The 53,447-nt window shown below is 67.0% G+C and carries 66 protein-coding genes (1 of these 66 running past the window's edge); 9 read left to right on the forward strand and 57 right to left on the reverse strand.

The features are described 5' to 3' along the window. Positions 1 to 172: 172 nt before the first annotated feature. Both E3T48_RS04190 and E3T48_RS04195 read right to left on the reverse strand, forming a co-directional pair. Entirely contained in the window at positions 173 to 1,903 is a 1,731-nt protein-coding gene (locus tag E3T48_RS04190; protein ID WP_166789625.1) for a glycerol-3-phosphate dehydrogenase/oxidase, read from the reverse strand. 40 nt (positions 1,904 to 1,943) lie between these two features. Next, positions 1,944 to 3,062, reverse strand: a complete 1,119-nt coding sequence (locus E3T48_RS04195) for a GuaB3 family IMP dehydrogenase-related protein (RefSeq protein ID WP_134522599.1) — start codon at positions 3,060 to 3,062, stop codon at positions 1,944 to 1,946. Positions 3,063 to 3,174: 112 nt separating this feature from the next. On the opposite strand from E3T48_RS04195, the gene E3T48_RS04200 reads away from it, so the two are divergent. Then, positions 3,175 to 4,317 (forward strand): MalY/PatB family protein, encoded by a 1,143-nt coding sequence (locus E3T48_RS04200; protein WP_134522662.1) that lies wholly within the window; start codon positions 3,175 to 3,177, stop codon positions 4,315 to 4,317. A gap of 393 nt (positions 4,318 to 4,710) precedes the next feature. Here the strand turns inward: E3T48_RS04200 and guaB are convergent, their stop codons facing one another. Continuing rightward, positions 4,711 to 6,213: an IMP dehydrogenase gene (gene guaB / locus E3T48_RS04205; protein WP_134522600.1), complete on the reverse strand. Its 1,503-nt coding sequence runs from the start codon at positions 6,211 to 6,213 to the stop codon at positions 4,711 to 4,713. 311 nt (positions 6,214 to 6,524) lie between these two features. On the opposite strand from guaB, the gene E3T48_RS04210 reads away from it, so the two are divergent. The 4 genes from E3T48_RS04210 to E3T48_RS04225 are packed head-to-tail and all read left to right on the forward strand — an operon-like array spanning position 6,525 to position 10,467. Beyond that, positions 6,525 to 7,802: a branched-chain amino acid ABC transporter permease gene (locus tag E3T48_RS04210; protein WP_134522601.1), complete on the forward strand. Its 1,278-nt coding sequence runs from the start codon at positions 6,525 to 6,527 to the stop codon at positions 7,800 to 7,802. A 14-nt stretch (positions 7,803 to 7,816) separates the two neighbouring features. Next, positions 7,817 to 8,797: a branched-chain amino acid ABC transporter permease gene (locus E3T48_RS04215; protein WP_134522663.1), complete on the forward strand. Its 981-nt coding sequence runs from the start codon at positions 7,817 to 7,819 to the stop codon at positions 8,795 to 8,797. Next, the gene (locus E3T48_RS04220; RefSeq protein WP_134522602.1) at positions 8,787 to 9,710 is read left to right on the forward strand and encodes an ABC transporter ATP-binding protein; all 924 of its coding nucleotides are present in this window, start codon (positions 8,787 to 8,789) and stop codon (positions 9,708 to 9,710) included. The genes E3T48_RS04215 and E3T48_RS04220 overlap by 11 nt, the downstream gene beginning before the upstream one ends. Further along, positions 9,697 to 10,467 carry an ABC transporter ATP-binding protein gene (locus E3T48_RS04225; protein ID WP_134522603.1) on the forward strand — a complete coding sequence of 257 codons (771 nt, stop codon included), beginning with the start codon at positions 9,697 to 9,699 and terminating at the stop codon, positions 10,465 to 10,467. Before E3T48_RS04220 ends, E3T48_RS04225 begins: the two co-directional genes overlap by 14 nt. Positions 10,468 to 10,753: 286 nt before the next feature. Here the strand turns inward: E3T48_RS04225 and E3T48_RS04230 are convergent, their stop codons facing one another. From E3T48_RS04230 to groES, 4 genes are all read right to left on the reverse strand, one after another. Further along, positions 10,754 to 12,049: an ABC transporter substrate-binding protein gene (locus E3T48_RS04230; protein WP_134522604.1), complete on the reverse strand. Its 1,296-nt coding sequence runs from the start codon at positions 12,047 to 12,049 to the stop codon at positions 10,754 to 10,756. A gap of 126 nt (positions 12,050 to 12,175) precedes the next feature. After that, a complete protein-coding gene (locus E3T48_RS04235; protein ID WP_134522605.1) occupies positions 12,176 to 12,901 on the reverse strand; it encodes an ABC transporter substrate-binding protein in 726 nt (241 codons plus the stop codon). Between the two features lie 37 nt (positions 12,902 to 12,938). After that, positions 12,939 to 13,892: an EamA family transporter RarD gene (rarD, locus tag E3T48_RS04240; RefSeq protein WP_134522606.1), complete on the reverse strand. Its 954-nt coding sequence runs from the start codon at positions 13,890 to 13,892 to the stop codon at positions 12,939 to 12,941. 87 nt (positions 13,893 to 13,979) lie between these two features. After that, positions 13,980 to 14,276: a co-chaperone GroES gene (groES, locus tag E3T48_RS04245; protein ID WP_066597535.1), complete on the reverse strand. Its 297-nt coding sequence runs from the start codon at positions 14,274 to 14,276 to the stop codon at positions 13,980 to 13,982. Positions 14,277 to 14,405: 129 nt separating this feature from the next. Between groES and E3T48_RS04250 the strand changes: the two genes are divergently transcribed. Continuing rightward, a complete protein-coding gene (locus tag E3T48_RS04250; protein ID WP_134522607.1) occupies positions 14,406 to 15,605 on the forward strand; it encodes a class I SAM-dependent methyltransferase in 1,200 nt (399 codons plus the stop codon). Positions 15,606 to 15,643: 38 nt separating this feature from the next. Here E3T48_RS04250 and E3T48_RS04255 read toward each other — a convergent pair whose 3' ends face one another. The 10 genes from E3T48_RS04255 to glmS all read right to left on the reverse strand — a co-directional run bounded on the left by E3T48_RS04255 (position 15,644) and on the right by glmS (position 23,453). Beyond that, positions 15,644 to 16,072 (reverse strand): hypothetical protein, encoded by a 429-nt coding sequence (locus E3T48_RS04255; protein ID WP_134522608.1) that lies wholly within the window; start codon positions 16,070 to 16,072, stop codon positions 15,644 to 15,646. Between the two features lie 8 nt (positions 16,073 to 16,080). Continuing rightward, entirely contained in the window at positions 16,081 to 16,647 is a 567-nt protein-coding gene (locus E3T48_RS04260) for a DUF4190 domain-containing protein (RefSeq protein WP_134522609.1), read from the reverse strand. 56 nt (positions 16,648 to 16,703) lie between these two features. Beyond that, positions 16,704 to 17,102 (reverse strand): DUF4190 domain-containing protein, encoded by a 399-nt coding sequence (locus E3T48_RS04265; RefSeq protein ID WP_134522610.1) that lies wholly within the window; start codon positions 17,100 to 17,102, stop codon positions 16,704 to 16,706. A gap of 142 nt (positions 17,103 to 17,244) precedes the next feature. Beyond that, complete coding sequence (gene tsaD / locus E3T48_RS04270; RefSeq protein ID WP_134522611.1) at positions 17,245 to 18,312, reverse strand: tRNA (adenosine(37)-N6)-threonylcarbamoyltransferase complex transferase subunit TsaD; 1,068 nt, start codon at positions 18,310 to 18,312, stop codon at positions 17,245 to 17,247. Next, positions 18,309 to 18,824 carry a ribosomal protein S18-alanine N-acetyltransferase gene (rimI, locus tag E3T48_RS04275; RefSeq protein WP_134522612.1) on the reverse strand — a complete coding sequence of 172 codons (516 nt, stop codon included), beginning with the start codon at positions 18,822 to 18,824 and terminating at the stop codon, positions 18,309 to 18,311. The genes tsaD and rimI overlap by 4 nt, the downstream gene beginning before the upstream one ends. Before the next feature lies 1 nt (position 18,825). After that, entirely contained in the window at positions 18,826 to 19,458 is a 633-nt protein-coding gene (tsaB, locus tag E3T48_RS04280; protein ID WP_134522613.1) for a tRNA (adenosine(37)-N6)-threonylcarbamoyltransferase complex dimerization subunit type 1 TsaB, read from the reverse strand. Positions 19,459 to 19,467: 9 nt separating this feature from the next. Continuing rightward, the gene (gene tsaE, locus E3T48_RS04285; RefSeq protein WP_134522664.1) at positions 19,468 to 20,010 is read right to left on the reverse strand and encodes a tRNA (adenosine(37)-N6)-threonylcarbamoyltransferase complex ATPase subunit type 1 TsaE; all 543 of its coding nucleotides are present in this window, start codon (positions 20,008 to 20,010) and stop codon (positions 19,468 to 19,470) included. Positions 20,011 to 20,018: 8 nt separating this feature from the next. Continuing rightward, the gene (gene alr / locus E3T48_RS04290) at positions 20,019 to 21,215 is read right to left on the reverse strand and encodes an alanine racemase (RefSeq protein ID WP_134522614.1); all 1,197 of its coding nucleotides are present in this window, start codon (positions 21,213 to 21,215) and stop codon (positions 20,019 to 20,021) included. Further along, positions 21,212 to 21,568 carry a holo-ACP synthase gene (locus tag E3T48_RS04295; RefSeq protein WP_134522615.1) on the reverse strand — a complete coding sequence of 119 codons (357 nt, stop codon included), beginning with the start codon at positions 21,566 to 21,568 and terminating at the stop codon, positions 21,212 to 21,214. The genes alr and E3T48_RS04295 overlap by 4 nt, the downstream gene beginning before the upstream one ends. A 34-nt stretch (positions 21,569 to 21,602) precedes the next feature. Further along, entirely contained in the window at positions 21,603 to 23,453 is a 1,851-nt protein-coding gene (glmS, locus tag E3T48_RS04300) for a glutamine--fructose-6-phosphate transaminase (isomerizing) (protein ID WP_134522616.1), read from the reverse strand. 33 nt (positions 23,454 to 23,486) lie between these two features. Between glmS and coaA the strand changes: the two genes are divergently transcribed. Further along, on the forward strand, positions 23,487 to 24,443 hold the full coding sequence (gene coaA, locus E3T48_RS04305) for a type I pantothenate kinase (RefSeq protein ID WP_134522617.1): 957 nt from the start codon (positions 23,487 to 23,489) through the stop codon (positions 24,441 to 24,443). Positions 24,444 to 24,643: 200 nt separating this feature from the next. Here coaA and glmM read toward each other — a convergent pair whose 3' ends face one another. The 4 genes from glmM to E3T48_RS04325 all read right to left on the reverse strand — a co-directional run bounded on the left by glmM (position 24,644) and on the right by E3T48_RS04325 (position 28,025). Continuing rightward, positions 24,644 to 26,005, reverse strand: a complete 1,362-nt coding sequence (gene glmM / locus E3T48_RS04310; protein WP_134522618.1) for a phosphoglucosamine mutase — start codon at positions 26,003 to 26,005, stop codon at positions 24,644 to 24,646. 20 nt (positions 26,006 to 26,025) lie between these two features. Then, a complete protein-coding gene (gene rpsI, locus E3T48_RS04315) occupies positions 26,026 to 26,511 on the reverse strand; it encodes a 30S ribosomal protein S9 (RefSeq protein WP_134522619.1) in 486 nt (161 codons plus the stop codon). Positions 26,512 to 26,559: 48 nt separating this feature from the next. Next, positions 26,560 to 27,006, reverse strand: coding sequence for a 50S ribosomal protein L13 (rplM, locus tag E3T48_RS04320; RefSeq protein ID WP_134522620.1), 447 nt, complete (start codon positions 27,004 to 27,006; stop codon positions 26,560 to 26,562). A gap of 185 nt (positions 27,007 to 27,191) precedes the next feature. Further along, complete coding sequence (locus E3T48_RS04325; protein ID WP_134522665.1) at positions 27,192 to 28,025, reverse strand: tRNA pseudouridine synthase A; 834 nt, start codon at positions 28,023 to 28,025, stop codon at positions 27,192 to 27,194. Positions 28,026 to 28,215: 190 nt separating this feature from the next. Here E3T48_RS04325 and E3T48_RS04330 point away from each other — a divergent pair, with 190 nt between their 5' ends. Then, positions 28,216 to 30,072 carry an acyltransferase family protein gene (locus tag E3T48_RS04330; protein ID WP_241986650.1) on the forward strand — a complete coding sequence of 619 codons (1,857 nt, stop codon included), beginning with the start codon at positions 28,216 to 28,218 and terminating at the stop codon, positions 30,070 to 30,072. 83 nt (positions 30,073 to 30,155) lie between these two features. Here E3T48_RS04330 and rplQ read toward each other — a convergent pair whose 3' ends face one another. The 11 genes from rplQ to E3T48_RS04385 all read right to left on the reverse strand — a co-directional run bounded on the left by rplQ (position 30,156) and on the right by E3T48_RS04385 (position 37,311). After that, on the reverse strand, positions 30,156 to 30,668 hold the full coding sequence (gene rplQ / locus E3T48_RS04335) for a 50S ribosomal protein L17 (RefSeq protein WP_134522622.1): 513 nt from the start codon (positions 30,666 to 30,668) through the stop codon (positions 30,156 to 30,158). A gap of 47 nt (positions 30,669 to 30,715) precedes the next feature. After that, on the reverse strand, positions 30,716 to 31,705 hold the full coding sequence (locus E3T48_RS04340) for a DNA-directed RNA polymerase subunit alpha (RefSeq protein WP_134365630.1): 990 nt from the start codon (positions 31,703 to 31,705) through the stop codon (positions 30,716 to 30,718). A 217-nt stretch (positions 31,706 to 31,922) separates the two neighbouring features. Next, a complete protein-coding gene (gene rpsK, locus E3T48_RS04345; protein ID WP_055821293.1) occupies positions 31,923 to 32,321 on the reverse strand; it encodes a 30S ribosomal protein S11 in 399 nt (132 codons plus the stop codon). A 44-nt stretch (positions 32,322 to 32,365) separates the two neighbouring features. Continuing rightward, positions 32,366 to 32,740 (reverse strand): 30S ribosomal protein S13, encoded by a 375-nt coding sequence (rpsM, locus tag E3T48_RS04350; RefSeq protein WP_134363338.1) that lies wholly within the window; start codon positions 32,738 to 32,740, stop codon positions 32,366 to 32,368. A 215-nt stretch (positions 32,741 to 32,955) separates the two neighbouring features. Then, positions 32,956 to 33,069: a 50S ribosomal protein L36 gene (rpmJ, locus tag E3T48_RS04355; RefSeq protein ID WP_035834639.1), complete on the reverse strand. Its 114-nt coding sequence runs from the start codon at positions 33,067 to 33,069 to the stop codon at positions 32,956 to 32,958. Positions 33,070 to 33,135: 66 nt separating this feature from the next. Next, positions 33,136 to 33,357 (reverse strand): translation initiation factor IF-1, encoded by a 222-nt coding sequence (gene infA, locus E3T48_RS04360; RefSeq protein WP_022883252.1) that lies wholly within the window; start codon positions 33,355 to 33,357, stop codon positions 33,136 to 33,138. Positions 33,358 to 33,542: 185 nt separating this feature from the next. Next, positions 33,543 to 34,694: a mannitol-1-phosphate 5-dehydrogenase gene (locus E3T48_RS04365; RefSeq protein ID WP_134522623.1), complete on the reverse strand. Its 1,152-nt coding sequence runs from the start codon at positions 34,692 to 34,694 to the stop codon at positions 33,543 to 33,545. Further along, entirely contained in the window at positions 34,691 to 35,131 is a 441-nt protein-coding gene (locus E3T48_RS04370) for a PTS mannitol transporter subunit IIA (RefSeq protein ID WP_134522624.1), read from the reverse strand. The genes E3T48_RS04365 and E3T48_RS04370 overlap by 4 nt, the downstream gene beginning before the upstream one ends. Then, the gene (locus tag E3T48_RS04375; protein WP_134522625.1) at positions 35,128 to 36,618 is read right to left on the reverse strand and encodes a PTS mannitol transporter subunit IIBC; all 1,491 of its coding nucleotides are present in this window, start codon (positions 36,616 to 36,618) and stop codon (positions 35,128 to 35,130) included. Before E3T48_RS04375 ends, E3T48_RS04370 begins: the two co-directional genes overlap by 4 nt. Positions 36,619 to 36,670: 52 nt before the next feature. Next, positions 36,671 to 36,943: an HPr family phosphocarrier protein gene (locus tag E3T48_RS04380; RefSeq protein ID WP_134522626.1), complete on the reverse strand. Its 273-nt coding sequence runs from the start codon at positions 36,941 to 36,943 to the stop codon at positions 36,671 to 36,673. A 62-nt stretch (positions 36,944 to 37,005) separates the two neighbouring features. Next, positions 37,006 to 37,311 (reverse strand): PTS sugar transporter subunit IIB, encoded by a 306-nt coding sequence (locus E3T48_RS04385; protein ID WP_134522627.1) that lies wholly within the window; start codon positions 37,309 to 37,311, stop codon positions 37,006 to 37,008. Between the two features lie 150 nt (positions 37,312 to 37,461). On the opposite strand from E3T48_RS04385, the gene E3T48_RS04390 reads away from it, so the two are divergent. After that, positions 37,462 to 39,375 (forward strand): BglG family transcription antiterminator, encoded by a 1,914-nt coding sequence (locus E3T48_RS04390; RefSeq protein ID WP_241986651.1) that lies wholly within the window; start codon positions 37,462 to 37,464, stop codon positions 39,373 to 39,375. A 23-nt stretch (positions 39,376 to 39,398) separates the two neighbouring features. On the opposite strand, the gene E3T48_RS04395 is transcribed toward E3T48_RS04390, so the two are convergent. The 25 genes from E3T48_RS04395 to E3T48_RS04515 form a co-directional block, all read right to left on the reverse strand. Next, the gene (locus E3T48_RS04395) at positions 39,399 to 39,728 is read right to left on the reverse strand and encodes a PTS sugar transporter subunit IIB (protein WP_134522629.1); all 330 of its coding nucleotides are present in this window, start codon (positions 39,726 to 39,728) and stop codon (positions 39,399 to 39,401) included. A gap of 138 nt (positions 39,729 to 39,866) precedes the next feature. Next, entirely contained in the window at positions 39,867 to 40,697 is an 831-nt protein-coding gene (gene map, locus E3T48_RS04400) for a type I methionyl aminopeptidase (RefSeq protein ID WP_134522630.1), read from the reverse strand. 67 nt (positions 40,698 to 40,764) lie between these two features. Further along, positions 40,765 to 41,349 carry an adenylate kinase gene (locus E3T48_RS04405; protein WP_134522631.1) on the reverse strand — a complete coding sequence of 195 codons (585 nt, stop codon included), beginning with the start codon at positions 41,347 to 41,349 and terminating at the stop codon, positions 40,765 to 40,767. After that, positions 41,346 to 42,668, reverse strand: coding sequence for a preprotein translocase subunit SecY (secY, locus tag E3T48_RS04410; RefSeq protein ID WP_134522632.1), 1,323 nt, complete (start codon positions 42,666 to 42,668; stop codon positions 41,346 to 41,348). Before secY ends, E3T48_RS04405 begins: the two co-directional genes overlap by 4 nt. 98 nt (positions 42,669 to 42,766) lie before the next feature. After that, positions 42,767 to 43,330, reverse strand: coding sequence for a 50S ribosomal protein L15 (rplO, locus tag E3T48_RS04415; RefSeq protein ID WP_134522633.1), 564 nt, complete (start codon positions 43,328 to 43,330; stop codon positions 42,767 to 42,769). Then, the gene (rpmD, locus tag E3T48_RS04420; protein ID WP_174774564.1) at positions 43,330 to 43,512 is read right to left on the reverse strand and encodes a 50S ribosomal protein L30; all 183 of its coding nucleotides are present in this window, start codon (positions 43,510 to 43,512) and stop codon (positions 43,330 to 43,332) included. Before rpmD ends, rplO begins: the two co-directional genes overlap by 1 nt. Then, positions 43,512 to 44,183, reverse strand: a complete 672-nt coding sequence (gene rpsE / locus E3T48_RS04425) for a 30S ribosomal protein S5 (RefSeq protein WP_134365623.1) — start codon at positions 44,181 to 44,183, stop codon at positions 43,512 to 43,514. Before rpsE ends, rpmD begins: the two co-directional genes overlap by 1 nt. Positions 44,184 to 44,218: 35 nt before the next feature. Next, positions 44,219 to 44,590: a 50S ribosomal protein L18 gene (gene rplR, locus E3T48_RS04430; RefSeq protein ID WP_134508213.1), complete on the reverse strand. Its 372-nt coding sequence runs from the start codon at positions 44,588 to 44,590 to the stop codon at positions 44,219 to 44,221. 2 nt (positions 44,591 to 44,592) lie between these two features. Beyond that, on the reverse strand, positions 44,593 to 45,129 hold the full coding sequence (rplF, locus tag E3T48_RS04435; RefSeq protein ID WP_134522634.1) for a 50S ribosomal protein L6: 537 nt from the start codon (positions 45,127 to 45,129) through the stop codon (positions 44,593 to 44,595). Between the two features lie 6 nt (positions 45,130 to 45,135). Next, positions 45,136 to 45,534, reverse strand: coding sequence for a 30S ribosomal protein S8 (rpsH, locus tag E3T48_RS04440; RefSeq protein WP_134363327.1), 399 nt, complete (start codon positions 45,532 to 45,534; stop codon positions 45,136 to 45,138). 117 nt (positions 45,535 to 45,651) lie between these two features. Continuing rightward, positions 45,652 to 46,254: a 50S ribosomal protein L5 gene (gene rplE / locus E3T48_RS04445; RefSeq protein ID WP_134522635.1), complete on the reverse strand. Its 603-nt coding sequence runs from the start codon at positions 46,252 to 46,254 to the stop codon at positions 45,652 to 45,654. Next, positions 46,254 to 46,613, reverse strand: coding sequence for a 50S ribosomal protein L24 (rplX, locus tag E3T48_RS04450; RefSeq protein ID WP_134522636.1), 360 nt, complete (start codon positions 46,611 to 46,613; stop codon positions 46,254 to 46,256). The genes rplE and rplX overlap by 1 nt, the downstream gene beginning before the upstream one ends. Positions 46,614 to 46,616: 3 nt before the next feature. Further along, on the reverse strand, positions 46,617 to 46,985 hold the full coding sequence (rplN, locus tag E3T48_RS04455) for a 50S ribosomal protein L14 (RefSeq protein ID WP_134508221.1): 369 nt from the start codon (positions 46,983 to 46,985) through the stop codon (positions 46,617 to 46,619). Positions 46,986 to 47,018: 33 nt separating this feature from the next. Continuing rightward, positions 47,019 to 47,357, reverse strand: a complete 339-nt coding sequence (gene rpsQ, locus E3T48_RS04460) for a 30S ribosomal protein S17 (RefSeq protein ID WP_277613512.1) — start codon at positions 47,355 to 47,357, stop codon at positions 47,019 to 47,021. 2 nt (positions 47,358 to 47,359) lie between these two features. Further along, a complete protein-coding gene (rpmC, locus tag E3T48_RS04465) occupies positions 47,360 to 47,704 on the reverse strand; it encodes a 50S ribosomal protein L29 (protein ID WP_134522637.1) in 345 nt (114 codons plus the stop codon). Then, entirely contained in the window at positions 47,704 to 48,123 is a 420-nt protein-coding gene (gene rplP, locus E3T48_RS04470; RefSeq protein WP_134508227.1) for a 50S ribosomal protein L16, read from the reverse strand. The genes rpmC and rplP overlap by 1 nt, the downstream gene beginning before the upstream one ends. 2 nt (positions 48,124 to 48,125) lie before the next feature. Continuing rightward, the gene (gene rpsC / locus E3T48_RS04475) at positions 48,126 to 48,887 is read right to left on the reverse strand and encodes a 30S ribosomal protein S3 (protein WP_104100964.1); all 762 of its coding nucleotides are present in this window, start codon (positions 48,885 to 48,887) and stop codon (positions 48,126 to 48,128) included. Beyond that, the gene (gene rplV / locus E3T48_RS04480; protein ID WP_134369265.1) at positions 48,887 to 49,252 is read right to left on the reverse strand and encodes a 50S ribosomal protein L22; all 366 of its coding nucleotides are present in this window, start codon (positions 49,250 to 49,252) and stop codon (positions 48,887 to 48,889) included. Before rplV ends, rpsC begins: the two co-directional genes overlap by 1 nt. A 26-nt stretch (positions 49,253 to 49,278) precedes the next feature. After that, a complete protein-coding gene (gene rpsS, locus E3T48_RS04485) occupies positions 49,279 to 49,560 on the reverse strand; it encodes a 30S ribosomal protein S19 (RefSeq protein ID WP_104100966.1) in 282 nt (93 codons plus the stop codon). A 9-nt stretch (positions 49,561 to 49,569) separates the two neighbouring features. Further along, on the reverse strand, positions 49,570 to 50,409 hold the full coding sequence (gene rplB, locus E3T48_RS04490) for a 50S ribosomal protein L2 (protein ID WP_134508229.1): 840 nt from the start codon (positions 50,407 to 50,409) through the stop codon (positions 49,570 to 49,572). A gap of 25 nt (positions 50,410 to 50,434) precedes the next feature. Further along, a complete protein-coding gene (gene rplW, locus E3T48_RS04495) occupies positions 50,435 to 50,737 on the reverse strand; it encodes a 50S ribosomal protein L23 (protein ID WP_134522638.1) in 303 nt (100 codons plus the stop codon). Beyond that, positions 50,737 to 51,387, reverse strand: a complete 651-nt coding sequence (gene rplD, locus E3T48_RS04500) for a 50S ribosomal protein L4 (protein ID WP_134522639.1) — start codon at positions 51,385 to 51,387, stop codon at positions 50,737 to 50,739. Before rplD ends, rplW begins: the two co-directional genes overlap by 1 nt. A gap of 4 nt (positions 51,388 to 51,391) precedes the next feature. Next, positions 51,392 to 52,051, reverse strand: a complete 660-nt coding sequence (gene rplC / locus E3T48_RS04505; RefSeq protein ID WP_134522640.1) for a 50S ribosomal protein L3 — start codon at positions 52,049 to 52,051, stop codon at positions 51,392 to 51,394. A gap of 8 nt (positions 52,052 to 52,059) precedes the next feature. Beyond that, on the reverse strand, positions 52,060 to 52,368 hold the full coding sequence (gene rpsJ / locus E3T48_RS04510) for a 30S ribosomal protein S10 (protein ID WP_035834607.1): 309 nt from the start codon (positions 52,366 to 52,368) through the stop codon (positions 52,060 to 52,062). Between the two features lie 538 nt (positions 52,369 to 52,906). Then, positions 52,907 to 53,447, reverse strand: partial view of a hypothetical protein gene (locus tag E3T48_RS04515; RefSeq protein ID WP_134522641.1) — the 3' portion only. 392 nt of this gene lie beyond the right edge of the window; the window shows 541 of its 933 coding nt (coding positions 393-933); its start codon lies off the right edge, out of view — the gene reads right to left on this strand; it ends in the stop codon at positions 52,907 to 52,909.

Raw genomic sequence — 53,447 nt, forward strand, 5'->3', positions numbered from 1 at the left:
ATGCCCGCCGCACCCGCGGTCAACGCGCCGATGCCGCGCCCGGAACCGCAGCCCGCGCCCGCGACCGCCGTCGCGGCCTGCGGAAACGGGCGCGGGCTAGCCGCTCCGCGCGGCGGATGACGGATACCGGCTGCCGCGTGCCGGGGAAGGACGGGGCGGAAGGGAACGCCCGCTACTTCGTTGCGGCGATGTCCGGCGCCTCGAGCCGTGCGCGGTCGGCGGACTCGTCGTCGGGCTCCAGCTGTGACGCCCGTTCGGCGGCGACCCGCTTGAGGTAGTAGGCCACCTCGCGTTCCTCCCGATCGGTGTCCCAGCCGAGCACCTCGGCCATCAGTCGGGCCGCGACCGGCGCTGCCGAGACGCCACGGTCCCACGCCTCGATCGAGATCCGGGTGCGCCTGGCCAACACATCTTCGAGGTGCAGGGCTCCCATGTGGCTCGCGGCATATACGACCTCGGCCTTGATGTAGTCGTCGGCGCCGGGCAGCGGATCGCCGAGCTCCGGTGTCTCCTTGATCAGGTCGAGCAGTTCATCGGTCAGGGTGCCGTACCGATTGAGCAGGTGCTCGATCCGCACGGTGTGCAGCCCGAACGCCTTGGCGATCCTGCCACGCTTGTTCCACGCGGCGCGATACCCCTCAGCACCGAGCAGCGGGATGTCATCGGTGGTCGACGCCGGAATCCGCCCGTCGAGCGCGTCGACGACCGCGTCGATGGCATCCTTCGCCATGACGCGGTAGGTGGTCCACTTTCCGCCCGCGATCACAACCAGCCCAGGCACCGAATGGCCGACCAGGTGCTCCCGCGAGAGCTTCGAGGTGCTCTCGGACTCGCCTGCGAGCAGGGGCCGGAGGCCGGCGTAGACGCCCTCGACGTCTTCCCGGGTGAGTGGAACCCGGACGACCGCGTTCACATGTTCGAGCAGGTAGTCGATGTCGGCGGCGGTGGCCGCCGGGTGCGCCTTGTCCAGGTGCCAGTCGGTGTCTGTGGTGCCGATCAGCCAGTGCCGGCCCCACGGGATCACGAAGAGCACGCTCTTCTCCGTGCGGAGCAGCAGGCCCATCGCCGACTGGAACCGGTCGCGCGGCACGACGAGGTGAATCCCCTTCGACGCGCGCACCTTGAACGTGCCGCGTTCGCCGACCATCCGCTGGGTGTCGTCGGTCCACACCCCGGTGGCATTGACGACCTGCTTGGCGCGCACCTCGAAGCGCTCACCGGTCTGCAGGTCGTGGGCTTGCACGCCGACCACCCGTTCGCCGACCTTGATGAAGCCCTCGACCCGCACCCGGCTGGCCGCGTGGGCGCCGTAGAACGAGGCCGTGCGCACGAGGGACGCCACGTAGAGGGCGTCGTCGACCTGGGCGTCGTAGTAGGTGATGCCACCGACGATGGAATCGGTGTTCAGGCTGGGCAGGAGCCCCTTCACCTGGCGCTTCGACAGGTGGCGGTGGTGCGGCACGCCGGGCGGGCGCCCGCCGGTGTACGAGAAGATATCGTAAAGCAGCATCCCGGCGCCCACGTAGAACCGCTCGGTGACGCGTTTCTTGAGCGGGTAGAGGAACCGCACCGGCTTCACCAGGTGCGGCGCGATGCGCTGCAGCAGGAGCCCCCGCTCGGTGAGCGCCTCGCGCACCAGCCGGAAGTCGAGCTGTTCCAGGTAACGGATGCCGCCGTGCACCAGCTTGGACGACCGGCTCGACGTGCCGGAGGCCCAGTCCCGCGCCTCGAGGATGCCGACGCTCAGGCCGCGGGTGACCGCATCCAGGGCGCAACCCGCCCCGACGATCCCCCCGCCGACCACAAGGATGTCGAGCTCTTTGCCCTTCAACCTCGCGAGCGCGGCCGCGCGTTCGTCAGGGCCCAGTTTCGTGGACCGTGACACCGAGTTACCTGTGGCCATGTGCTCACTCCATCCTGATGGTGTGGTGCTTACCTTGACGCTAGTTCGTTCGGTACGGCGCGACAACCACTTCGACGCGCTGGAATTCCTTGAGGTCCGAATACCCGGTGGTCGCCATCGAACGGCGCAGCGCGCCGACGAGGTTCGCGGTGCCGTCGGCGATCGGGGTCGGTCCGTAGAGAATGGTCTCGAGCGGGGCCAGGGCGCCCACCTCGACGCGCTTGCCGCGGGGCAGCTTCGAGTGGTGGACCTCGGGACCCCAGTGGAAGCCGCCGCCGGGGGCATCCGTCGCCCTGGCCAGCGCCGTGCCGAGCATGACCGCATCGGCGCCGCAGGCGATGGCCTTGACGATGTCGCCGGAGGTGTTCAGGCCGCCGTCGGCGATGACGTGCACGTAACGGCCGCCGGACTCGTCCATGTAGTCCCGGCGCGCGCCGGCGACGTCGGCCACGGCCGTGGCCATGGGGGCGTGGATGCCGAGCGAGGCCCGGGTCGTGGAGGCGGCGCCGCCGCCGAAACCGACGAGCACGCCGGCCGCGCCGGTGCGCATCAGGTGGAGGGCCGCGGTGTACGTGGCGGCGCCGCCGACGATGACGGGCACGTCGAGCTCGTAGATGAACTTCTTGAGGTTGAGCGGCTCCTGGTTCTGGGAGACGTGCTCGGCGGACACCGTGGTGCCGCGGATGACGAACAGGTCGACGCCCGCGGCGACGACCGTCTCATACAGTTCCTGGGTGCGCTGGGGCGACAGGGCACCGGCAACGGTGACGCCGGCGGCGCGGATCTGGGCCAGGCGCTCGGTGACGAGGCTCGGCTTGATCGGCTCGGCGTACATCTCCTGCATCCGTGCGGTCGCGAGGCCGGCGGGCAGTTCGCGGATCTCGGCGAGGAGCGGTTCGGGGTCGTCGTAGCGGGTCCACAGCCCCTCGAGGTCGAGCACGCCGACCCCGCCGAGCTGGCCCATCATGATGGCCGTCGTCGGCGACACCACGGAGTCCATCGGCGCGGCGAGGAAGGGGATGGAGAACTGGTACGCGTCGATGGTCCAGCCGACCGAGACATCCTCCGGGTCGCGGGTGCGCCGGCTGGGCACAATCGCAATGTCGTCGAAGGCATACACGCGGCGAGCGCGCTTGGAACGGCCGATCTCGATTTCCATGGTTCCAGCTTAGGTGCCGCCCGCCGACACCGCCCACCCGGCACCGGGAGCGAGGGCGGTCACCGAGGCCGGCACCCTCGACGGCGCCGACCGGAAGGTGCATCCTGAGGTGATGGACGTCACCGCCGAACCTCTGACCCTGCTGCGCGAACGCACGAGCATGAAATGGCGCACCTACCCGGGCGACGTCCTGCCGCTGTTCATCGCCGAGATGGACTACCCGCTGGCCGAGCCGGTCGCGGACGCCCTGTACGACGCCGTGCGCCGCAGCGACACCGGCTACGCCGCTCCGGTCAACGGCCTCGGCGACGCGTTCGCCGGGTTCGCCCGAACCCGGTGGGGCTGGCGGGTCGATCCTGACCAGGTGTCGAGCACCACGGATGTCAGCGTCGCCATCGTCGAGACGCTCCGCGGCCTGATCCTCCCCGGCGACCGGGTCGTGATCACTCCCCCGGTCTACCCGCCGTTCTTCGACCTGGTCGCCGAGGCCGGCGGCCGGGTCGATCCGGTGCCGCTCCTTCACGGCCACACGGGCTGGACGCTCGACCTCGACGCGCTCGAGCGGGCCTTCCTCGGCGGGACCCGCTTCATCCTTCTCTGCAACCCGCACAACCCGATCGGGCATCCACACGGCATCGAGGACCTCACCGCGCTGGCCGAGCTGGCCGCCCGCCACGGCGTGACGGTGGTCAGCGACGAGGTCCACGCGCCGCTCACCCAGCCCGGGGCCGCCTTCACGCCCTACCTGACCGTGTCGCCGGAGGCCGCGGAGCACGGCGTGTGCCTCACCTCAGCGAGCAAGACCTGGAACCTCGCCGGGCTCAAGTGCGCGCTCATCGTCACGGCATCAGAGCGGATGCGCCGGGTCGTCACCGGCCTGCCGCAGGAGGTGTCCTGGCGCACGAGCCAGTTCGGCCTGATCGCCGGTGTCGCAGCCTTCCGGCACGGGCAACCGTGGCTCGACGGGGTGCTCGCCGCGCTGGACTCCAATCGCCGCCTGCTCGGCGCCCTGCTCGACGCGCAGCTGCCCGGCGTGGGGTACAGCCCGCCCAACGCGGGCTTCCTGGCCTGGCTCGACCTCCGCAGCCTCGGCTGGGGGGACGACCCGGCGGTCGTCGCCCTGGAGCGCGCGAAGGTGGCGCTCAGCCCCGGCCCGATGTTCGGCGCTCCCGGGAAGGGCTTTGCCCGCCTCAACTTCGCCTGCTCGGCCGAGGTTCTCTCGGAGGCGATCTCGCGTCTCGCCGCCGCGGTCTGACGCCCGCAGGCCCCGATGGTCGAGCCTGTGCGGTGGTCGAGCGCGTGCGGCGGTCGATCGCGTGCGGCGGTCGATCGCGTGCGGCGGTCGAGCCTGTCGAGACCCCGAACCTCGAGCAGACCCCCGTGGTCGAGCCGGCCCCGGTGGTCGAGCCTGTCGAGACCCCGAACCTCGAGCAGACCCCGGTGGTCGAGCCTGTCGAGACCCCGAACCTCGAGCAGACCCCGGTGGTCGAGCCTGTCGAGACCCCGGATCTCGACAAGCTCGATCACCGCACAAGCTCGGTCACCGCACAAGCTCGATCACCGCACGCGCTCGATCACCGCACAAGCTCGATCACCGCACGCGCTCGATCACCGCACAAGATCGATCAGCACCCGGGCCGGTCAGCGATCAGCGCCGGTAGTTGGGCGCCTCGACCACGATCTGCACGTCGTGCGGGTGCGACTCCTTGAGCCCAGCGGCGGTGATCCGCACGAACTTGCCCTTCTGCTTGAGTTCGTCGATCGTGCGCGCCCCCACGTAGAACATCGACTGGCGCAGTCCGCCGATCAGCTGGTATGCCACGGCAGACACCGGGCCGCGATAGGGAACCTGGCCCTCGATGCCCTCGGGAATGAGCTTGTCGTCGGACGGGACATCCGACTGGAAGTAGCGGTCCTTCGAGTACGACGTCTTCGTGCCGCGGCTCTGCAGTGCGCCAAGCGACCCCATGCCGCGGTAGGTCTTGAACTGCTTGCCGTTGACGAAGACGAGTTCCCCGGGGCTCTCGTCGCAGCCGGCGAGGAGGGAGCCGAGCATGACGGTGTCCGCCCCGGCCACCAGAGCCTTGGCGATGTCCCCCGAGTACTGCAGGCCGCCGTCGGCGATCACGGGGATGCCGGCCTCCCTGGCCGCGAGCGACGCCTGGTAGACGGCGGTGATCTGCGGCACGCCCACACCGGCGACGATGCGGGTGGTGCAGATCGAGCCGGGACCGACGCCCACCTTGATCGCGTCCGCGCCGGCCTCGATGAGCGCCTGGGCGCCGGAGCGGGTCGCCACGTTGCCGCCGATCACGTCGACGTCGGCGAAGGCCGGGTCGGTCTTCAGCCGACGGATGATGTCCAGCACCCCGGCACTGTCGCCGTTGGCGGTGTCCACCACGAGCACGTCAACGCCGGCCTCGAGCAGCGCGGTGGCGCGCTGCCAGGCGTCGCCGAAGAAGCCGATCGCCGCGCCGACGCGCAGGCGCCCGGCGTCGTCCTTGGTCGCGAAGGGGTATTCCTCGCTCTTGTCGAAGTCCTTGACGGTGATCAGGCCGGTGAGCCGGCCCGCGTCGTCGACCAACGGCAGTTTCTCGATCTTGTGCCTGGCGAAGATGGCGACGGCGTCCATCGGCGCCATCCCGACCTTGCCGGTGATCAGGGGCGCGGTCGTCATGACCTCGCGCACACGGGTGGTGTGCTTCTTGGTGCCGGAGACGAAGCGCATGTCGCGGTTGGTGATGATTCCGACGAGCACGCCGTCCGAGTCGATCACCGGGAGGCCGCTGATCCGGTACTGGCCGCAGAGCGCGTCGACCTCCGCCACGGTGGCGTCGGGCGAAGTTGTTACCGGATTGGTAATCATGCCGGATTCGCTACGTTTGACCAGGTCGACCTGCTCCGCCTGATCGGAAATCGAGAGGTTGCGGTGCAGCACCCCGAGTCCGCCTTCGCGGGCCATCGCGATGGCCATCCGGGTCTCGGTGACGGTGTCCATCGCGCTGGAAAGCAGCGGCGTGGCCACGCTGATCCGACGCGTCAGCCGAGACATTGTCTCGGCTTCACTGGGAATGACGTCGGTGTGCCCCGGCAGGAGCAGCACGTCGTCGTAGGTGAGCCCGGTGAAACCGAACGGATCTGGCTGATCCATGAAACCCCTTTTGCGTGAGCTGAAAAATGGAAGAAGTCCGGGAATCCAACGGGATGCGACCGGTTCATCAATGTTAAGCGAGATCGCCCCCCCGCGCATTCCGGCGGGATTAAACAGCGCGACTGGCCCATTCCAACGGACGAAATCGTCGTGGGGAGGAACATTGCCGAAACATATGAGACATAATCGGCACGTACTGTCGACAATGATGTTGGCAGGTGAGACCCGGGGCAGGCTCGGTGACAGACCCAGCATGCCGCCATGGAGGTGCAGTGAATTCCACTGAAGCTGTTCGCAGATACTCACCCAGGATGTTGGTGATCTTCCTCGGTCTGCTCTTCGCAGCCCTGACGATGTCCACGTTCTCCACGCTGTCGGCAAGCCCGGCACACGCGGACGAAGTGGGCACCGACCAATACGACTACGTCCTGGCCGGAAACGTCCAGTTCAACCAGAAGCCCCTGGACGGAGTCCTGATCACGGTCAAGGGCTCCGGCTACGAGGCCGAGGTCAAGACCGGTGTCGACGGAAAGTGGAAGATCGGCGTTCCGGAGAAGACCGCGTACACCGTCAGCCTCGACGAGAAGACCCTTCCCAAGGGCGTCATCGTCGCCAAGGGCGGCAGCGTCATCAAGGCCGAGTTCGGGCTCACCAAGGTGAAATCGGTGAACTTCTTCCTCGGCGAAGGCACCCGGGTCACGGTCAGCTTCTTCGACCAGTTCCTGAACCGGTTCGTGAACGGCATCAACTTCGGGCTCCTGCTGGCCCTGGCGGCGATCGGCCTGTCGCTGATCTTCGGGACCACTGGGCTGAGCAACTTCGCCCACGCCGAGATGATCACCTTCGGCGCCCTGATGACCCTGGCCTTCTCGGTCACGCTGGGCCTGCCGGTCTGGCTCGCCATCATCATCGCGCTCGTGCTCAGCGCCGGGCTCGGCTGGTCCCTCGATGCGGTGATCTGGAAACCGCTGCGCCGCAAGGGCGTCGGCCTGATCCCGCTGATGATCGTCAGCATCGGCCTGTCGCTCGCCCTACGCTACGTCTTCCAGTTCTTCGTCGGCGGCGGCACCAGCCAACTGCCCGGCTCCGGCCTGGCCGACCTGCAATTCGGCCCGATCCGGCTGTCCCTGATCGACCTGGGAAGCATGGGCATCAGCATCGTGGTGCTGCTCGCCGTCTCCTACTTCCTGCTGCGCACCCGCATCGGCAAGGCCACCCGCGCCGTGTCGGACAACCCCAGCCTCGCCTCCGCGAGCGGGATCGACGTCGACGGCGTCATCCGGATCGTCTGGGTCGTCGGCGGCGCCCTGGCCGGCCTCAGCGGCATCCTCTGGGCCTACTTCCGCCCCGGCGTCAGCTGGGACATGGGCTTCCAGATCCTGCTGCTCGTCTTCGCGGCCGTGACCCTGGGCGGCCTGGGCACGGCCTTCGGCGCCCTGGTCGGCTCGATGATCGTCGGTCTCTTCGTCGAACTGTCGACGCTGTGGCTTCCTTCCGACCTGAAATACGTCGGTGCACTCGTTGTGCTGATCCTGGTGCTGCTGCTTCGGCCGCAAGGCATCCTGGGTCGCAAAGAAAGAATTGGCTAGAAGGGCATCCGATGATCGACTGGGGAGCAATCTTTAGCAACGCGGCCGTCGAGCTGATCAGCCCGACCACCGCCGCCTACGCCCTCGCGGCGCTCGGGCTGGCGGTCCACTTCGGATACACCGGCCTGCTCAACTTCGGCCAGGCCGGCTTCATGGCCCTCGGCGCCTACGGGTACGCCATCTCCATCCTCAGCTTCGGCTTCCCGGTCTGGGGTGCCGTGCTGGTGGGGATCGGGGCATCCGTGATCTTCGCGCTGGTCCTGGGCATCCCGACCCTGCGCCTGCGTGCGGACTACCTGGCCATCGTCACGATCGCCGCCGCCGAGATCGTTCGGCTGCTGTTCACGACCAACACGTTCGAGCCGCTGACCGGTTCGGCGAACGGCCTGAGCGGCTACAAGGGCGGCTTCGCGGCGCTGAACCCGATCCCGGAAGGAAGCTACGGCTTCGGGCCGTTCGAGTACAACGCCTACGACTGGTGGCTGCGCATCGTGGCCTGGACGATCGTGGTGCTGGCCTGCCTGTTCACCTGGCAGATCATGCGCAGCCCCTGGGGTCGGGTGATCAAGGGCATCCGTGAAGACGAGGATGCCGTGCGCGCCCTGGGCAAGAACGTCTACTCCTACAAGATGCAGTCGCTGGTCCTCGGCGGAGTGTTCGGCACCATCGCCGGGATGATCTTCGTGCTGCCGCGCGCGGTGGTCCCGTCGAACTACCAGACGTCGCTTACGTTCTTCATCTATGCGATCCTGCTGCTCGGCGGCGCGGCCACGATCCTCGGGCCGGTCATCGGCTCGATGATCTTCTGGGTGCTGCTCTCGTTCTTCTCCGGCTTCATCGCCCGGGCCGTCGAGGCCGGCTGGCTGCCGTTCATGACCAGCGTCCAGGCCGGACAATTGCGCTTCATCCTCGTGGGTGTCGCGATCATGCTCATAGTCATCTTCAGACCGCAGGGCATCTTCGGAAACAAGAAGGAGTTGGCCTTTGTCAAGTAATCCCGTTCCCAGCAGCAAGCCGGTCAAGTCGATCGACCTGCACATCGGCGCGGCCGAACCCGGTTGCCGGAAGCGCGACCCGATCCTGATCGCGGACGGCGTGAGCCGCACCTTCGGCGGGCTCAAGGCCGTCGACGTCGACCACGTGGAGATCCCCCGCGGCGCCATCACGGCCCTGATCGGGCCGAACGGCGCGGGCAAGACCACCCTGTTCAACCTGTTGACCGGCTTCGACAAGCCCGACAGCGGTTCGTGGACCTTCGAGGGCCGGTCCCTGTCCGGGATGCCGGCGTTCAAGGTGGCCCGGATGGGCCAGGTGCGCACGTTCCAGCTCACGAAGGCGCTCGGCCTGCTCACGGTGATGGACAACATGCTCCTCGGAGCGAAGGGCCAGTCCGGGGAGAACCTGTTCCGGGCGATGCTGCCGTTCTTCTGGCGCAAGCAGGAGGAGGAGAACAAGGCGAGGGCCATCGACATCCTCACCCGGTTCAAGCTGGACACCAAGAAGGACGACTACGCCGCCAGCCTGTCCGGCGGCCAGCGCAAGCTCCTCGAGATGGCCCGCGCCCTGATGAGCGAGCCGACCCTGGTCATGCTCGACGAGCCGATGGCCGGCGTGAACCCGGCCCTGACCCAGTCACTGCTCGACCACATCCTCAACCTGAAGACCCAGGGCATGAGCGTGCTCTTCGTCGAACACGATATGCACATGGTGCGCCACATCGCCGACTGGGTCATCGTGATGGCCGAGGGCCGGGTGGTCGCCGAAGGCGATCCGCACGAGGTCATGCGCAACCCCGCCGTGATCGACGCCTACCTGGGCCAGCACCACGACGAAGACCTCGGCGCGGACCCCTCCGCCGAGAAGGAACACGTCGTAGCGATCAAGGAGCTGCTCGATGACGAATTCTAGCCCGACCACCGCCCCCGCGTCCGCGCAGACGGGCGTGCCCGTCGTCGACGTGAAGACCGTCACGGCCGGCTACCTGCCGGGTGTGAACATCCTCAACGCCTGCTCGCTGACCGCCTACGACGGCGAGCTGATCGGCATCATCGGCCCGAACGGCGCCGGCAAGTCGACGCTGCTCAAGTCGATCTTCGGCCAGGTCAAGGTGCGCGAGGGCGAGATCCTGCTCCGCGGGGAGAACATCACCAATCTCAAGGCGAACAAGCTGGTCTCCAAGGGCGTCGGCTTCGTCCCGCAGACCAACAACGTCTTTCCCACGCTCACCATCCAGGAGAACCTGGAAATGGGCATGTTCCAGAAGCCGAAGGGTCTCGCGGAGCGGCTCGAGTTCGTGACCGAGATCTTCCCGGAACTGAGGAAGCGCCTGCAGCAGCGGGCCGGATCCCTGTCGGGCGGCGAGCGCCAGATGGTCGCCATGTCCCGGGCGCTGATGATGGGCCCGCACGTGCTGCTGCTCGACGAGCCGAGCGCCGGCCTGTCGCCTGTGCGCCAGGACGAGGCGTTCCTGCGGGTCAAGGAGATCAACAAGGCGGGGGTGACCACGATCATGGTCGAGCAGAATGCGCGCCGCTGCCTGCAGATCTGCGACCGCGGTTACGTGCTCGACCAGGGCCGGGACGCGTACACGGGAACCGGCCGTGAACTGCTGAACGACCCCAAGGTGATCGGCCTGTACCTGGGCACCCTCGGGCAGGACGACTAGCCACACCACGCCCCCCTGCCGGGCACAGGAGCGGCGCCAGAGGACATCCTCGGGCGTCGCTTCTCTGTGTGCCAGGACCCCCGTGCCCCCGACCCCCGCGTGCCCAATTCAGGAGACTCCGGACTTTCGCCGCCCTCCGCCGCACAGTTCCGGGGCCTCCGCGGCCGGTCCGGCCCGATTCTCCTGAATTGCACCCCGTCCCGGACCGCTCTGGGCGCTGCAGGGGACGGGAACGACGGAGGGGCCCCGACCGAAGTCGGGGCCCCTCCGTCGTGCGTTGTGGCGGCTAGTTGATGCGCTTGTACGTGTTGTCTGCCTTGTACTCGTAAACGCCGATGGTCGCCTCGGTCGGGTCGCCGTTCTCATCGAACGTGACAGGGCCGGAGAAGCCGTCGTAGTTGATCTGCTCACCCTTCGCGAGGGCCTTGGCGGCCGTCTTGAAGTCGGTGACCTTGGTGCCGTCGCCGGTGCCGCCCGAGACCTGGCGGAGGTAGTCGGCGATGGACTGGCCCTTGACGTCGTTCGCAGCGTAGGCGGCGAGCGCGATCAGCACGACGGCGTCGTAGGACTCGGCCGCGTAGCTGAAGTCGGTCAGGGTCGGGTCGATCTCCTTCAGGCGCGTGGTGAAGTCACCCAGCGTTCCGACGTCGAGTCCGGGCAGCGTGCCCTTCGAACCGGTGATGAGATCCGCGGCGAAGTCCTTGCTGTAGTCGGACAGGTTCCCGTCGACGAAGTAGAGCTTGCCGCCCGGGAAGCCGGAGCCGACGAGGGCGGGCGTGATGACCTTGGCCTGGTCGAACGTGATCAGGGCGATCGCATCCGGCTTGGCGGCGGTCACTTCGGAGATCTGGGCGGCGAAGTTCGAGTCGCCCTCGTTGAACAGCGACTTGGCGACGACCTTGCCACCGGCACTCTCGAAAGCGGCGGCGGTCGATTCGGCCAGGCCCGTGCCATACGCGTCGTTGAGCACGATCAGCCCGAGGGTGCTGTTGCCGTCCTCGGCGATCTGGTTGCCGAGCACCTCGCCCTGGAGCAGGTCGGACGGCGCAGTACGCCAGTACAGGCCCTTGTCGTCGTACGTCGTGAAGTCCGGCGAGGTGTTGGCCGGCGAGAAATGCACGACACCGGCGCCGGTGATCTGGTCGATCACGGTCTTCGAGACGCCGGAGGAGGCGGCACCGACGATGGCCGAGACATCCTGGGACAGGAGGTCGGTCACCGACACGGTAGCGGTGTCGGTCGTGGTGTCGCCCGAGTCGCGGTAGACGGGGTCGACGGTGATCCCGAGCTTCGCGTCGTTGATGTCCTTGACGGCGAGTGCGACACCGGCCTCTTCAGGCGGGCCGAGGAACGCCAGGGCGCCACTCTGGGGAAGGATCGTGCCGATTTTGAGGGTGAGATTGCGGTCGCCGGCCTTGACGGCCTTGGCGTCTCCACTCGCAGCGGGCGTGTCCGATGCAGTCGGGGTAGCAGAATTGCTGCTGCATCCGGTGAGCAGAAGTGCGCTGACGCCGACCATTGCGACACCAGTGATGACTGCCCGGACTGAGCGGGAGGCCGAGGCCTTCGCGAATACGCTCATGTTGCTCCTTGGGAATAGGAAGTGAAAGGTCCCGGCGATCGATTGACTGCCGTTCTGTCACATTATTGACAGGAATCGCGCGAAACAAGACAACCGGGTTACATCCGTGTAACGCGACCCAAATCGTTACGATCGGCGGCCGGTGACGCCCTCATAGGCGATCTGTTGCGTCCCGGCCAGCGCGGCCGCACATTCTCCCCAGGAGCCGCAGGCCACCGGGCCCGAACTCACCCGGACGAGGGCGGGTGCGATCGACCGGCCGCCGTCGTCGTGGGACTCCACCGCGGCCAGTGCCGTGAGGATCACTCCGTCGTAGGCCTCGCCGCCGCCGGCCGTGCCCTCCATCCCGGGGTCCATGGTGCGCAGGCGTGCCGCGAACTCGTCGCCGGCGTCGAGCGGGGTGCCCCCGTTCGCGAATTCGGCGAGTGGCACCAGCGCGACCCGGGCCGAGGCGAGCGCGGATGCGACGTCCTCCGGCACCGGACTGGTCGCGTCCCAGAGCACGGCGTCCACGCCGCGGGCGAGGAGGTCGGCGACGGCGGCGCTCACGTCGCGGACGGAGTCCCGGTGCACGATGACGACCGGGTGGCCGAGTGCGAGACCCTGCTCCGAGATCTCCCGGGCCGCCAGCTCGGCACCGGCGACCTGGGCCGCCCCGGATGCGGAGGCCTCCCCCGTCATCGGGAACAGCGAGCCCAGGAGCAGCGTGTCGTCACCGGATGCCGCCACCCGCGGTGCGCCGACGGGTGCGGCTTTCGGCGGGGCGGAAGCGGTGGTCGGCGAGCAGCCCGCGACGGTGGCGAGGAGAAGACCCGCGAGCGCGAGCGCGGCGGCAGTGGTGCGGCGGGGCATCCGGAGTCCTTTCGCGGTGCCCCGAGCGTAACGCGGGTCAGGCCGGTTCGAGGGACGCTCGCCGAGGGGCACGCCCGCTGACGACCATGTCCGCGGTCAGGATGACCAGCGCCACCCAGACCAGGCCGAAACCGACCCAGCGTTCGGGCGGCATCGGCTCACGCAGGATGAACACGCCGACCAGGAACTGCAGGATGGGCGCGATGAACTGAATGAGCCCCAGGTAGGTGAGCGGGAGGCGCCGGGCCGCGGCCGCGAAGAAGAGCAGCGGCACGGCCGTGACGACCCCGGTGGTCAGGAGACCGACCGTGTGCCACGGCGAGATGGCGCCGAAGGTGAGCCCGGAGACGGTACCGACGACGATCAGCTGCACGATCGCGATGGGAGCCAGCCAGATGGTTTCCAGGGTGAGTCCGGCCAGGGCGTCGACGCTGTGCCCGACCCGTTTCTTGATCAGCCCGTAGAAGCCGAACGAGAACGCGAGCACGAGAGAGATCCACGGCAGCGAGCCGTAGCCGACGGTGAGCACGACCACGGCGGCGAGGCTGATGCCCATGGCCACCCACTGGAGCGCCCGGAGCCTCTCGTGCAGCACCAGGACACCGAGGAACACGGTCACGATCGGGTTGATGAAGTAGCCGAGCGCGGCCTCGACCACGTGGCCCGACAGCGTGCCGAAGACGTAGGTCTGCCAGTTGACGAAAATGAGGATGCCGGCCAGGCCCATGGTCCAGACGATCCGCGGGCGGCGCAGTACCGCGAGGAACCGACCCCACCTTCTCGTGACCGTGATCAGCAGCGTGCAGAAGACCAGGGAGAACAGCACCCGCCACGCGACGACCTCGAACGCCCCGGTGGGGGTGAGCAGCAGGAAGTAGAGCGGCAGCATCCCCCAGAGCCCGTAGGCGAGGACCGCGTAGATGAGCCCGGTGCTGTGCGCGCTCCGCTGCGGGCGGCGTGCCGCGGCGTCCGTCTCGGTTTCGGTGTCCATGGTCTGCCTATCCTCGGGGACGGCCCCCGGAAACGACAAATCCCGGGTGGCCATGGCCATCCGGGATTTGCTGCGTGGTGCGTCTGACTAGCGGACGACGACCGCGAGCACGTCGCGGGCCGACAGCACGAGGAGATCCTCGCCACCGAACTTGACCTCGGTTCCGCCGTACTTGGAGTAGATCACCTTGTCGCCGACGGCGACATCGAGCGGGATGCGGTTGCCGTTGTCGTCGATGCGGCCGGGGCCGACGGCGACGACTTCGCCCTCCTGGGGCTTTTCCTTGGCGGTGTCAGGAATGACCAGACCTGATGCGGTGGTCTGCTCTGCGTCGACCTGCTTGATGACGATGCGATCCTCGAGCGGCTTGATGGAGACCGACACGGTTGACCTCTTTCTTAGCTAAGACTTGGTTGGCAGACTCACAGCGAGAGTGCTAAGTCGAGTTTAGGGCGCATCTGGCACTCACGCAACGTGAGTGCCAGATGCGCGCATGGTTGGTAGGTTTGCGGGATGGATCGCTCAGAGCTCGTCGAGCTGTTGTCGCCGGACGGCTTGCGTCTGCTGGACTCCCTGCCGCCCTATGAACCGGCGGGCGACGTCGTGCGGATGGTGAGCGACCTGCGCAAGGTCGGCCACGCCCCCGGCCTGGTCACCGCCGTGCTGAACCAGTCGCGGCTGCGAGCACGGGCCGTGCCCAAGTTCGGCGAGTTCGCCGGGCGGATGCTGTTCACCGAGGCCGGCCTGGAGCAGGCCACCAGGCTGCGTGTCGCCGCACTGCACGCCGGCCGGTTCGTAGGGGCCTCACTCGGTCGGGTCGTCGACCTCGGGTGCGGGATCGGCGGCGACGCCATGGCGATGGCGGCAATGGACCTCGCCGTGACGGCGGTGGACACCGACGAGGTGACCGCGACCGTCGCCAGCTTCAACCTCGCCCCGTTCGACAACGCGGAGGTGGCACAGGGCGACGCCGGGACGTTCGACCTGTCCGGCTTCGACGCTGCCTGGCTGGACCCGGCCCGGCGCACCGCGGGCCACACCAACACCTCCCGTCTGACCCGCCCGGAGGACTATTCCCCGAACCTCGACTTCGTGTTCGGGCTGAGCGAACGGATGCCGATCGGCGTCAAGCTGGGCCCGGGGCACGACCGCGAACTCATCCCGGCCCGCGCGGAGGCGCAGTGGGTGTCCGTCGATGGCACATTGGTGGAGATGGGCCTGTGGTTCGGCGCCCTGGCCCGCGACGGCATCCGCCGGTCGGCCCTGCTCCTGGACCGGGAGGGGACCCACGAGCTGAGCGCGCCCGCCGACAGCGAGGACGTGGCGGTGGGGGTGCTCGGCGATTACCTCTACGAGCCAGACGGTGCGGTCATCCGCGCCCGCCTGATCGGTGACCTGGCCCGATCACAGGGCGCCCTCATGCTGAGCGAGGGAATCGCCTACCTCACCTCCGAGACCCTGCGTCCGACCCCGTTCGCCACGGCCTTCCGGGTGCGGGAGGTGCTTCCGTTCGACGAGAAGAAGCTCCGCCTGGCGCTGCAGGAACGCCGGATCGGCACGCTGGAGATCAAGAAACGCGGTGTGGACATAGACCCGGCCACGCTGCGCACCCGGCTGCGGCTGAAGGGGTCGGAATCGGCCACGCTCGTGCTCACCCGGGTTGCCGGCCAGCGGGTCGCCCTGCTCGTGGAGCGTGTGCGCACACTGGCCTGAGGCGAATCCGCCGCCGGCCGCGGATCGGTTGCCTGGAGTCAGTACGCGATCCGGGCGAGGGCCTGGCTGATGATCACGCACCAGCCGATCACGATCGCCAGGCCGGCGAGACCGGAGACGAGCCCCCAGACCCAGAGCGCACCGCCGAGGGGTTCGGACCGGCGCGCCAGGATCGCCAGCACGATGGCCGCCAGCGAGAACGGCGCCCCCCAGACTCCGAACAGGGCGACGAGCAGCCCGGCCAGCCCCATGACGAGCGCCGCCGCCGACAAGCCCCGACCGCCCTCGCGCGACTGCAACTCGGTGTCGGTGTAGACGTACGGCACCCACTCGGTGGGCGCCGTCACGGTCGACGCGTAGTCCAGTTCGCCGTCGACCGGGGCCCGCGGTCGCGCGAGGTCCAGCCGGAAGTCACCGCGTCCGGCGTGCGGGGCGGGCTGCTCCCCGTCCGGGCGTTCCGCCTCCATGGACCGGTTCAGTAGGAGTATCCGGTGTCGGGGATGTTGGCGAAGACGACGGCCCAGATCACGATGCTCAGCAGCGCCAGGGCGACACCGATTGCCCCGGTGATGATTCCGGTAAGCCAGAACCCCTTCGCGCGCGGCTCCTTGGTGCGACCGAGGAAACCGAGCACGACGGCCGCAGCCGGGATGAAGAGCCCGAAAATGCCGCCGGCGATCGGGATGAACACCACCGGGGAGCCGAGGATTCCGATGACACCGGCGACGAGTGCCAGGATGCTGAAAATCGGCTGTTTGGTGGCAGGCCGGCCCGGATAGGCAGCATACGGCGCACCGTAGGTCGGCGGCGGCGGGCCGGCGTAGGGCGGCGGGGCGGCGGGACCGGCACCGGGGCCGGGCGGCGGCGTGGCCGAAGCGTAGGCGGGCGGGACCGGCGGCACGGCTGACGTGTTCGGGAAGTCGGGCACCTGCGGCACATCGGGCACCTGCGGCACATCCGGCACCTGCGGCACATCCGGCACATGCGGCACATCGGGCACGTGGGGCACCCCGGAGAGGTCTGGTGTATTCGAATTGCTCATGAGCAACTGTCCTTTCCACATAATTCAGTCCGAACCGCGGCCTCGCCGCGGGAAGATCAATAGCCGGAGATGGACCCGTCGTTGACCGCGGCGACGATGACCACGAACCACACGATGATGACGATGATCGCGGCCAGCACGCCGAGGTAGCCGAGCACGAGGCCCCCGATTGCGAGACCGCGACCCTTCTCGCCGGTCCTCTTGATCTGGCTCAGGGCGATGTGCCCGGTGATGATCGCGACGAGGGAGATGAAGAAGGCCGACACGAGCGAGACGATCGCCAGCACGTTGTACTTGTCGGCGGGTGCCTGAGCGTAGGCGCCGTTCTGCCCGTAGGCCGGCGCGGCCGGGGCTCCGTAGGCCGGCGCGGCCGGCGGCTGGTAGATCGGCGGCTGGCCGGTCGGCGGCTGGCCGGTCGGGGGCGGGGTCACCGGCGGCAGATTCGGGTCGGTCATGTCGTGCGCTCCTTCAGCAGGTGGGTGGTGGGGCGGTGCCATAGTGACAGCGCGGGCCGCGAGGTGTCAACGTGCAAGACGAAGCGGGTCCCACTCGCCCAGAGTATCCCTTTCCCCGGGGAACCTCGGATGAGGCCGGGTTTCAGACCTGGATCTCGGAGACCGGCAGCGTCGAGTCAGCCCCGAACTCGAGCGACGAGGGCTCGTGCCCGGCCATGATCAGTTGTGCGCCGAGGGCGGCGATCATGGCGCCGTTGTCGGTGCAGAGCGACAGCGGCGGGATGCGGAGGGCGATGCCGGCGGCATCCGTGCGCTCCGCGGCCACCTGGCGCAGCCGGGCGTTGGCGATCACGCCGCCGCCCAGCAGCAGCCGCGGGACCTCGAAGTCGACGCAGGCAGCGACGGCCTTGGTCAACAGGATGTCGACGACGGACTCGCGGAAGCTGGCCGCCACGTCGGCGACCGGCACGGGGTCGCCCGCATCCTGCCGCTGCTCGACCCACCGGGCCACCGAGGTCTTCAGCCCGGAGAAGGAGAAGTCGTAGCGGTGCCTGGCCATGTCCTTGGCCTGGCTGAGACCGCGGGGAAAACGGATCGCCGCGGGGTCACCCTCCAGCGCGGCCCGGTCGATCTGCGGACCGCCGGGGTAGGGCAAGCCCAGGATGCGGGCCACCTTGTCGAACGCCTCCCCTGCCGCGTCGTCAATGGTCTCGCCGAGGAGTTCGACATCGGAGACGAGGTCTCGCACCAGTAGCAGGGACGTGTGCCCGCCGGAGACGAGGAGCGCGATTGTCGGGTACTCGAGCGGGGCATCGGTCTGGTCCTCATCGGTGCGCAGCAGGTCGGCCCCGACGTGCCCGACCAGGTGGTTGACCGCGTAGATCGGTGTGCCGAGCGAGATCGCCAGGGCCTTCGCCGCGCCGACGCCGACCATGAGCGCACCGGAGAGGCCCGGGCCGCAGGTCACGGCGACCGCGTCGATCTCGGCCAGGCTGATGCCCGCCTCGGCGGTCGCGGCGCGGATCGCCGGCACGAGCTCCTCGAGATGGGCTCGGGCGGCCACCTCCGGCACGACTCCCCCGTAGCGGGCGTGTTCGTCCATCGACGACGCGATCGTGTTGGAGAGCAGCGTGGTGCCGCGCACGATTCCGATCCCGGTCTCGTCGCAGGAGGTCTCGATCCCGAGGACCAGCGGGTTCGTGCGGTTCATTCGGTCGCCTCCAGGCGTACGGGTGCCGTCGTCGTCGGGGCCATCTCCGGGTCTGGCAGCCGCACGCGCATCACCAGGGCGTCGACGTTGTCGGGCTGGTAGTAGCCGCGGCGCACACCGAGTTCCTCGAAGCCGAGCCGGCGGTAGACATGCTGTGCCCCCGGATTGTCGGCGCGCACCTCGAGGAACACCTCGCGAGCGCCGCGCTTGCGGGCCTCGGTGAGCAGGGTCTGAACGAGGGTGCGTCCGAGGCCGTGTCCCCGGGCTTCCTCGGTGACCGCGATCGTCTGGATGTCGCCCTCCAGCGCCCCGCGGGGCGCCTGCAGCCCGGCGTAGGCGTCGATCTGGGTGGGTGTGTCCGGCGGGAAGGCCACGAGGTAGTAACAGTCCGGGTCGGTGACGTCCCGGGCCATTGCCTCCGTCGACCAGGCGTCGTTCTCGAAGATGCGGGTTTCGAGCGCCATGATGGCGTCGACGTCGGCGCGGGTGGCCCGCCGCAGTTGCCAGGTCATCTCAGCTCACCCGTTTCCGGCCCGAGGACATGGTGACGTCGGGCGACCGCAGGTAGAGCGCCTCGTCGACGGCGAAGGCACGGTGGTGGGCCCGGCTGAGCTCGGCGACGAGTCCCAGGTCGCCCGCGGACACCGTCGCCGCGTCGAAACGGGGCGATCCGACGTGCGTCCAGTCGGGCTCCTGCAACACGGCCGGTTTCGCCACCCCGGGCGCGTCGATGCGGATCGGCAGGCCGACGGCATCCGCCCCGCTGTACGCGGACCAGTTCACCTCGCGGCGACGCGCGTCGGTGACCACGACGAGAGCGCCGACGTGGCCGGCGCGGTAGCGGCCGTAGGCGATGGCGTCGTGGCTGACGATCGGCACGAACGGTGTGCCGGCGCCGAGGGCGAAGACGCGCGCGGCGGCGATCCCGACCCGAAGCCCCGTGAACGGGCCGGGGCCCATCCCCCCGACGACCGCGGAGAGGTCGCCGACACCGATTCCGGCTGCGGCGAGGCAGTCGGCGATCAGCCGGCCGACCACCTCGGCGTGGCGCATGGTGTCGTCGGTGCCGAGTTCGGCGAGGACGCCACGCTCGAGGTCGACGACGGCGACGCTCGTGCCGGCGGAGGTATCGATGGCGAGAAGCACCTCACCAGCCTATTCGCTGCGCCGCGGGTCCCCGGCCTCGTCGTCGGCGGCCTCGGGATCGAATCCGGCGTCTCCCGCCCAACGCGGACCGTGCGCCGTGATCGTGACCGTGCGGGGCTCGTCGAGGTCGAACCCGTCGTCGGAGAGGCCGGACGGCGCGGCCTGCGATGCGCCCAGCGGGCGCTCGATCTCGATGTCCAGCCACGATTCGGTGAGGCCGTCGAGCATGCCGCGGCCCCACTCGACGACGACGATCGAGTGCGGGAAGTCGATGTCGAGGTCGTCGAGTTCGACGGCACTCGACAGGCGGTAGGCGTCGACGTGCACGAGGGGCGGGCCGCCGACCGTGCTGGGATGGGTGCGGGCGAGCACGAAGGTGGGGCTGGTCACGGAGCCGCGAACCCGCAGGCCAACGCCCAGGCCGCGGGTGAAGGTGGTCTTGCCCGCGCCGAGCGGCCCGGTGAGCACCACCAGGTCGCCGGCCCGCAACCGCCCGGCCAGGGCGGCGCCGAAATCGTGCATTTCGGCAGCGTCGGGGATCACGGTGCGCATGATGCCGGTCAACCCTCCGGGTCGGGTGCGGCCGACGCGGGCGTCGCGTCGGGGGCCGCTGCGGCGTCAGGGCCGGCCGGAGAGCCCGGTCCCGGCTGCGGGTAGCTGCGCGGCACCCGGTGCCCGACCCGGGTCACGATCTCGTAGTTGATGGTGCCGGCGGCGTCCGCCCAGTCGGTGGCGCTGGGGGCGCCGGTCGCGGGATCGCCGAACAGCACGACCTGGTCGCCGACGGCGACGTCTGCCTGGCCGACGCTCACGACGAACTGGTCCATCGCGATCCGGCCGACGATCGGATGCGTGCCGCCGCGGATCCGCACGCTCGCGGCACCCGACGCCTGCCGTGGCACCCCGTCGGCATAGCCGAGAGGAACGAGGGCGAGGTTGCCGTCTTCGGGCGCCCGCCAGAGGTGGTCGTAGGAGACCCCTGCGCCCGCGGCGACTCGGCGCACGGCCGCGACCCGTCCGCGCAGGGTCATCGCGGGGACGAGGCCCAGGTCGTGCGAGCTCTGGTCGTCGAACGGCGACAGCCCGTACAGGCCGATTCCGATCCGCACCAGCGAGAAACGCGCCGCGGGCAGCCGGAGTGCGGCGGCCGTCGAGGCAAGGTGGATGAGGCTCGGGGTCAGTCCCGCCTCGGCGGCCAGCCGCACGCCCCGCTCGAAGCGTCCGACCGCATCCGCGTCGTCGGCGGGGGACGCGTTGGAGAGGTGGCTGAAGAGGCCTCGCACGCTGAGCAGGCCGGCCCGCTCGAACCCGGCGGCCAGCGCGAAGACGTCGGGCCAGTCCGGTTCGTGCACGCCGTTGCGGTTGAGCCCGGTCTCGAGTTTGAGCTGTACCGAGGCCGTGCGGCCCAGGGCCGCCGCGGCATCCGCCGCCTGCCTGAGTTGACGCGCGGACGACAGGCCGAGGTCGATGCCCCTGCCGATCGCCGGCGCGAAGTCGACGTCTGGGTCGTGCAGCCAGGCCAGGATGGGTGCGTCGATGCCGCCGTCACGCAGCTGGAGCGCCTCCTCGACGTCGGCGACCCCGAGCCAGTCCGCGCCGGCGGCGAGTGCCGTTCGGGCCACCGGCAGGGCGCCGTGGCCGTAGGCGTTCGCCTTGACCACGGCCATCAGGTGCGGGGTGCCGACCACGGTGCGCAGGTGGGCGACGTTGGCCGCGATGGCGCCGAGGTCGACGACCGCTTCCCGGAAACCGGTCATGAGTCGCCCTCCGCGACCACGAAGGCGCAGGCCACGCCCGCGTCGTGTGTCATCGTCAGGTGAACGGTGCTGATCTTCCTCGCCCGCAGCACCTCGGCGACGCCGCCGGAGAGTCGGAAGCCGGGGTTGCCGTGCTCGTCGGCGACGACCTCCATCTCCTGCCAGGTTGCCCCCGCGCTGTCGCCGAGCGCCTTGATCAGCGCCTCCTTGGCGGCGAACCGGGCGGCCAGCGAATGCAGCGGCAGCTCACGTTCGGCAGGGGTGAACAGTCGCGGCACGAGCCCGGGCGTGCGCAGCACCTGGCGTTCGAAGCGCGCGAGGTCGACGATGTCGACCCCGATGCCTCGAATCATGCGGCGACCTCGCCCATCCCGATCCCGACGACCGCTATTCGACCGTGACGGACTTCGCCAGGTTGCGCGGCTGGTCGACGTCGAGGCCCTTGACGGTGGCCAGCTCCATCGCGAAGATCTGCAACGGGACCACGGCCAGGAAGGGCTCGAACAGCGGTGCGGCCAGCGGGATCCGGATGACGGTGTCCGCGTAGGGCAGCACCGCCACGTCGCCCTCTTCTGCGATCGCGATGATCCGGGCACCGCGGGCGCGGATTTCCTGGATGTTGGAAACGACCTTGGGGTGCAGGTGTGCCGACCCACGGGGGCTGGGCACGATCACGAACACCGGCTGGCCGGGCTCGATCAGGGCGATCGGGCCGTGCTTGAGCTCTCCGGCGGCGAAACCCTCCGCGTGGATGTAGGCGAGCTCCTTGAGCTTGAGCGCGCCCTCGAGCGCGATCGGGAAGCCGACGTGGCGGCCGAGGAACAGCACCGCCCGGGTGTCCGACATCCAGCCGGCCAGCTCGTGCACGGTGGCTTCCTGGAGCAGGGTGGTGGCGATCTTCTCGGGGATGGCCTGCAGCTCGATGACCTGTTCCGCGGATTCGGCGGCGGTGAGGCTGCCGCGCACGCGGGCCAGGTGGAGTCCGAAGAGGTAGAGCGCGGCGATCTGGGCGGTGAAGCCCTTGGTCGACGCGACGGCGACCTCCGGGCCGGCGTGCGTGTAGATCACGGCGTCGGATTCGCGCGGGATCGTGGCACCCTGGGTGTTGCAGATGGAGATGGCCCTGGCGCCGCCCTCGCGGGCGTACTTGACCGCCATCAGGGTGTCCATGGTCTCGCCGGACTGGCTGATCGAGATGATCAGGGTCTCCGGGTTGAGCACCGGGTCGCGGTAACGGAACTCATGGCTGAGCTCCACGTCGACGGGGACCCTGGTCCACTTCTCGATCGCGTACTTGGCGACGTAGCCGGCGTTGGCCGCGGTGCCGCAGGCGACGATGATGATCCGACGGATGCCGGCGAGCACGTCATCTCCGAAGCCGGTCAGCTCGGGCACGACGGCCTGGCCCTCGTGGATACGCCCGCGGAGGGTGTTGGCCACGGCATCCGGCTGCTCGGAAACCTCCTTGGCCATGAAGCTGGACCAACCGCCCTTTTCGGCCGCCGACGCGTCCCAGGCGATGTCGAACTCCTCGGCTTCGACCGGGGTGCCGTCGAAATCGGTGACGGTGACCAGGTCGGGGGTGATCGTCACGATCTGGTCCTGCCCGACGGCCACGGCCCGGCGCGTGTACTCGACGAAGGCGGCAACGTCGGAGCCGAGGAAGTTCTCCCCGTCGCCGAGGCCGATCACGAGTGGGGAGTTGCGGCGGGCGCCCACGACGACACCAGGCTGGTCCTGGTGCACGGCGAGGAGGGTGAAGGCTCCGTCGAGGCGGGAAACGACCGAGCGGAACGCGGTGCTGAGGTCGCCGACCCGCTGGTATTCGCGGCCGAGCAGCACGGCTGCGACCTCGGTGTCGGTCTCGCTCTCGAAGCCGAAGCCCTCGGCCACGAGCTCGTCCTTGAGCACAGCGAAGTTCTCGATGATGCCGTTGTGGATGAGCGCGAGCTTGCCGTTGTCGCCCAGGTGCGGGTGTGCGTTCACGTCGGTCGGGGCGCCGTGGGTGGCCCAGCGGGTGTGGCCGATTCCGGTGCGGCCGTTGTTGATCGGGTGGGCTTCGAGCTCCCCGGCGAGCACGGCGAGCTTGCCGGCGCGCTTGGCGGTGTTCAGCACGCCGTCGCCGTCGATGACGGCGATTCCCGCCGAGTCGTACCCTCGGTATTCCAGCCGGCGCAGCCCTCCCATCAGGACCTCGACGCTTTTATCTTCTCCGACATATCCCACAATTCCGCACATGGACCCGATTTTAGTCGGACTAAGCTTGGGGAAATGTCCGATCCGGTTACGAGCCCCTGGAAAAACGGCCACGGTACTCCGTTCGTCGAACTCGACCGGGCCGACTGGGCAGCCCTCGCCCCCACGACCCTGCTTCCCCTCCGGGAGACGGAGATCGTGCAGTTGCGTGGCCTCGGCGAACCGCTCGACCTCAGCGAGGTGACGGATGTCTACCTGCCCCTGAGCAGACTGCTCAACCTCTACGCCGCGGGGGCCAGGCAACTGCACCGGGCGACCAGCGACTTCCTCGGCGAGCGGGCGCAGCGCACGCCGTTCGTGATCGGCGTTGCCGGATCCGTCGCTGTCGGCAAGTCCACCATCGCACGCCTGCTGCGGGAGCTGCTCGCCCGGTGGGAGGACACCCCCCGGGTGGAACTCGTGACCACCGACGGTTTCCTGTTCCCCAACGCCGAGCTTGGCCGCCGAGGCCTGATGGACCGCAAGGGTTTCCCCGAATCGTACGACCGGCGCGCCCTGCTCCGGTTCGTCTCCGCGGTCAAGAGCGGTGCCGCCGAGGTGCGGGCCCCGTTCTACTCGCACCTCAGCTACGACATCGTCGCGGACGCCCAGATCGTGGTTCGCCAGCCGGACATCCTGATCGTCGAAGGGCTCAACGTGCTCCAGCCGCCCGGGCCGGGCCACGGGCTCTCGGTCAGCGACCTGTTCGACTTCACCGTGTTCGTCGACGCCCGCACACAGGACATCGCCCGATGGTACGAGGAGCGCTTCCTGAAGCTTCAGCGGGGCGCCTTCACGAACCCGAAGTCGTACTTCCACCGCTTCTCCACCCTGACCGAGGCTGAGGCGCGCAGCCGCGCCCGGTCGATCTGGACCGAGATCAACGAGCCCAACCTGACCCACAACATCCGCCCGACCCGGTCGCGGGCCACTCTCGTGCTGCGCAAGGACCCCAACCACGCCGTCTCGAAGGTGCTCCTGCGCAAGGTCTGACTCGGTATCCCGGGACGCCCCGGGCAACCCCGGGCAACCCCGCCGAGATCTACCTTTCCGGTCGAACCCGACCGGTCTGCAGGTCGGTCTCGACCGGAAAGGTCGACGTCGGCGCGGGTTCGGGCATGCACTCGGGGGTTGAGCCTGCCGAAACCACGGGGTCTCGACCGGCTCGACCGGCTCGACCACCGTACGGTCGCTCAGACGGCGAGGCGCTCCCGCACGACGCCGGCCAGTGCGTGCGCCAACCGGTCAGCGGTCGCCTGGTCGGCGGCCTCGACCATGACGCGCACCATCGGTTCGGTGCCGGACGGGCGGAGAAGCACACGCCCGGTCTCGCCGAGTTCGGCCTCGGCAGCGAGCACGGCGGAGGCGATCGTATCGTCGCGCCCCAGCGCGTGGTGGTCGACGCCGCGCACGTTCACCAGGATCTGCGGGAAGACCGTCATCACGCTCGCCAGCTCGGCCAGTGTCTTCCCGGTGCGGGCCATCTCGGCGACGAGGTGCAGTCCGGTCAGGATGCCGTCGCCGGTCGTGGCGAACTTCGTCATGATCACGTGGCCGGACTGTTCGCCGCCCAGGGACAGGCCATGCTCGTTGAGCGCCTCGAGCACGTACCGGTCGCCGACCTTGGTCTCGATCATGCGGATGTCGTTGGCCGCCATGGCCTTGCGCAGGCCGAGGTTGCTCATCACCGTGGCGACGAGGGTGCGGTCGTTGAGCACCCCCCGCTCGGCCATCGAGACCGCGAGGATCGCCATGATCTGGTCGCCGTCGACGATGTTGCCGTCGCGGTCGACCGCGAGGCACCGGTCGGCGTCGCCGTCATGGGCGATTCCGATGTCGGCGCCGGCGGCGAGTACGGCTGCGGCGAGGTTGTCGAGATGGGTCGAGCCGACACCGTCGTTGATGTTGAGGCCGTCGGGATCCGCGCCGATCACGGTCAGGCGCGCGCCGGCATCCGTGAACACCTGCGGCGAGACGCCGGCCGCGGCGCCGTGGGCGCAGTCGAGCACGACGTGCAGGCCGTCGAGGCGGTTCGGCAGCGTGCTGAGCAGGTGCACGACGTAGCGGTCCTCGGCGTCCGCGAACCGACGGATGCGTCCGACGTCGCCGCCGATCGGCGTGAGGTTGGGTCCCTCGAGGTGTTCCTCGATGCGGTCCTCGACGTCGTCGGGAAGCTTGGTTCCCCCGAATGCGAATATCTTGATTCCGTTGTCGGGGGCGGGGTTGTGCGAGGCGGAGATCATCACGCCGAAGTCAGCGCCGATGTCGGCGATCAGGAATGCGGCGGCGGGCGTCGGGATGACGCCGGCGTCGAGAACGTCCACGCCGGAGCTGGCCAGTCCGGCGGCGACGGCGGCGGAGATGAACTCGCCGGAAATACGGGGGTCGCGGGCCAGGACCGCCACGGGGCGGCGGCCTTCCGCGAGGCGCAGTCTGGCGCGACGTCCCTGGGTGAGGACCGCCGCACTGGCCTGCGCGAGTGACAGGGCCAGGCCAGCCGTGAGATCACGGTTGGCCAGGCCCCGAACACCGTCGGTACCGAACAGTCGAGGCATCTGGGGTACCGACTATCGACTTAGCGCTTGGAGAACTGAGGCGCCTTACGGGCCTTCTTGAGACCGGCCTTCTTGCGCTCCTTGACGCGAGCGTCACGGTTGAGGAAGCCGGCCTTCTTCAGGATGGCGCGGTTGTTCTCTTCGTCGATCTGGTTGAGCGAACGTGCGATGCCGAGACGCAGGGCGCCGGCCTGGCCGGACGGGCCGCCACCGGTGATGCGGGCGATGACGTCGTAGCTGCCGAGAAGGTCGAGCACCTTGAACGGGTCGTTGATCAGCTGCTGGTGCAGCTTGTTCGGGAAGTAGTCCCCGAATTCGCGGCCGTTCACCGTGATGGTGCCCGAGCCGGGAACGATGCGCACGCGGGCGATGGCCTGCTTGCGACGTCCGACGGCTGCGCCGGGAACGTTGAGGATGGCGCGGGGCGCCTTGGTTACGGTTTCGGCCGGAGTCTCGGTCGAGTAGCTCTCCGGAGCCTGGTCAATCTGGTCTGCGATCTTCGCCACGATGTAGTGAATCCTTTTTCTTAGAGTCGAGAAGTCTGGTGGCCGGCGCTACTGAGCGACCTGGGAGAGGGTGTACGGCTTCGGCTGCTGGGCAGCGTGCGGGTGCGCAGGACCGGCATAGACCTTCAGCTTGGCCAGCTGGGCACGGCCGAGCGTGTTCTTCGGCAGCATGCCACGGATGGCCTTCTCAACCGCACGGGTCGGGTGCTTCTCGAGCATCTCCGAGTAGTTGGTGGCCGTGAGGCCGCCCGGGTAACCGGAGTGGCGGTACGCCATCTTCAGGTCGAGCTTCTTGCCGGTGAGGGCGATCTTCTCGGCGTTGATGATGATGACGAAATCGCCCATGTCCATGTGGGGAGAGAACGTTGCCTTGTGCTTTCCACGGAGGAGAACGGCGGCGTGGCTGGCAAGACGACCGAGAACGATGTCTGTGGCGTCGATGACGACCCAGTCGTGCTGGACTTCGCTTGCCTTGGGAGTGTAAGTGCGCGTCACTAGTGAGCTGCTTTCTTGTTCGAACGGAGGTGTTCGTGAATCCCGCTCCGGGTGTGTTCCAAATCTGGGAACACGATCGATGGAGGGCTCACGTTCGTGTGCCTGGCTGCAACGCACAGACACCAAAGGTCTATGTTAGTGTCCTCAGCCCCCGAGCGCAATTCCCCGGCGGTGACGGCGAGCGTCTATTCCGTGTCGTCGATGAGTTCGCGGCGCGCCCGGGTTTCCCGCGCCCGTGCCGCGAGCAGTTCGTCGGCGGGGTAGGCGACCTCCATCAGCGTCAGACCCTGGGGCGGCATCACCTTGAACTCGCTGGTCCTGGCTCGCTCGATCCGGAGGTCGACCAGGCGGCCGCCGGCCAGGCGACCCTCACCCACGGCGACGCAGGCGCCGACCAACGCCCGCACCATGCTGTGGCAGAAGGCGTCGGCCTGCACGGATGCGACGAGCACGCCATCCGGGTCCCGCCTCCAGTGGAACTCCTGCAGGGTGCGGATCGTGGTGGCGCCCGGCCGCGGCTTGCAATAGGTGGCGAAATCGTGGAGGCCGATCAGCGTCGCCGCGGCCTCCGCCATCCTGTCCAGATCGAGCCGGAAGCCGTGCCAGGTCGTGCGGAACCGTTGCAGCGGGTCGTGGCCGACCACGGAATCCGCGATCCGGTACTCGTAGCGACGCCACAAGGGCGAGAAGCGCGCGTCGAATCCGGGCGGGGCGATCGTGGAGGACTTGAGAACGATCTCGGGCTGGGTGACGAGGATGCCGCTCAGTCGCCGCTGCACCATGACCGCCAGCGGCGTCGGCGGGCGCCCCTTGCCGCGGGTGACGCGCACGAGGCTGTCCGCCTGCTCGGCGTTCAGGTCGAAGTGCGCCACCTGCCCGGCCGCGTGCACACCGGCATCCGTTCTCCCGGCGACGGTGAGGACCGGGGTCGGCGGGTGGCTGTGCAGGATGCCGGCGAGGCCGGCCTCGATCTGGCCCTGCACGGTGCGCAGGCCGGGCTGGGTGGCCCACCCGGACATTCCGGTGCCGTCGTAGGCGATATCGAGCCTGATCCGGGTGGTTTCCGGCGGGAGGGTCTCGTCGGCTGCCGGGGGAAGAATCACGGAGGTAAGTGTATGGGCCGCGCCGGGTTATCGTTGAACCCGGACAGTGTCCGTTCTTGCTATGAATCCCCGTCGCCGCAGCCCCACAGTCGCTCGCCCGGAGTCCGTGGCTCCCGCACCGAAGCGCCTGGCCGGGCTCGACGGGCTGCGCGGCATCGCGGTCACCCTGGTCGTTGTGTACCACTTCTTCCCGGCCGCGTTGCCCGGCGGCTTTGTCGGCGTCGACGTCTTCTTCGTGATCAGCGGGTTTCTGATCACCCGCCTCCTGCTCGCCGAACACCGGCGCACGGGCAGGTTCGCCCTCGGGCGGTTCTGGCAGCGCCGGGCATTGCGCCTCGTGCCGCCGCTGATCCCTCTGGTCCTGGTGGCGTGCACCGCCGCGTGGCTCATCGGCGGAGACGTGCTGGTCGGGCTCGGCTGGCAGGTGCTCGGCGCGGCGACCTTCGGCTACAACTGGGTGTCGATCGCGGGATCGACGAGCTACTTCGATACCGCCCAGCCCGAGCTGTTCCGCAACCTGTGGTCGCTCGCGGTGGAGGAGCAGTTCTACCTGGTCTGGCCGGTTGCGCTCCTCGCCGTGCTGCTGATTCGCAGCCCCCGGCTTCGGGTGGCCCTTGTCGGCGGCCTCGCTGTGGCCGCAGGGCTGTGGATGGGCGTCCTGTACCACCCGGGGAGCGACCCGACCCGGGTGTACTACGGCTCGGACACGCACAGCTTCGGCCTGTTCGCGGGCGCCGCACTGGCGCTCCTGCTGGCCGCCGGCGGGCGGGAGACGGAGCTCCCCCGGCTCCGGGCGGTGCTCGGCCGTTCCCGGCCGTGGCTGGGACTGGCCGCCTTCGCCGGGCTCCTCGCAGCGGCGTGGGCGCTGCCCGCCACCGGGGCGGTCACCTACCGTGGCGGACTGGTCGCGGTCGGCCTGCTCAGCGCGATCGTCATCTGGGCCGCCGTCCGCGGCGACCGGTTCGGCCCGTCCCTGGACGTGGCGCCGCTGCGATACCTCGGCGAGCGGTCATACGGAATCTATCTCTGGCACTGGCCCGTGCTCGTGCTCGTGCGGGTGGCGTGGCCCGCGGCGGGCGGGGCGGACGGGCTGGCCGGGGCGCCGGTCGGCCTCGCCGCGGGCATCCTTGCCGGGGCGCTGACCCTGATTGCCGCCGCGACGTCGTACCGCTGGCTGGAACGACCGGTGCGGGCGTACGGCGTGCCGGCCGGCATCCGTCGACTGGAAGCCGCAGCGGCCGGCTCGATATCCCGCCGGGTGCTCCTCTCCCTGGGCGCGGTCGCCGTGCTACTCGTCGTCGGCGGAACGACCTCGGCGCTGGTCACCGCGCCTGGCGAGACCAGCGCCCAGCAGGAGATCGATCGCGGGCAGCGGGCCGTGGAGGCCGCCGCCGCCGCGGTGGCAGCCAGGCGTGCGGACGCGTCCAGTCACCGGCCGCTGCCTGGCGGCAGCATGATCACCGCGATCGGCGACTCGGTGATGCTGGCGTCCGCCCCCGAGTTGCAGAGCAGCTTCCCGGGGATCTCGATCGATGCCGCGGTGAACCGGGGAATGCGCTCGGCCCCCGGGATTCTGGCCGCCCTGGACCAGGCCGGGACCCTGCGGTCGGTCGTCGTCGTCGGCCTCGGCACGAACGGCCCGATCGACGAGGACGAGCTCGCCGCCATCCGGAGCGTCGTCGGCCCGCATCGGCAGTTGATCATGGTCAACGCCTTCGCCGAGCGCGACTGGACTTCCGGCGTCAACGCGGCCCTGGCCGACTTCTCCGCCCGGTATCCGCTGGTGGAGCTGGCCAACTGGCACGACGCTATCGCGCCGCGCTCCGACGTGCTGGCCGAGGACAACATCCACCCGGGCCCGACCGGCGGCCAGATCTACGCCGACACCATCTCGTCGGCGATCCAGCTCCTTGGCACCCACCCCCCACGCGGCCCGCTCGACGTCTACCGCCTCGACGAGTAGCCCGCCCGCGCATGGGGCGTCCGGCATGGAAAAAGGGGCCCGACCGAAGTCGGACCCCTTTCGGGTAAGCGTGGGACTCGTGCTTACTTGGCTTCCTCGGCGTCGGCCGGGGCAGCGGCGTCGGCTTCAACGACCTCGACCGGTGCTGCGTCGGCTTCAACGACCTCGACCGGTGCTGCGTCTTCAGCGACAGGCTTCGCGGCCTTGGCGGAGGAGGACTTCTTGACCTTCGGGGTCAGCGGCTCGAGGACGAGCTCCATCTGGACCATCGAGGCGTTGTCACCCTTGCGGAAGCCGAGCTTCGTGATGCGGGTGTAGCCGCCCTCGCGAAGGGCAACCTGCGGCGCGATCTCGGTGAAGAGCTCGTGCACGACGGTCTTGTCGCCGATGGTGGCGAGAACGCGACGACGGGCGTGCAGGTCGCCCTTCTTCGCGAACGTGATCAGTCGCTCGGCGACCGGACGCAGGCGCTTGGCACGGGTCTCGGTCGTCTTGATCGACTTGTGGGTGAACAGGGACGCGGCCAGGTTGGCGAGCATCAGGCGCTCGTGGGCCGGTCCGCCGCCGAGGCGGGCTCCCTTAGTGGGCGTAGGCATTGGTAATCTCCAGTATCAAAAGTCGAAAGTCAGTCTGAGTGACTGCTTTAGATGGTTTCTTCGTCGTAGCCGCTGTAGAAGTGGGCGCCGTCGAATCCGGGCACCGAGTCCTTGAGTGACAGGCCGAGCTCTACGAGCTTGTCCTTGACCTCATCCACCGACTTCTGGCCGAAGTTGCGGATGTTCATCAGCTGGGTCTCCGAGAGGGCGACCAGTTCGCTGACGTTGTTGATGCCTTCACGCTTGAGGCAGTTGTACGAACGAACCGACAGATCGAGGTCTTCGATCGGAATCGACAGTTCGGTCGACAGCACGGCGTCGACCGGCGCGGGGCCGATTTCGATGCCCTCAGCGGCGGTGTTCAGTTCGCGGGCCAGACCGAACAGCTCGGTCAGCGTGCGACCGGCGGATGCGATGGCGTCGCGAGGCGAAATCGCCGACTTGGTCTCCACGTCAACGACGAGGCGGTCGAAGTCGGTGCGCTCACCGGCACGAGTTGCCTCGACGCGGTAGGTCACCTTGAGCACGGGCGAGTAGATCGAGTCGACCGGGATCTGGCCGGCTTCCGAGTACTCGTTGCGGTTCTGGGTGGCCGACACATAGCCACGGCCACGCTCGATGGTCAGTTCGAGTTCGAACTTCGCCTTGTCGTTCAACGTGGCGATGACGAGCTCGGGGTTGTGAACCTCGACCCCGGCCGGAGCCGAGATGTCAGCGGCGGTGACCTGGCCGGCACCCTGCTTGCGCAGGTACGCGGTGATCGGCTCGTCGTGCTCGCTGGAGATGACGAGACCCTTGATGTTCAGGATGATCTCGGTGACATCTTCCTTGACACCGGGAACGGTGCTGAACTCGTGCAGCACACCGTCGATCCGGATGCTGGTGACAGCGGCTCCGGGGATCGAGGACAGCAGGGTGCGGCGCATCGAGTTGCCGAGGGTGTAACCGAAACCAGGCTCAAGAGGTTCGATGACGAACCTGGATCGGAACTCCGAAATGTTCTCTTCGGTGAGCGTGGGGCGCTGTGCGATAAGCACTATTGATTCCTTTCGGCTAAGTGTCCGCTATATGACACTTGCGTGGCGAGGTGTTGAGGGTGTGTCTCGACAGGCTCGACTACCGAGTCTGTCGCTGCCGAACGTGACGGAGATCGAGCCTGTCGAGCGGAGATCGAGCCTGTCGAGCGGAGATCGAGCCTGTCGAGCGGAGATCGAGCCTGTCGAGATCTCGACAAGCTCGATCACCGCGAGGAAGTTAGACGCGGCGACGCTTGGGCGGACGGCATCCGTTGTGAGCCTGAGGCGTGACGTCGTTGATCGAGCCCACCTCGAGGCCGGCGGCCTGAAGCGAACGGATCGCCGTCTCGCGTCCGGAGCCGGGGCCCTTGACGAAGACGTCTACCTTCTTCATGCCGTGCTCCTGCGCCTGGCGGGCGGCCGACTCGGCTGCCAGCTGTGCGGCGAACGGGGTCGACTTGCGCGAACCCTTGAAGCCAACTCCACCTGAGGACGCCCAGCTGATGACCGCACCGGTGGTGTCAGTGATCGAGACGATGGTGTTGTTGAACGTGCTCTTGATGTGGGCCTGGCCCACAGCGATGTTCTTCTTTTCTTTCTTGCGCGGCTTCCGAACGGCCGACTTTGGTGCTGCCATGAATTTCTCCTGAATCCTGAGGGCGAGACGGGCCGGGCCGAGGCCTAGCGCGCCTTCTTCTTGCCGGCTACGGTGCGCTTCGGGCCCTTGCGGGTGCGAGCGTTGGTCTTGGTGCGCTGGCCGCGAACGGGCAGGCCCTTGCGGTGGCGGATGCCCTCGTAGCTGCCGATCTCGACCTTGCGGCGGATGTCAGCGGCAACCTCACGGCGGAGGTCACCCTCAACCTTGAAGGTTCCTTCGATGTAGTCACGGAGGGCGACGAGCTGGTCGTCACTCAAATCCTTGACTCGGATGTTTCCATCGATTTCAGTGTCGGCGAGGGTCTTGAGTGCCCTCGTACGGCCAACACCAAAGATGTAAGTCAGTGCAACTTCCACGCGCTTATCGCGAGGAATATCAACGCCGGCTAGACGTGCCATTGTGGCTTCTCCTGTATATGAGTGGAGGTCTGTAGCAGTGCCTGTTCATCGGCCTCCAACCGATGGTGTCGCCCCGGAGGGTTCCCGGCATTGCTATTTACTGTTGAGTTGTGTCTCGACAGGCTCGACATCCGAGACGGGGCTCGAGCACCACTGCGGTGATCGAGCACCACTGCGGTGATCGAGCACCACTGCGGTGATCGAGCTTGCCGAGATCAGCCCTGACGCTGCTTGTGACGCGGGTTCTCGCAGATGACCATCACGTTGCCATTACGGCGGATGACCTTGCACTTGTCGCAGATCTTCTTGACGCTGGGCTTGACCTTCATTGTGTGTCCTTGTATTCGCTGTCTTCGTACCCCAGGAACGCCTCGGGCCGTTACTTACAGCAATGCTTACTTGTAGCGGTAGACGATCCGGCCGCGAGTCAGGTCGTACGGGCTCAGCTCCACGATCACGCGGTCCTCAGGAAGGATGCGGATGTAGTGCTGACGCATCTTGCCCGAAATGTGGGCAAGAACCTTGTGGCCGTTGGTCAGCTCAACACGAAACATCGCGTTGGGAAGAGCTTCGACTACTGCGCCCTCGATTTCGATGACACCGTCTTTTTTTGCCATAACTCACTATCGCTAGGGTATTGATTGCTGGTCGTGCGTGGATTGTGGCGCCTTGACACGCCGAAAGCGACGGCATCAGACACCAAGGATTTACTCTATGGTATGAAGTTGCGATTTGCCAATTCACGCCTATAATCCTCGGAGTTCCGACGCCGTCGCCGGGATTGTGCACTACAGCCTGTGTCTTACAGCCGGTCCTGGGCCGCGCTGACGACCTGCACCACGTCGGCGAAGAGCGGATGCGCGGGGTCGAGACCGCAGACCTGCCCGGCGAACGCCTCCGGGGTCTCGGAGCGCAGCATCCGTTGCAGTTCGACGCTCTGTTCGTCGTCGGGCACGTCGAACCGCAGGGCGGCGCCGATCGCCACGAGCAGAGCCGTCGGGCGCGTGCCGTGCTCGGCGATCTCCGCCGCCGGCCCGATGAACCGTTCGTAGCGGCTGAGCTTGCGCATCGGCTGGCGCCCCACCCGCCGGGCCGTGTCCGGCAGTGCGGGGTTGGCGAAGCGCACCAGGATCTTCTCCCGGTAGGCACGCTGCGCCGCCTCGTCGAGGCCATGCTTGGCCACGAGCAGAGCGGAGGTCTCCTCGAGCACGCGGCGGGCCCCCTCCCGGACCTCCGGCACCGCGAGGGCGTCGGAGATCCGGGAAACTCCCGCCAACGAGCCGAGGTAGGCCACCGTGGCGTGTCCGGTGTTCACGGTGAACAGCTTGCGCTCGATGTAGGGCGCAAGGTTGTCGACGAAGGTCGCACCGGGGATGACCGGCGCGGAGTCGCCGAAGGCGCCGCGCTCGATCACCCACTCGTAGAAGGCCTCGACGGTGACGTCGATGCCCGAGCCGGCCGCCTGGCCGGGCACGATTCGGTCGACCGCGGTGTTGGCGAAGGCGGCCTTCCGGGCGAGGGACTCCCGTTCCTCGGCGGACACGTCCTTCCAGACGTGCCCGGCGAGCACGTCGGTGGCGTTGATCGCGTTCTCGCAGGCCATCACGGCGAGCGGCGCGAGCCCCGCCGCCCTCCGTTTCAGGCCGGCGAGGATCACCGGCGCCACGAACGGGAGCACCGTCGGCCCGACAGCGGTCGTGACGATGTCGGCCGTCGCGATTTCTTCGATCAGCCTCTCTTCCTCGGCGCGGCTGTTGATGGCGCGGAAGTCGTCGACCACGCGGTCGGTCGACGTCTCCCCTGCCTCGTGGACGGTGTAGCTCGTGGCGGCCTGCAAGGCCTCGATCAGGGAAGCATCCACATCGGCGAAGACAACCTCGTATCCGGCATCGTGGAGAAGGAGACCGACGAATCCGCGGCCGATGCTGCCTGCGCCGAAGTGGATGGCTTTCATTCTGCGTTGACCTCCTCGAGGAGCGTGAAGATGTCCTCGGCCGTTGCCGCATCGATCAGTTTCTGCACCTCGTCCTCGTCGGAGAAGACGACGGCGATTTTCGAGAGGATCCCGAGGTGCTCATTGTTGAGGCCGGCGATGCCGACGGCGAACCGCACGGGCTGCCCGTCCCAATCGATCGGGTCGGGATAGCGCACCAGCGACAGGGATGACCGGATGATCGATTCCTTGGCCTCGTTCGTGCCGTGCGGGATGGCGAGGAAGTTGCCCATGTAGGTCGACACGCTCGCCTCCCGGTCGAACATCGAGTCGACGTAGGCGCTCGTCACGGCGCCGGCCGCCACGAGCAGGGTGCCAGCCTCGCGGATCGCCTCCTGCTTCGTGGTGGCCGTGCCGGCGGCCACCACGTTCCCGCGTTCCAGGATGTTCTGAGTCATCGTGTTGCTTCCTCCGCCGCTCTGCTCTGCAGCAGGGTGACGACCTCGTCGTATTTCGGGCTGTTCATGAAGTTGTCCACCGAGACGAAGATCGAGTCCGGCGACTTGGCCTTCGCGCGGGCGGTCAGGTCCTGGTGCGTGATGACCAGGTCGGCCGTGCCGTCGAGGTTCGCGATGGCCTGGTTGACCACGGTGATGCCCTCGAGCCCGGCCTTCTTGATCTTGTTGCGGAGCACGGATGCACCCATGGCACTCGAGCCCATGCCGGCGTCGCAGGCGAAGACGATGTTCTTGAGGGGGCGGTTGTCGGCCGCGGCGGTTCCCGCTCCGGCTCCCGCTCCGGCGAGGCCGCCGAGGACGCTGCTGGACTTGCCTTTCATGGCCTCGGTCTTCGCGACGGCCCCGGTGAGGTCGCCGTCGAGGCCGTTGGCGATGTCGCGCTTGCGGCTGGACCGCAGGATGACCGCGGCGATCAGGAACGACACCGTTGCGGAGAGGATCACGGAGAGGATCACGCCGACGTAGCTGTCCGACGCGGTCTGGATGAGAACCGCGAAGATGCTGCCGGGTGAGGCAGGAGCGCGCAGGCCGGTCTGGAAGGCCACGTTGGTCGCCACGCCGGTCATGCCGCCGCCGATGGCCGCGAGGATGAGGATCGGCTTCATCAGCACATACGGGAAGTAGATCTCGTGGATGCCGCCGAGGAAGTGAATGATGATCGCGCCGGGCGCGCTCGCCCGGGCAAGGCCGAGACCGAAGAACGAATAGGCGAGCAGGATGCCGAGGCCGGGGCCGGGGTTCGCCTCGATCAGGAAGAGCAGCGACTTGCCGGATTCCGAGACCTGCTGAACGCCGATCGGCGTGAACACGCCGTGGTTGATGGCGTTGTTGAGGAACAGCACCTTGCCGGGCTCGACCAGGATGCTCGCCAGCGGCAGCAGGTTGTTCGAGACGAGCCAGTTGACGCCGGTCTCCAGCACGGAGCTGAAGGCGGTCACGACGGGCGCGATTCCGAAGAATGCTCCGAGCGCAAGGATGCCGCCGAGGATGCCGGCGGAGAAGTTGTCGACGAGCATCTCGAAGCCGGGCTTGATCTTGCCGGCCCACAGGCTATCGAGCTTCTTGAGCAGGTACGCGGACAGCGGGCCCACGAGCATGGCGCCGATGAACATCGGGATCTCGCTGCCGACGATGACACCCATGGTGGCGATCGTGGCGATGACGCCGCCGCGGATGCCGTAGACCATCCGGCCACCGGTGTTGGCGATGAGCAGCGGGAGCAGGTACACGATCATCGGGCCGACCATCTTGGCGACGGTTTCGTTCGGGGTCCAGCCGGTGGGAATGAAGAACGCGGTGATGAGGCCCCACGCGATGAACGCCGCGATGTTGGGCATGATCATTCCGCTGAGGAAGGTGCCGAAACGCTGAACGTGCACGCGGGCTCCCCCGCTCTTGTTCTCTGTCCCGGTTGACGTCGTCGTCATTTTTCTGCCTTTCGTTTCGGTTGTGATTGTGCGGGGATTGTGTGCATTCGGATCACGCCTGGGCGTCGTGGTCCGTGGTGAGCAGGGCGGCGAGGGAGGCGAGCACGAGGTCGGCATCGGCTCCCTCGGCGGTCAGGGTGACCGCGTCACCGAAGTTGATGCCGAGCGAGATGACTCCGAGGATGCTTGCCGCGTCCACGACCGTGCCGCCGTTGGCGGCCAGCGTGACCTCGAGGCCGGAATCGGAGGCCGCCTGCGTGAACAGCCTCGCCGGGCGGGCGTGCAGCCCGTGGGTCGATCCGATCAGAACGGTGCGTTCAGCCATCGGCGTGTTTCCTTTCTCGTGCAATTTCGTTCTCCCTCGGTCTCGGTGGAGTCAGGGGGTGGTCAGCCGGTCAGAGCGTGGAGCGCCGCATCCAGCGCCTCGTTTCCGTCCCGTGCGGCGAAGATCGTGGCCGGGAGCAGCGAGCAGCCGGCGCCCGCCCGTTCGGCCTGGGCCGTGAACTCGTCGAAGCGGGGAGCAAGGTGCGGCCCGACCAGGAGCACGTCGACGCCGTCGAGGGCGTCCGGCAGGTCCGACTCGCTGCCCGCCGACACGTCCAGGTCGAGGCCGCGGGCGGCAGCGGTCTGGCGTATCCGGAGGGCCACGAACGTGCTGGACGCACCGGCACCGCAGACAACCAAAATCCTCATCGATTCACCTTCCAGTAGCGCTGAACCCAGTCTTGCCAGATCGTCCGAATCGGGCCACCACATCCCTTTCCGCACCCCCGGAAACGGGTCTGAGCGGTCCGATCGGGTCAGGCGTGGTTGACTACAAGCGGATTGATGGAGCTGTGTGCAATGAGCGATAAACAGACACGGATGCTGGACTACCTGTCCCAGACGCCGGCCTGGGTCACCGCCGGCGAGCTTGCCGACCTCCTGGGCGTCACCCCTCGCACCGTTCGCAGCTACATCACGACGCTGAAGGCGGCCGCGCATCCGCTGGAGGTCGTCGAATCGGGCGCCGCCGGCTACCGGCTCGACCTGGAGGCCTACGCCGCCCACCGGGCAGCGCGCCGCACGTACTCCGAACCGGAGACCCCGCGGAACCGGCTGTACGCCCTCGTGCGGCGGCTCACCGAGGCGGAGGCCGGGCTCGACGTCTACGACCTGTCCGAGGAGCTCTTCGTCAGCGACTCCACCGTCGATGCCGACCTGGCCAAGGTCAGGCAGTTGCTTCCGGACACCGGGCTCACCCTCAGCCGCCACGGCAGCGTGGTCACCCTCAAGGGCTCCGAGACCGATCGCCGCCGCCTTCTCAGCCGGATGTTCCGGGAGGAGAGCTCCCGCGGACTGCTCGAACTCGAGGCGATCCAGAAGGAATTCGCGTCCGAGAGCCTGGGGGCGTTCAAGACCGACCTGATCGCGATGCTCGACTCCCAGGGCTACTTCGTCAACGAGTACGGCACCAACGACGTGCTGTTGCACGTTGCCATCGCGATCGACCGGGTGACCAGGCGCACCGCCCCCGTGTTCGCCAGCGCCCCCAGCGGCCCGCCCGACGACATGACCCTGGCCCTCTCCGCCCTGGTCACGCGACATTTCCAGGTGGAACTGGGCAGCGGGGACCTCGACTACCTGGCCCTGCTCCTGAAGACCAGGGTGATCACGCCCGGCCAGGACCAGCCGGCCGCGGTGCTGATCGAAAGCTTCGTGCGCACGGAAGACCTCGAATCGGTGCGCCGGATCGTGGGCCAGGCCGGCGAGGAGTTCCTGGTCGACCTGGTCGAGGAGAACTTCATCGTTCGCCTGACCCTGCACGTTCGCAACCTGATCAACCGCGCGCAGGACCGCTCGTACTCACACAACCCGCTCACCCGGTCGATCAAGACGAGCTACCCGATGATCTACGAGCTGGCGGTGTACATCGCCAGCTCCCTCCAGCGCCAGGAGAACATCGTCATCAACGACGACGAGATCGCGTACATCGCCATGCACGTCGGGGCGCACCTTCAGCAGCAGTCCCGCCGCGAGGACCTGGTGAGCTGCGCCCTGGTCTGCCCGAACTACTACGACATGCACGTGCTGCTGCGGGAGCGCATCGAACGGGTGCTGGGCGACGAGCTCGAAGTGGTCTCGGTGATCACCCGCAGTGATGTCGAATGGGTCGGGATCGATGCGGACCTCGTGCTCACCACCATCGACCCGGCGGTGCCCTCCGAGGGCGTCATCGTGATCCAGCCGTTCCTCACCGAGGGCGACATCGAACGGGTCCGAAAGGCCGCCAGCCGCATCCGCCGGATGCGTCGCCGCGCCCACCTCAAGGACGATCTGCTGCAGTTCTTCGACGAGTCGTTGTTCTCGCACAATTTCTACGCCGCCGACGAGAGTGCCATGATCAGGGCCCTCGGCGAGCGGATGCTCATGCAGGGCACCATCGGCCAGGACTACATCGACGGCGCCATCGAGCGCGAGCTGATGTCGTCGACGGCGTTCACCGATAATCTCGCCGTGCCGCATTCGATGTCGATGACGGCCAACCGCACGTCCATCGCCGTCGTCGTCAACGACTCCCCGATGGACTGGGGTGAGAACCGAGTGAACGTGGTGGCCCTGGTGGCGTTCAGCAAGGAAGGGCGCCGCAGTTTCCAGGCCGTCTTCGACCAGTTCGTCGAGGTCTTCTCAGACCGGGCCGCCGTGCAGCGGCTGGTGAAACGATCGGTGGACTTCGCTTCCTTCATCGACGAGCTCGTCCATCTGATGGATCAGTAACCGCCCGAAGGACCGGCCGCGGCTCAGACCGCGGCGTCCACCCAGCTACGGGACCTGAAGGCGTAGATCGCCGCGTCGAGGGCTTCGTCGCCGTTCTGAGAGGCGAAAACCGTGTCCGGCAGGAGGGCGATGCCGACGCCAGCCTTGATCGCCTGCGACCGGATCTTCTCGTAGCGGGGCGCCAGGTGCGGGCCGACGAGCAGCACATCGATCGGCCCGAGCGAGCCGGGGAGGTCGGATTCGCTTCCCGCGTGCACTGACACGTCGAGGCCGCGCTCGGTCGCCGTGTGGCGGACGCGGTGGGCCACGAAGGCGCTGGAGGCTCCGGCACCGCAGACGACGAGGATCTTCATTGACGTGCTCTTTTCTCTCGGCGGGTTGTACCCACCTCAATCCTCTCGCTTCCGGCGCGGCGCTGCCACCAAACGGGTGCCGGCCCTGCACCCATTCTCGAGAGTGGGACCTGCGGGGCTTCGCGGGAGGTGCCCGGTCTACTGGATGGGCATCGGGATGATGCCCAGGGGCGCCAGGCCGGCGGCGCCGCCGTCTTCCGCGGTGAGCACCCAAATTCCGTCCTTGTGCACGGCGACGCTGTGCTCCCAGTGCGCGGCGGCCAGGCCGTCGCTGGTCGCGACCGTCCAGTCGTCGTCACGCACGTACGTCTCAATCGAACCCAGCACGACCATGGGCTCGATCGCGACGACCAGGCCCGGCTTGACGTCCGGCCCCTTCTGCCGCACCCGGTAGTTGAACACCGGAGGGGCCTCGTGCATGGACCGGCCGATGCCGTGGCCGACGTAGTCGGTCAGGATCCCGTACTGGCCCTGGGCTTCGACATAGTCCTCGATGGCTTCGCCGACCTCGTTCAGGTGGCGCGCGACCGCAAGCCGGGCGATGCCGTGCCAGAGGGACTGCTCGGTCACGGCCGACAGCTTCTGGCGCTCCGCCACGAGCTCGGGTCGGGTCGGGTCGGGAATGACGAAGCTGAAGGCCGCGTCGCCGTTCCAACCGTCGAGGATGGCGCCGCTGTCGATCGACACGAGGTCACCGGCGGCGAGGATGCGTCTCCCGGGGATGCCGTGCACGACGTCGTCGTTCACGGACGCGCACACCGTGTGGTGGTAGCCCTGCTCGAGTTTGAAGTTCGGCTGTCCCCCCAGCGCCAGGATGGCGTCCTCCGCGGCGACGTCGATCTCCAGCGTGGTCGCCCCGGCGCGGATCGCGGCGCGGGCCGCATCGAGCGACGCGGCCGTCGCCAGGCCCGGTGCGAGCATGAGTCGCATCTGCGCCGGCGACTTGTAGATGGAACGTCGAAGGCTCATGGTGTCGATCCCTGCATTGCTGATTGTGATGCGTGAATTGCGGCCGGCCTGCGCTCGGGTCTGCGGCTCAGACGGTGTGGATGTCGCGCTCTGCCAGGGCGTCGAGGATGCGCGCGGTGACCTCGTCGACGGCACCGAGGCCGTCGACCGTTACCACGATGCCGCGGCTGCCGTAGATGTCGATCAGCGGGGCGGTCTGCTCCGCGTAGACGTCCAGGCGGTGCCGGATGACCTCGGCCGTGTCATCCGCCCGGCCCTGCTCGGCGGCGCGCTTGAGTAGGCGGGCGACGACCTCGTCGGTGTCGGCGACGATCTGCACCACCGCGTCGAGCTGGGTCCCGTCAGCCTCGAGCAGCCGGTCCAGCTCCTGCACCTGGTCAAGCGTGCGCGGGTACCCGTCCAGCAGGAAACCCGCCGCGGCGTCGGCCTGGTGCAAGCGGTCGCCGACGATCGCGTTGGTGACGGAGTCGGGCACGTACTTGCCTGCGTCGATGAACTCCTGCACCTGGATGCCGAGCGCGGTCTTGCCCTTCACGTTGGCACGGAACATGTCCCCGGTGGACACGGCGGGAATTCCGAAGGCGGCGGCCATCCGTTCGGCCTGGGTGCCCTTGCCTGCCCCGGGCGGGCCGATCACGAGCAGACGCGTCATCGGAGGAGCCCCTCGTAGTGGCGCTGCTGAAGTTGCGAGTCGATCTGCTTGACCGTTTCGAGACCGACGCCGACGACGATCAGGATGCTGGCGCCACCGAACGGGAAGTTCTGGTCGGCGCCGATGGTCGAGAAGGCAACCAGGGGCAGGAGCGCGATCAGACCCAGGTAGAGCGCACCGGGGAGGGTCACGCGGGTGAGCACGAAGTCGAGGTACTCGGCCGTCGGGCGACCCGCTCGGATGCCGGGGATGAAGCCGCCGTACTTCTTCATGTTGTCGGCGACCTCTTCGGGATTGAAGGTGATCGCGACGTAGAAGTAGGTGAAGCCGACGATCAGCAGGAAGTACATCGCCATGTACAGCGGCTGGTCGCCGCCGGTCAGGTTGTTCGACACCCATGTCACCCAGGCCGCCGGTGTTTGTCCGGCCGAGGGCTGGTTGAACTGGGCGATCAGGGCGGGCAGGTAGAGCAGCGACGACGCGAAGATGACGGGAACGACGCCGGCCATGTTCACCTTGATCGGGATGTAGGTGTTGTTCCCGCCGTAGGTGCGACGTCCGACCATCCGTTTGGCGTATTGCACGGGGATGCGCCGCTGCGACTGCTCGACGAAGACCACGGCGGCCACCACGAGCAGTCCGACCGCGATCACGATCAGCAGCACGTCGATGCCCTTCTGCTGGCCGATCGACCCGAGCGAGTTCGGGAACAGCGCTGCGATCGACGTGAAGATCAGCAGGGACATGCCGTTGCCGATGCCACGCTCGGTGACGAGTTCGCCCATCCACATGATCACGCCGGTGCCGGCGGTCATGGTGATGACCATGAGCATGATGGCGTACCAGGCGTCGTTGGTGATCAGCTGCGAGCATTCGGAGCTGGCGGACGTGCCGAAGAGGGCACCGCTGCGGGCCACCGTGATCAGCGTCGTCGACTGGAGGATGCCGAGGGCGATGGTGAGGTAGCGCGTGTACTGGGTCAGGGTGCTCTGACCGGACGCACCCTCCTTGTAGAGGGTTTCAAAGTGTGGGATGACCACGCGCAGCAGCTGCACGATGATCGAGGCCGTGATGTACGGCATGATGCCCAACGCGAAGACCGACAACTGCAGCAGTGCGCCGCCGCTGAACAGGTTGACGAGCTCGTAGAGGCCGCTGGTTCCCTGATTCGCGGCAAGACACGCCTGCACGTTGCCGAAGTCCACGAAGGGCGCCGGGATGAATGAGCCCAGGCGGAACAGGGCAACGATCCCCAGGCTGAACCCGATCTTCTTGCGAAGGTCGGGCGTGCGGAATATCCGCGCAATGGCGCTGAACACAATGCCTCCAGTTGATAACGTGAAAAACGAGCTTGTCGAGACCAGCATCGAAAGATTTCGATTGGTGGCCTCGACAAGCTCGTTCAGCGTCTACGGACTTACTTGATTGAGCCACCTGCAGCGACGATCTTCTGCTCTGCTGAGCCGGAGACCTTGTCCACCGCAATGTTCAGCTTAACGGCAATGTCACCGTTGCCGAGAACCTTGACCTTCTCGTTGTCGCGAACCGCGCCCTTGGCGACCAGGTCGGCGATGGTTACATCGCCGCCGTTCGGGTAGAGCTCGGCGAGCTTCTCCAGGTTGACAACCTGGTACTCGACCCGGAACGGGTTCTTGAACCCGCGCAGCTTCGGGGTGCGCATGTGCAGAGGCATCTGCCCACCCTCGAACCCGACGCGCACGTTGTAGCGTGCCTTCGTGCCCTTGGTGCCACGACCCGCGGTCTTACCCTTGGATCCTTCACCACGTCCGACGCGCTGGCGCGACTTCTTGGCGCCGGCGGCGGGACGAAGGTGGTGCACCTTCAGGACCTGCTCGCGCTTCTCAGCAGGAGCGGCCTTGACGGCGACCTTGGCGGCAGCAGCCTTTTTGGGGGCTACCGCCTTCTTTTCAGTGGCGGGCTTGGCTGCTGTCTTCTTGACAGCTTCCTTCTCGTCAGCCATTAGTCAATCTCCTCGACCTTCACGAGGTGAGCAACGGTGTTGACATAGCCGCGGTTCTGCGAGTTGTCCTCGCGGATCACGACAGCGCCAATGCGCTTGAGACCCAGGCTGCGAAGCGTGTCGCGCTGGTTCTGCTTCTCACTAATTTTGGACTTGATCTGTGTCACTTTGAGGCGAGCCATCAGGCACCTGCCTTTGCTGCCGCCGCGGCTGCTGCCGCTGCGGCGTCGGCACGCAGGAAGCGTGCCGGAGCAACGTCTTCGTACGCGAGGCCACGGCGAGCCGCAACCGCACGCGGCTCTTCGAGCTGGTGCAGGGCCTCGACGGTGGCGTGGACGATGTTGATGGTGTTCGACGAGCCGAGCGACTTGCTCAGCACGTCGTGGATGCCGGCGCATTCGAGTACGGCGCGCACCGGGCCACCGGCGATAACGCCGGTACCTGCTGCGGCCGGACGGAGCAGGACGACGCCTGCAGCGGCCTCACCCTGGACGGGGTGCGGGATGGTCAGGCCAACGCGGGGCACGCGGAAGAAGTTCTTCTTCGCTTCCTCGACGCCCTTGGAGATGGCGGTGGGCACTTCGCGTGCCTTGCCGTAGCCGACTCCGACCAGTCCGTTGCCGTCTCCGACGACGACGAGGGCGGTGAAGCTGAAGCGACGACCACCCTTGACGACCTTGGACACGCGGTTGATGGTGACGACGCGCTCCAGGAACTGGCTCTTGTCGGCATCGCGGCTGCCGCGGTCCTTGTTGGGGTTGCGCTCACGGCCACCACGACGAGCCTCACGAGGCTCGTTCTGCGGGGGCGTCGTTGACGCAGCAGTTTCGACGGGTGCCTCAGCGGCCACCACGTTCTCCTTTGTTGCTGTGCTTGCAGTTTCAGTGCTCACAGGTTCAATCCACCCTCTCGAGCTCCCTCGGCGATGGCAGCGACGCGTCCCGCGTACTTACTGCCTCCACGGTCAAATACGACGGCTTCGATACCGGCGGCCTTCGCGCGCTCGGCGACGAGTTCGCCGACCTTGCGGGCCTTGGCGGTCTTGTCACCATCGAAGGTGCGCAGACCGTCTTCGAGCGTGGACGCCGAAGCAAGGGTGAAGCCCTTGCTGTCGTCGACAACCTGCACGAACACGTGGCGAGCCGAACGGGTCACGACGAGACGCGGCCGAAGCGCGGTCCCTTCGATCTTCTTGCGAAGACGTGTGTGCCTGCGTCCGCGGGCAGCAGCCTTGCTCTTACCTCTAGTTCCGAGACCCATGGTTATTTACCACTCTTTCCGGCCTTGCGGCGAACAATCTCGCCGGCGTAACGCACACCCTTGCCCTTGTAGGGCTCTGGCTTGCGAATCTTACGGATATTGGCGGCGACCTCGCCGACGGCCTGCTTGTCGATGCCACCGACCGTGAGGCGGTTGACGCTCTCCACGGTCAGGGTGATTCCGGCGGGCGGGTCGACGAGGACCGGGTGCGAGAAGCCGAGGGCGAACTCGACCGAGCTGCCCTTCTGGGCGACGCGGTAACCGGTACCGACGATCTCGAGGGACTTGGTGTAGCCCGTGGTCACCCCGATGATCTGGTTGGCGATCAGCGTGCGGGTCAGTCCGTGCAGCGAACGCGAAGCGCGCTCGTCGTCCGGGCGAGTGACGACAACGTGGCCGTCCTCGATCTTGACCTCGATCGGGTTGGCGACGGTGAGCGCGAGCTCGCCCTTCGGACCCTTGACGCTGACGAGGCGGCCCTCAGTGGCTACCGTGACATCCGCGGGGATCGGGATGGGGAGTCTTCCGATACGTGACATCGTCGGCTACCACACGTAGGCGAGAACTTCTCCGCCTACGCCCTTCTTCTCGGCCTGGCGGTCGGTGAGCAGACCGCTGGAGGTGGACAGGATGGCAACGCCGAGGCCACCGAGAACGGTGGGGATTTCGGTCGACTTCGCGTACACGCGCAGGCCGGGCTTGGAAACCCGCTTGATGCCCACGATGGAACGCTCGCGGTTCGGACCGAACTTGAGGTTGAGCGTGAGGGTCTTGCCGACCTCTGCATCCTTGACGTCCCAAGCCGAGATGTAACCCTGGGCCTTGAGGATGTCTGCGATGTTCGCCTTGAGCTTGCTGTGCGGCATGGACACGGTGTCGTGGAACGCCGAGTTAGCGTTGCGCAGTCTGGTCAGCATGTCTGCGACCGGATCTGTCATTGTCATTTTTGGTGCCTTTCTCGCCTGGTTTCGTTCATCCGTTACACGGGTGACGACCTTGGTCGTTGTGGGGCTGGACGGTTGTCCAGCCCCCGGGGTGTACTACAAGGAGCCGAAGCTACCCTACTTGGTGTTTTCGGCCGTCTTGAACGGGAAGCCCAGCGCCTTGAGCAGCGCACGTCCTTCTTCGTTGTTCCTGGCCGTCGTCACGACCGTGATATCCATACCGCGGATACGGTCGATCCGGTCCTGGTCGATCTCGTGGAACATGACCTGCTCGGTGAGACCGAAGGTGTAGTTGCCGCTGCCGTCGAACTGCTTGTCCGACAGGCCGCGGAAGTCACGGATGCGGGGAAGCGCGAGGCTGAGCAGCCGGTCGAGGAACTCCCACATGCGGTCGCCACGAAGTGTGACGTGCGTGCCGATGGGCTGTCCTTCACGCAGTTTGAACTGCGCGATCGACTTGCGTGCCTTGGTGACCTGCGGCTTCTGGCCGGTGATCTTGGTGAGGTCGGCGACAGCGCCATCCATGATCTTGCCGTCGCGAGCTGCCTCGCCGACACCCATGTTGACAACGATCTTGACCAGGTTCGGAACCTGGTGGACGTTGGTGAAGCCGAGGTCCTTGGTGAGCTGGGCGGTGATCTCATCGCGGTACTTCTGCTTCAGGCGCGGCAGGACTGCCGGGACGGCTGCTTCGGCCGCTGCTACTGCAGTGTCGGTCATCAGAGGTCCTTCCCTGACTTCTTGGCGTAACGGATGCGGACGGTCTTGGTGACCCCGTCCTTCGTCACGTCTTCGAGGCGGACGCCGACGCGAGTCGGCTTCTTGGTCTCCGGGTCGACGATGGCCACGTTGGACACGTGAATCGGCGCCTCCATGGTCTCGATGCCGCCGGTCTTGGTGCCGCGCTGGGTCTGGCCAACGCGAACGTGCTTCGTGACGAAGTTGATGCCCTCGACGAGGACCCGGTTCTTCTCCACGAGCACGGCGATGACCTTGCCCTGCTTGCCACGGTCGCCGCCGCGGGCCTGGGTGCGGCCGGTGATGACCTGAACGAGGTCACCCTTTTTGAGTCTGGCCATGATTTAGATAACCTCCGGTGCCAACGAGATGATCTTCATGAACTTCTTGTCGCGAAGTTCGCGACCGACCGGTCCGAAGATTCGGGTGCCGCGGGGGTCACCGTCGTTCTTCAAAATCACTGCGGCGTTCTCATCGAACTTGATGTACGAACCGTCTGAACGACGGGTCTGCTTTTTGACGCGAACGACGACGGCCTTGACGACGTCGCCCTTCTTGACGTTTCCGCCGGGGATCGCATCCTTGACCGTGGCGACAATCGTATCGCCCAGTCCGGCGTAGCGACGGCCGGAGCCGCCGAGCACGCGAATGGTCAACAGTTCCTTGGCGCCCGTGTTGTCGGCAACCTTGAGTCGTGATTCTTGCTGAAGCACTTTTTAACTCCTTCTATCAAGCAAGCGCGAGGCTTACTTGGCCTTCTCGAGGATCTCGACCAGGCGCCAGCGCTTGGACGCGCTGAGCGGACGGGTCTCACTGATCAGGACCAGGTCGCCGATGCCGGCGATGTTCGCCTCGTCGTGAGCCTTCAGCTTGGACGTACGGCGGATGACCTTGCCGTACAGGGGGTGCTTCACGCGGTCTTCGACCTCGACGACGATGGTCTTGTCCATCTTGTCGCTGGTCACGTAACCACGCAGCGTCTTGCGGTAGCCGCGAACAATCGCGGTGGTCGCGGTGGTCGCGGTGGTCGAGCTTGTCGAGACCTCAGCCTCGGCAGTGACGACCTTTTCGTCAGTCTTCGCCATGACTAGGCCTCCTTCGTTTCGACGACCTCAGCGACAGCATCCGTTTCGGATTCTGCAGCCTTTGCGGCCTTCTTCGGCTTCTTCTCAGCCTTGTCCGCCTTGGCGGGGGCTTCGACGGGCACGGGAGTCGGGCGAATGCCCAACTCGCGCTCACGGAGAACCGTGTAGATGCGAGCGATGTCGCGCTTGACCGCGCGGAGGCGGCCGTGGCTTTCGAGCTGGCCGGTGGCCGACTGGAAGCGAAGGTTGAACAGTTCTTCCTTCGCCTTCTTCAGCTCGTCGAACAGTCGCTCATTTTCAAAAGTGTCGAGCTCGACCGAGGCGAGCTCCTTGGATCCGATCGCCATTATGCGTCGCCCTCCTCGCGCTTGATGATGCGTGCCTTCAAGGGCAGTTTGTGAATTGCGCGGGTCAGCGCTTCCTTCGCGACGATGTCGGTGACACCGCTCAGCTCAAAGAGGACGCGACCCGGCTTGACGTTGGCGACCCACCACTCGACGGAACCCTTACCGGAACCCATGCGGGTTTCGGCCGGCTTCTTGGTGAGCGGGCGGTCTGGGTAGATGTTGATCCAGACCTTCCCGCCACGCTTGATGTGACGCGTCATGGCGATACGAGCGGACTCGATCTGACGGTTGGTCACGTAAGCGGGCGTGAGTGCCTGGATGCCGTACTCGCCGAACGACAGTTCAGTGCCACCGGTTGCGTGGCCTGTGCGGCCCGGGTGGTGCTGCTTGCGGTGCTTGACTCTGCGTGGAATCAACATGGTTATGCCTCAACTCCTGCTGCAACCGGTGCCGCTGCCTCTGCGCGGGGCGCACGGCGGGGTCGGTCGTCACGTCGTTCGGGGCGGGTCGACTTAGCGTTGGCCTGCTCGCGAGCGAGTTCCTTGTTGGTGATGTCGCCCTTGTAGATCCAGACCTTCACGCCGATGCGGCCGAAGGTGGTCTTGGCTTCGTAGAAGCCGTAGTCGATGTTCGCGCGCAGGGTGTGCAGTGGCACGCGTCCCTCACGGTAGAACTCCGAACGGCTCATTTCGGCGCCACCAAGGCGACCGGAAACCTGGATGCGAACACCCTTGGCGCCGGCGCGCTGGGCGCCCTGCAGGCCCTTGCGCATCGCGCGGCGGAATGCCACACGAGCGGAGAGCTGCTCTGCGATGCCCTGTGCGACGAGCTGAGCGTCGACCTCGGGGTTTTTGACCTCGAGGATGTTCAGCTGGATCTGCTTGGCGGTGAGCTTCTCGAGGTCGGAGCGGATGCGCTCGGCCTCCGCGCCGCGGCGACCGATCACAATGCCCGGACGGGCGGTGTGAATGTCGACGCGAACACGGTCACGTGTGCGCTCGATCTCGATGCGGGACACGCCGGCACGGTCGAGGCTGGTGCTCAACAGTCGGCGGATCTTGACGTCTTCAGCAACGAAGTCGCTGTAACGCTGGCCGGGCTTCGTCGAGTCAGAGAACCATCGCGACACGTGGTCGGTCGTGATTCCCAGACGGAAGCCGTAGGGGTTTACTTTCTGACCCATTACTTCGTACCCTCCTCAGGAGTGGCGAGCACAACGGTGATGTGGCTCGTGCGCTTCTTGATCTGGAATGCGCGACCCTGTGCTCGGGCCTGGAAACGCTTGAGGGTCGTACCCTCATCAACGAACGCCTGGCTGACGAACAGGTCCTGCTCGTCTAGGAAGGTGTTGGCTGCATCTGCCTTGACCCGGGCGTTCGCGATTGCCGAGGCAACCAGCTTGTACACCGGATCGCTCGCACCCTGGGGTGCGAACTTCAGGATTCCCAGGGCCTCATGTGCCTGCTTGCCGCGGATCAGGTTGACAACGCGACGAGCCTTCTGGGGGGTAACGCGGATGTGACGCACGCGTGCGATCGACTCCACCATTTCTTCTCCTCCTTCACGTCCCCGCGCTAGCGGCGACGGCCCTTCTTGTCGTCCTTCACGTGTCCACGGAAGGTGCGGGTGGGCGCGAACTCGCCGAGCTTGTGCCCGACCATGCTCTCGGTGACGAACACCGGGATGTGCTTGCGCCCGTCGTGAACCGCGATGGTGTGCCCAAGCATGCCGGGGATGATCATCGAACGGCGCGACCAGGTCTTGATTACGTTCTTGCTGCTGGCTTCGTTCGCCTTGACAACCTTGCGAAGCAGGTGGTCGTCAACGAACGGGCCCTTCTTGAGACTGCGTGGCATCGTCTACTCCTACTTACGCTTCTTGCCGACGGTACGGCGACGAACGATGAGCTTGTCGCTTTCCTTGTTCGGGTGGCGGGTGCGCCCTTCCTTCTGGCCCCAGGGGCTGACGGGGTGACGTCCACCGGACGTCTTACCCTCGCCACCACCGTGCGGGTGGTCGACCGGGTTCATGGCAACACCACGAACGGTCGGGCGAACGCCTTTCCAGCGCATACGGCCGGCCTTGCCCCAGTTGATGTTCGACTGCTCGGCGTTGCCGACCTCGCCGATCGTGGCGCGGCAGCGGGCGTCGACGTTGCGAATTTCTCCGGACGGCAGGCGCAGCTGGGCGTAGATTCCATCCTTCGCGACGAGGCGAACAGACGATCCGGCGGAGCGGGCCATCTTGGCGCCACCGCCCGGACGCAGCTCGACCGCGTGAATGATGGTACCGGTGGGGATGTTCTTCAGCGGCAGGTTGTTGCCGGGCTTGATGTCAGCACCGGCGCCCGACTCTACGATGTCGCCCTGGTTCAGCTTGTTCGGGGCGATGATGTAGCGCTTGGTTCCATCAAGGAAGTGCAGGAGCGCGATGCGCGCCGTGCGGTTGGGGTCGTACTCGATGTGAGCGACCTTGGCGTTGACGCCATCCTTGTCGTTACGACGGAAGTCGATCAGACGGTACTGGCGCTTGTGTCCACCACCGATGTGGCGAGTGGTGATCCGACCCTGGTTGTTACGGCCACCGGTCTTGGACAGGGGGCGAAGCAGGGACTTCTCCGGGGTCGAACGGGTGATCTCTGCGAAGTCTGCAACAGATGAACCGCGACGACCGGGAGTCGTGGGCTTGAACTTACGAATAGCCATTTCTTATTCCTCTAGTCCGCGCCGCTTAGCCGACGGCCGTGAAGATGTCAATGGAACCGGACTTGAGCGTGACGATGGCACGCTTGGTGTCCTTGCGCTTGCCCTGACCGAACTTCGTGCGACGCGTCTTGCCGATCCGGTTCATGGTGTTGATCGAAGCGACCTCCACCTTGAAGATCTTTTCGATCGCGAGCTTGATCTCGGTCTTGTTGGAGCGCGGGTCCACGATGAAGGTGTACTTACCCTCGTCGATCAGGCCGTAGCTCTTTTCAGAGACGACCGGAGCGATGATGATGTCGCGGGGGTCCTTGTTTGTCGGGGTAGCCATTATGCGGACACCTCTTCCTTCTTGGTCTTGCTCTCCACGAACGCGTCGAACGCGCCCTTGGTGAAGACGATGTCGTCACTGACGAGCACGTCATAGGCATTCAGCTGGTCCCACGGCAGAACGTGCACCGTCGGCAGGTTGCGGATGCTGCGGAGCGTCATTTCGTCCGTGCGTTCCAGAACAACGAGGACGTGCTTGCTGCTGGCGATCTGGCTGAGCAGTCCGATGGCGCCCTTGGTGCTGGGCGTCTCGGCGCTGAACAGTGCAGTCACGACGTGCAGGCGGTCACCACGGGCGCGGTCCGACAGCGATCCGCGCAGTGCTGCCGCGATCATCTTCTTCGGGGTGCGCTGCTCGTAGTTGCGCGGGGTCGGTCCGTGGACGATGCCACCACCGGTCATCTGGGGCGCACGGATCGAGCCCTGACGAGCGCGACCGGTTCCCTTCTGCTTGAACGGCTTGCGGCCGGCACCGGAAACTTCACCACGACGCTTGGTCTTGTGAGTGCCCTGGCGTGCGGCAGCGAGCTGCGCGACGACGACCTGGTGAATCAGCGGGATGTTGGTCTGAACGTCAAAGATTTCGGCGGGCAGCTCAACGGTGCCGGCCTTCTTGCCCTTGGCGTCGATGAGATCGAGTGAGGTAGTCATGCGACTAGGCTCCCTTCACTGCATTGCGGACGAATACGAGGCGGCCCTTGGCGCCGGGAACGGCACCCTTGACCAGCAGGAGGCCCTTTTCGGCATCAACGGCGTGAACCTTGAGGTTCAGCACGGTGACGCGCTCGCCACCCATGCGACCGGCCATGCGCATGCCCTTGAAGACACGGCTCGGGGTCGAGGAAGCACCGATGGAACCGGGCTTGCGGTGGTTGCGGTGTGAACCGTGCGAGGAGGAGACACCCTTGAAGTTGTGACGCTTCATGACACCGGCGAAACCCTTGCCCTTGCTGGTGCCCATGACGTCGACCTTGGTGCCGGCAGCGAAGACACCGTCAACGGTGAGTTCCTGGCCCAGGGTGTAGTCAGCGGCATCCGCGGTGCGGAGCTCGGTGAGGTGACGGCGAGGCGTGACGCCCGCCTTCTCGAAGTGTCCGGCGGAAGGCTTGTTGACCTTGCGCGGGTCGATGGCCCCGGCAGCGATCTGAACGCCGGCGTAGCCGTCGATCTCCGTGCTGCGGATCTGGGTGACAACGTTGGGCGAGATCTCGATGACGGTGACGGGAACGAGCTTGTTGTTCTCGTCCCAGACCTGCGTCATGCCGAGCTTCTTGCCGAGGAGACCCTTGGTGGTCTTGGTATCTGCGTAAGACATCGCGGGCCCTAGAGCTTGATCTCGATGTTGACGTCGGCCGGAAGGTCGAGACGCATGAGCGAGTCGACTGCCTTCGGGGTCGGGTCAATGATGTCGATCAGACGCTTGTGGGTGCGCATTTCAAAGTGCTCCCGGCTGTCCTTGTACTTGTGAGGGGAACGGATGACACACACCACGTTCTTCTCGGTCGGAAGCGGCACGGGGCCGACGACGGTCGCGCCCGCACGGGTCACGGTGTCGACGATCTTGCGCGCCGAGATGTCGATGACCTCGTGGTCATACGACTTCAGTCGAATGCGGATTTTCTGTCCCGCCATGTCGAACTCTCTTTCTTGTCAAGGCTTCGTACATCCCGAAGGCTGCATTGGACGCCGTAGTAGCACTGCTGCTGTCGCACCACTGTTCATCTGTCAATTTCGATTCATCGCGCCGCAGCCGGTGGGCCGCACCACTTCGAACCGTGCCATCTCCCGCTCCATGCCGGGGCATGGAGGAAGGCATGGATTTCCCATACCGTCCCGGTTGTTGGTTTGAGCTCTGTTCTGCTACCCGCGGCCTAGCTGCGTATCCCGGCGTATCTTCCCGCCTGACACCAGCTATGCACTGCCTGGCAGTGATCCCGACACCGCGTGCAGCGCGGCAGTCGAAAGTGTTGAACTAGAAGAGTCTGCCACAGGCTCTGCCCTTTCTGCAACCCGGGCGTGTCGCGGGCGGCGTGTCGCCCCTCCCCCTCTCGCCGAACGCGCCTCCCCCCTCGCACCGAGCGCGCCACTTCCGCCGTTGCGCGCCCGGCATGCCTGGCGCGCAGCGGCGCACCTGGGGCGTTCGGCCGATCCGGACTGGCCGATGCCCTGGTCACCACGCGCGCAGTGTGGGCCGGGTGATCGGCAACCCGAACTCGAGCAAGCGCGTGCGCAGCCGCACCCTACTTACAGAGACGGCGAACGGCCAGCGCGCGAATCCGTGAACCTGCCGCCGCACTCCGTCTTCCCTCAGCTTCTCAGCCCAGAGCACCTGCTCAGGCGTGCGCCCATCGCGCATCACCGGGTCGAAGTATTTGACCTTGCCATCGGCTTCCCCCACCTTGTCCTCGTCGGGGAAATAGAAGTCGACGAAGACCTCGGCGCCGTCGACGGCGAACGGATGCTGGAGCACCGGCTCAGGGAAGCCGTTCAGGGCGATGTTGACTCGGCTTGCCGATTCGTTCGGCGACCCGGCCAGGTGGCTCGCGAAATCGATCACGGCCTTCGCGCGCGCTGAGCCGCGAAATGGAAGCATTCGCGCCCAGGCCTCGTAGAGTTCCGTCTTCGTGGCGAGGACCGCGCGCTGCCCCCGGCGGTCGGCGTATAGCGCCCGGTCGGCCACGACGACGGCCGATTGGAGGTCGAGCGCGGCG

The sequence above is a fragment of the Cryobacterium fucosi genome, assembly GCF_004403515.1.
Taxonomy (GTDB): Bacteria; Actinomycetota; Actinomycetes; order Actinomycetales; family Microbacteriaceae; genus Cryobacterium; species Cryobacterium fucosi.

Coding starts and splice junctions, on each gene's coding strand:
- E3T48_RS04190 (WP_166789625.1), bottom strand. CDS start 1,903: ATGGCCACAGGTAACTCGGTGTCACGGTCCACGAAACTGGGCCCTGAC.
- E3T48_RS04195 (WP_134522599.1), bottom strand. CDS start 3,062: ATGGAAATCGAGATCGGCCGTTCCAAGCGCGCTCGCCGCGTGTATGCC.
- E3T48_RS04200 (WP_134522662.1), top strand. CDS start 3,175: ATGGACGTCACCGCCGAACCTCTGACCCTGCTGCGCGAACGCACGAGC.
- guaB (WP_134522600.1), bottom strand. CDS start 6,213: ATGGATCAGCCAGATCCGTTCGGTTTCACCGGGCTCACCTACGACGAC.
- E3T48_RS04210 (WP_134522601.1), top strand. CDS start 6,525: ATGTTGGTGATCTTCCTCGGTCTGCTCTTCGCAGCCCTGACGATGTCC.
- E3T48_RS04225 (WP_134522603.1), top strand. CDS start 9,697: ATGACGAATTCTAGCCCGACCACCGCCCCCGCGTCCGCGCAGACGGGC.
- E3T48_RS04230 (WP_134522604.1), bottom strand. CDS start 12,049: ATGAGCGTATTCGCGAAGGCCTCGGCCTCCCGCTCAGTCCGGGCAGTC.
- E3T48_RS04235 (WP_134522605.1), bottom strand. CDS start 12,901: ATGCCCCGCCGCACCACTGCCGCCGCGCTCGCGCTCGCGGGTCTTCTC.
- rarD (WP_134522606.1), bottom strand. CDS start 13,892: ATGGACACCGAAACCGAGACGGACGCCGCGGCACGCCGCCCGCAGCGG.
- E3T48_RS04250 (WP_134522607.1), top strand. CDS start 14,406: ATGGATCGCTCAGAGCTCGTCGAGCTGTTGTCGCCGGACGGCTTGCGT.
- E3T48_RS04255 (WP_134522608.1), bottom strand. CDS start 16,072: ATGGAGGCGGAACGCCCGGACGGGGAGCAGCCCGCCCCGCACGCCGGA.
- E3T48_RS04260 (WP_134522609.1), bottom strand. CDS start 16,647: ATGAGCAATTCGAATACACCAGACCTCTCCGGGGTGCCCCACGTGCCC.
- E3T48_RS04265 (WP_134522610.1), bottom strand. CDS start 17,102: ATGACCGACCCGAATCTGCCGCCGGTGACCCCGCCCCCGACCGGCCAG.
- tsaD (WP_134522611.1), bottom strand. CDS start 18,312: ATGAACCGCACGAACCCGCTGGTCCTCGGGATCGAGACCTCCTGCGAC.
- rimI (WP_134522612.1), bottom strand. CDS start 18,824: ATGACCTGGCAACTGCGGCGGGCCACCCGCGCCGACGTCGACGCCATC.
- tsaE (WP_134522664.1), bottom strand. CDS start 20,010: ATGCGCACCGTGATCCCCGACGCTGCCGAAATGCACGATTTCGGCGCC.
- alr (WP_134522614.1), bottom strand. CDS start 21,215: ATGACCGGTTTCCGGGAAGCGGTCGTCGACCTCGGCGCCATCGCGGCC.
- E3T48_RS04295 (WP_134522615.1), bottom strand. CDS start 21,568: ATGATTCGAGGCATCGGGGTCGACATCGTCGACCTCGCGCGCTTCGAA.
- glmS (WP_134522616.1), bottom strand. CDS start 23,453: ATGTGCGGAATTGTGGGATATGTCGGAGAAGATAAAAGCGTCGAGGTC.
- coaA (WP_134522617.1), top strand. CDS start 23,487: ATGTCCGATCCGGTTACGAGCCCCTGGAAAAACGGCCACGGTACTCCG.
- glmM (WP_134522618.1), bottom strand. CDS start 26,005: ATGCCTCGACTGTTCGGTACCGACGGTGTTCGGGGCCTGGCCAACCGT.
- E3T48_RS04325 (WP_134522665.1), bottom strand. CDS start 28,025: ATGTCCGGGTGGGCCACCCAGCCCGGCCTGCGCACCGTGCAGGGCCAG.
- rplQ (WP_134522622.1), bottom strand. CDS start 30,668: ATGCCTACGCCCACTAAGGGAGCCCGCCTCGGCGGCGGACCGGCCCAC.
- rpsK (WP_055821293.1), bottom strand. CDS start 32,321: ATGGCAGCACCAAAGTCGGCCGTTCGGAAGCCGCGCAAGAAAGAAAAG.
- rpsM (WP_134363338.1), bottom strand. CDS start 32,740: ATGGCACGTCTAGCCGGCGTTGATATTCCTCGCGATAAGCGCGTGGAA.
- rpmJ (WP_035834639.1), bottom strand. CDS start 33,069: ATGAAGGTCAAGCCCAGCGTCAAGAAGATCTGCGACAAGTGCAAGGTC.
- infA (WP_022883252.1), bottom strand. CDS start 33,357: ATGGCAAAAAAAGACGGTGTCATCGAAATCGAGGGCGCAGTAGTCGAA.
- E3T48_RS04365 (WP_134522623.1), bottom strand. CDS start 34,694: ATGAAAGCCATCCACTTCGGCGCAGGCAGCATCGGCCGCGGATTCGTC.
- E3T48_RS04370 (WP_134522624.1), bottom strand. CDS start 35,131: ATGACTCAGAACATCCTGGAACGCGGGAACGTGGTGGCCGCCGGCACG.
- E3T48_RS04375 (WP_134522625.1), bottom strand. CDS start 36,618: ATGACGACGACGTCAACCGGGACAGAGAACAAGAGCGGGGGAGCCCGC.
- E3T48_RS04380 (WP_134522626.1), bottom strand. CDS start 36,943: ATGGCTGAACGCACCGTTCTGATCGGATCGACCCACGGGCTGCACGCC.
- E3T48_RS04385 (WP_134522627.1), bottom strand. CDS start 37,311: ATGAGGATTTTGGTTGTCTGCGGTGCCGGTGCGTCCAGCACGTTCGTG.
- E3T48_RS04390 (WP_241986651.1), top strand. CDS start 37,462: ATGAGCGATAAACAGACACGGATGCTGGACTACCTGTCCCAGACGCCG.
- E3T48_RS04395 (WP_134522629.1), bottom strand. CDS start 39,728: ATGAAGATCCTCGTCGTCTGCGGTGCCGGAGCCTCCAGCGCCTTCGTG.
- map (WP_134522630.1), bottom strand. CDS start 40,697: ATGAGCCTTCGACGTTCCATCTACAAGTCGCCGGCGCAGATGCGACTC.
- E3T48_RS04405 (WP_134522631.1), bottom strand. CDS start 41,349: ATGACGCGTCTGCTCGTGATCGGCCCGCCCGGGGCAGGCAAGGGCACC.
- rplO (WP_134522633.1), bottom strand. CDS start 43,330: ATGGCTGACGAGAAGGAAGCTGTCAAGAAGACAGCAGCCAAGCCCGCC.
- rpmD (WP_174774564.1), bottom strand. CDS start 43,512: ATGGCTCGCCTCAAAGTGACACAGATCAAGTCCAAAATTAGTGAGAAG.
- rplR (WP_134508213.1), bottom strand. CDS start 44,590: ATGGGTCTCGGAACTAGAGGTAAGAGCAAGGCTGCTGCCCGCGGACGC.
- rplF (WP_134522634.1), bottom strand. CDS start 45,129: ATGTCACGTATCGGAAGACTCCCCATCCCGATCCCCGCGGATGTCACG.
- rpsH (WP_134363327.1), bottom strand. CDS start 45,534: ATGACAATGACAGATCCGGTCGCAGACATGCTGACCAGACTGCGCAAC.
- rplE (WP_134522635.1), bottom strand. CDS start 46,254: ATGACCGACACTGCAGTAGCAGCGGCCGAAGCAGCCGTCCCGGCAGTC.
- rplX (WP_134522636.1), bottom strand. CDS start 46,613: ATGGCCAGACTCAAAAAGGGTGACCTCGTTCAGGTCATCACCGGCCGC.
- rpsQ (WP_277613512.1), bottom strand. CDS start 47,357: ATGGCGAAGACTGACGAAAAGGTCGTCACTGCCGAGGCTGAGGTCTCG.
- rpmC (WP_134522637.1), bottom strand. CDS start 47,704: ATGGCGATCGGATCCAAGGAGCTCGCCTCGGTCGAGCTCGACACTTTT.
- rplP (WP_134508227.1), bottom strand. CDS start 48,123: ATGTTGATTCCACGCAGAGTCAAGCACCGCAAGCAGCACCACCCGGGC.
- rpsC (WP_104100964.1), bottom strand. CDS start 48,887: ATGGGTCAGAAAGTAAACCCCTACGGCTTCCGTCTGGGAATCACGACC.
- rplV (WP_134369265.1), bottom strand. CDS start 49,252: ATGGTGGAGTCGATCGCACGCGTGCGTCACATCCGCGTTACCCCCCAG.
- rpsS (WP_104100966.1), bottom strand. CDS start 49,560: ATGCCACGCAGTCTCAAGAAGGGCCCGTTCGTTGACGACCACCTGCTT.
- rplB (WP_134508229.1), bottom strand. CDS start 50,409: ATGGCTATTCGTAAGTTCAAGCCCACGACTCCCGGTCGTCGCGGTTCA.
- rplW (WP_134522638.1), bottom strand. CDS start 50,737: ATGGCTACCCCGACAAACAAGGACCCCCGCGACATCATCATCGCTCCG.
- rplD (WP_134522639.1), bottom strand. CDS start 51,387: ATGACTACCTCACTCGATCTCATCGACGCCAAGGGCAAGAAGGCCGGC.
- rplC (WP_134522640.1), bottom strand. CDS start 52,051: ATGTCTTACGCAGATACCAAGACCACCAAGGGTCTCCTCGGCAAGAAG.
- rpsJ (WP_035834607.1), bottom strand. CDS start 52,368: ATGGCGGGACAGAAAATCCGCATTCGACTGAAGTCGTATGACCACGAG.